At 71.3% G+C, this 57,234-nt stretch carries 48 protein-coding genes, 4 pseudogenes and 1 riboswitch (2 of these 53 only partly in view); of the genes and pseudogenes, 36 read left to right on the forward strand and 16 right to left on the reverse strand.

Annotated features, from left to right (window positions below; genetic code table 11):
• The 3 genes from EF387_RS22660 to EF387_RS22670 form a co-directional block, all read left to right on the forward strand.
• On the forward strand, positions 1–177 hold the 3' portion of the coding sequence (locus EF387_RS22660) for a GuaB1 family IMP dehydrogenase-related protein (RefSeq protein WP_162467194.1). Its footprint begins 1,266 nt before the window's first position; the window shows 177 of its 1,443 coding nt (coding positions 1,267–1,443); its start codon lies beyond the left edge, outside the window; the stop codon is at positions 175–177.
• 300 nt (positions 178–477) lie between these two features.
• Positions 478–1,944 carry an amino acid permease gene (locus EF387_RS22665; protein WP_128378423.1) on the forward strand — a complete coding sequence of 489 codons (1,467 nt, stop codon included), beginning with the start codon at positions 478–480 and terminating at the stop codon, positions 1,942–1,944.
• Between the two features lie 10 nt (positions 1,945–1,954).
• Positions 1,955–2,407, forward strand: coding sequence for an Lrp/AsnC family transcriptional regulator (locus EF387_RS22670; RefSeq protein WP_128378424.1), 453 nt, complete (start codon positions 1,955–1,957; stop codon positions 2,405–2,407).
• A 117-nt stretch (positions 2,408–2,524) separates the two neighbouring features.
• Here EF387_RS22670 and EF387_RS22675 read toward each other — a convergent pair whose 3' ends face one another.
• Entirely contained in the window at positions 2,525–3,262 is a 738-nt protein-coding gene (locus EF387_RS22675) for a GntR family transcriptional regulator (RefSeq protein WP_128378425.1), read from the reverse strand.
• 229 nt (positions 3,263–3,491) lie between these two features.
• Here EF387_RS22675 and EF387_RS22680 point away from each other — a divergent pair, with 229 nt between their 5' ends.
• The 7 genes from EF387_RS22680 to EF387_RS22710 all read left to right on the forward strand — a co-directional run bounded on the left by EF387_RS22680 (position 3,492) and on the right by EF387_RS22710 (position 11,955).
• On the forward strand, positions 3,492–4,649 hold the full coding sequence (locus EF387_RS22680; protein WP_128378426.1) for an ABC transporter substrate-binding protein: 1,158 nt from the start codon (positions 3,492–3,494) through the stop codon (positions 4,647–4,649).
• A gap of 26 nt (positions 4,650–4,675) precedes the next feature.
• Complete coding sequence (locus tag EF387_RS22685) at positions 4,676–5,587, forward strand: ABC transporter permease (RefSeq protein WP_128378584.1); 912 nt, start codon at positions 4,676–4,678, stop codon at positions 5,585–5,587.
• Positions 5,575–6,402: an ABC transporter permease gene (locus tag EF387_RS22690; protein ID WP_128378427.1), complete on the forward strand. Its 828-nt coding sequence runs from the start codon at positions 5,575–5,577 to the stop codon at positions 6,400–6,402. The genes EF387_RS22685 and EF387_RS22690 overlap by 13 nt, the downstream gene beginning before the upstream one ends.
• A gap of 2 nt (positions 6,403–6,404) precedes the next feature.
• Positions 6,405–7,490 (forward strand): ABC transporter ATP-binding protein, encoded by a 1,086-nt coding sequence (locus tag EF387_RS22695; RefSeq protein ID WP_128378428.1) that lies wholly within the window; start codon positions 6,405–6,407, stop codon positions 7,488–7,490.
• A gap of 68 nt (positions 7,491–7,558) precedes the next feature.
• A complete protein-coding gene (locus EF387_RS22700) occupies positions 7,559–9,070 on the forward strand; it encodes an HAD-IA family hydrolase (protein WP_202918346.1) in 1,512 nt (503 codons plus the stop codon).
• A gap of 176 nt (positions 9,071–9,246) precedes the next feature.
• A complete protein-coding gene (locus EF387_RS22705; protein WP_128378429.1) occupies positions 9,247–10,035 on the forward strand; it encodes a carbon-nitrogen hydrolase family protein in 789 nt (262 codons plus the stop codon).
• A 222-nt stretch (positions 10,036–10,257) separates the two neighbouring features.
• Complete coding sequence (locus EF387_RS22710; protein ID WP_128378430.1) at positions 10,258–11,955, forward strand: flavin monoamine oxidase family protein; 1,698 nt, start codon at positions 10,258–10,260, stop codon at positions 11,953–11,955.
• A gap of 325 nt (positions 11,956–12,280) precedes the next feature.
• Here EF387_RS22710 and EF387_RS22715 read toward each other — a convergent pair.
• Both EF387_RS22715 and EF387_RS22720 read right to left on the reverse strand, forming a co-directional pair.
• Positions 12,281–12,690: pseudogene (locus EF387_RS22715) on the reverse strand (hypothetical protein); the annotation flags it as partial.
• 115 nt (positions 12,691–12,805) lie between these two features.
• Positions 12,806–13,492, reverse strand: coding sequence for a DUF5995 family protein (locus EF387_RS22720; protein ID WP_128378431.1), 687 nt, complete (start codon positions 13,490–13,492; stop codon positions 12,806–12,808).
• Between the two features lie 171 nt (positions 13,493–13,663).
• Here EF387_RS22720 and EF387_RS22725 point away from each other — a divergent pair, with 171 nt between their 5' ends.
• Both EF387_RS22725 and EF387_RS22730 read left to right on the forward strand, forming a co-directional pair.
• On the forward strand, positions 13,664–14,785 hold the full coding sequence (locus EF387_RS22725; protein ID WP_128378586.1) for a glycoside hydrolase family 6 protein: 1,122 nt from the start codon (positions 13,664–13,666) through the stop codon (positions 14,783–14,785).
• 401 nt (positions 14,786–15,186) lie between these two features.
• On the forward strand, positions 15,187–16,452 hold the full coding sequence (locus EF387_RS22730) for an alginate lyase family protein (protein ID WP_128378432.1): 1,266 nt from the start codon (positions 15,187–15,189) through the stop codon (positions 16,450–16,452).
• Between the two features lie 274 nt (positions 16,453–16,726).
• Here EF387_RS22730 and EF387_RS22735 read toward each other — a convergent pair whose 3' ends face one another.
• Complete coding sequence (locus EF387_RS22735; protein ID WP_128378433.1) at positions 16,727–17,944, reverse strand: MFS transporter; 1,218 nt, start codon at positions 17,942–17,944, stop codon at positions 16,727–16,729.
• A 137-nt stretch (positions 17,945–18,081) separates the two neighbouring features.
• Between EF387_RS22735 and EF387_RS22740 the strand changes: the two genes are divergently transcribed.
• Positions 18,082–19,302, forward strand: a complete 1,221-nt coding sequence (locus tag EF387_RS22740; protein WP_128378434.1) for an ROK family transcriptional regulator — start codon at positions 18,082–18,084, stop codon at positions 19,300–19,302.
• Between the two features lie 203 nt (positions 19,303–19,505).
• On the opposite strand, the pseudogene EF387_RS22745 reads toward EF387_RS22740, so the two are convergent.
• Positions 19,506–19,976, reverse strand: a pseudogene (locus tag EF387_RS22745) (sigma-70 family RNA polymerase sigma factor); the annotation flags it as partial.
• 174 nt (positions 19,977–20,150) lie between these two features.
• Positions 20,151–20,281: riboswitch (FMN riboswitch) on the forward strand.
• A gap of 150 nt (positions 20,282–20,431) precedes the next feature.
• On the opposite strand from EF387_RS22745, the gene EF387_RS22750 reads away from it, so the two are divergent.
• From EF387_RS22750 to EF387_RS22790, 9 genes and pseudogenes are all read left to right on the forward strand, one after another.
• Positions 20,432–21,034 (forward strand): riboflavin synthase, encoded by a 603-nt coding sequence (locus tag EF387_RS22750; RefSeq protein ID WP_128378435.1) that lies wholly within the window; start codon positions 20,432–20,434, stop codon positions 21,032–21,034.
• On the forward strand, positions 21,031–21,672 hold the full coding sequence (pnuC, locus tag EF387_RS22755) for a nicotinamide riboside transporter PnuC (protein ID WP_128378436.1): 642 nt from the start codon (positions 21,031–21,033) through the stop codon (positions 21,670–21,672). Before EF387_RS22750 ends, pnuC begins: the two co-directional genes overlap by 4 nt.
• Entirely contained in the window at positions 21,669–22,997 is a 1,329-nt protein-coding gene (locus tag EF387_RS22760) for a bifunctional 3,4-dihydroxy-2-butanone-4-phosphate synthase/GTP cyclohydrolase II (RefSeq protein ID WP_128378437.1), read from the forward strand. Before pnuC ends, EF387_RS22760 begins: the two co-directional genes overlap by 4 nt.
• A 22-nt stretch (positions 22,998–23,019) precedes the next feature.
• Positions 23,020–23,505: a 6,7-dimethyl-8-ribityllumazine synthase gene (gene ribH, locus EF387_RS22765; RefSeq protein WP_128378438.1), complete on the forward strand. Its 486-nt coding sequence runs from the start codon at positions 23,020–23,022 to the stop codon at positions 23,503–23,505.
• 34 nt (positions 23,506–23,539) lie between these two features.
• A complete protein-coding gene (locus EF387_RS22770) occupies positions 23,540–23,812 on the forward strand; it encodes a phosphoribosyl-ATP diphosphatase (protein WP_128378439.1) in 273 nt (90 codons plus the stop codon).
• 143 nt (positions 23,813–23,955) lie between these two features.
• Entirely contained in the window at positions 23,956–24,813 is an 858-nt protein-coding gene (hisG, locus tag EF387_RS22775; RefSeq protein WP_128378440.1) for an ATP phosphoribosyltransferase, read from the forward strand.
• Positions 24,814–24,835: 22 nt separating this feature from the next.
• A complete protein-coding gene (locus EF387_RS22780) occupies positions 24,836–25,309 on the forward strand; it encodes a PH domain-containing protein (RefSeq protein ID WP_128378441.1) in 474 nt (157 codons plus the stop codon).
• A 257-nt stretch (positions 25,310–25,566) separates the two neighbouring features.
• A pseudogene (locus tag EF387_RS22785) lies at positions 25,567–26,868 on the forward strand (hemolysin family protein); the annotation flags it as partial.
• A gap of 410 nt (positions 26,869–27,278) precedes the next feature.
• Entirely contained in the window at positions 27,279–28,382 is a 1,104-nt protein-coding gene (locus tag EF387_RS22790; protein ID WP_128378442.1) for a hemolysin family protein, read from the forward strand.
• Between the two features lie 40 nt (positions 28,383–28,422).
• On the opposite strand, the gene EF387_RS22795 is transcribed toward EF387_RS22790, so the two are convergent.
• Together EF387_RS22795 and EF387_RS22800 are read right to left on the reverse strand one after the other, a co-directional pair.
• Positions 28,423–30,333, reverse strand: coding sequence for an AAA family ATPase (locus EF387_RS22795; RefSeq protein WP_128378443.1), 1,911 nt, complete (start codon positions 30,331–30,333; stop codon positions 28,423–28,425).
• A gap of 432 nt (positions 30,334–30,765) precedes the next feature.
• Entirely contained in the window at positions 30,766–31,413 is a 648-nt protein-coding gene (locus EF387_RS22800) for a uridine kinase family protein (RefSeq protein WP_238431648.1), read from the reverse strand.
• A 217-nt stretch (positions 31,414–31,630) separates the two neighbouring features.
• Here EF387_RS22800 and EF387_RS22805 point away from each other — a divergent pair, with 217 nt between their 5' ends.
• From EF387_RS22805 to EF387_RS22815, 3 genes and pseudogenes are all read left to right on the forward strand, one after another.
• On the forward strand, positions 31,631–33,061 hold the full coding sequence (locus EF387_RS22805; protein ID WP_128378445.1) for a peptidase C39 family protein: 1,431 nt from the start codon (positions 31,631–31,633) through the stop codon (positions 33,059–33,061).
• A 259-nt stretch (positions 33,062–33,320) separates the two neighbouring features.
• Positions 33,321–33,470 carry an SCO1431 family membrane protein gene (locus tag EF387_RS22810; RefSeq protein ID WP_128378446.1) on the forward strand — a complete coding sequence of 50 codons (150 nt, stop codon included), beginning with the start codon at positions 33,321–33,323 and terminating at the stop codon, positions 33,468–33,470.
• 100 nt (positions 33,471–33,570) lie between these two features.
• A pseudogene (locus EF387_RS22815) lies at positions 33,571–34,254 on the forward strand (TetR/AcrR family transcriptional regulator); the annotation flags it as partial.
• A gap of 255 nt (positions 34,255–34,509) precedes the next feature.
• On the opposite strand, the gene EF387_RS22820 reads toward EF387_RS22815, so the two are convergent.
• A complete protein-coding gene (locus EF387_RS22820; protein ID WP_128378448.1) occupies positions 34,510–35,763 on the reverse strand; it encodes a glycoside hydrolase family 18 protein in 1,254 nt (417 codons plus the stop codon).
• 274 nt (positions 35,764–36,037) lie between these two features.
• On the opposite strand from EF387_RS22820, the gene EF387_RS22825 reads away from it, so the two are divergent.
• On the forward strand, positions 36,038–37,207 hold the full coding sequence (locus tag EF387_RS22825) for an acyl-CoA dehydrogenase family protein (RefSeq protein ID WP_128378449.1): 1,170 nt from the start codon (positions 36,038–36,040) through the stop codon (positions 37,205–37,207).
• A 602-nt stretch (positions 37,208–37,809) separates the two neighbouring features.
• On the opposite strand, the gene EF387_RS22835 is transcribed toward EF387_RS22825, so the two are convergent.
• Positions 37,810–38,277 carry a hypothetical protein gene (locus EF387_RS22835; protein WP_128378451.1) on the reverse strand — a complete coding sequence of 156 codons (468 nt, stop codon included), beginning with the start codon at positions 38,275–38,277 and terminating at the stop codon, positions 37,810–37,812.
• A 269-nt stretch (positions 38,278–38,546) separates the two neighbouring features.
• On the opposite strand from EF387_RS22835, the gene EF387_RS22840 reads away from it, so the two are divergent.
• The 4 genes from EF387_RS22840 to fxsA all read left to right on the forward strand — a co-directional run bounded on the left by EF387_RS22840 (position 38,547) and on the right by fxsA (position 42,939).
• Entirely contained in the window at positions 38,547–38,987 is a 441-nt protein-coding gene (locus EF387_RS22840) for an Lrp/AsnC family transcriptional regulator (RefSeq protein ID WP_128378452.1), read from the forward strand.
• A 175-nt stretch (positions 38,988–39,162) separates the two neighbouring features.
• Positions 39,163–40,785 (forward strand): amidohydrolase, encoded by a 1,623-nt coding sequence (locus EF387_RS22845; RefSeq protein WP_128378453.1) that lies wholly within the window; start codon positions 39,163–39,165, stop codon positions 40,783–40,785.
• 699 nt (positions 40,786–41,484) lie between these two features.
• Positions 41,485–42,282 (forward strand): polyprenol monophosphomannose synthase, encoded by a 798-nt coding sequence (locus EF387_RS22850; RefSeq protein ID WP_128378454.1) that lies wholly within the window; start codon positions 41,485–41,487, stop codon positions 42,280–42,282.
• Positions 42,283–42,360: 78 nt separating this feature from the next.
• Positions 42,361–42,939, forward strand: a complete 579-nt coding sequence (fxsA, locus tag EF387_RS22855; RefSeq protein ID WP_128378455.1) for an FxsA family membrane protein — start codon at positions 42,361–42,363, stop codon at positions 42,937–42,939.
• Positions 42,940–43,165: 226 nt separating this feature from the next.
• Here the strand turns inward: fxsA and EF387_RS22860 are convergent, their stop codons facing one another.
• The 4 genes from EF387_RS22860 to yczE form a co-directional block, all read right to left on the reverse strand.
• Positions 43,166–43,540 carry an RNA polymerase-binding protein RbpA gene (locus tag EF387_RS22860; RefSeq protein WP_003977404.1) on the reverse strand — a complete coding sequence of 125 codons (375 nt, stop codon included), beginning with the start codon at positions 43,538–43,540 and terminating at the stop codon, positions 43,166–43,168.
• Between the two features lie 278 nt (positions 43,541–43,818).
• On the reverse strand, positions 43,819–45,174 hold the full coding sequence (locus EF387_RS22865) for an MFS transporter (RefSeq protein ID WP_128378456.1): 1,356 nt from the start codon (positions 45,172–45,174) through the stop codon (positions 43,819–43,821).
• A 63-nt stretch (positions 45,175–45,237) separates the two neighbouring features.
• The gene (locus EF387_RS22870) at positions 45,238–46,005 is read right to left on the reverse strand and encodes a glycerophosphodiester phosphodiesterase family protein (protein ID WP_128378457.1); all 768 of its coding nucleotides are present in this window, start codon (positions 46,003–46,005) and stop codon (positions 45,238–45,240) included.
• On the reverse strand, positions 46,002–46,658 hold the full coding sequence (gene yczE, locus EF387_RS22875) for a membrane protein YczE (RefSeq protein WP_476691249.1): 657 nt from the start codon (positions 46,656–46,658) through the stop codon (positions 46,002–46,004). The genes EF387_RS22870 and yczE overlap by 4 nt, the downstream gene beginning before the upstream one ends.
• Positions 46,659–46,772: 114 nt before the next feature.
• On the opposite strand from yczE, the gene EF387_RS22880 reads away from it, so the two are divergent.
• On the forward strand, positions 46,773–48,278 hold the full coding sequence (locus tag EF387_RS22880; protein WP_128378458.1) for an SCO1417 family PLP biosynthesis transcription factor: 1,506 nt from the start codon (positions 46,773–46,775) through the stop codon (positions 48,276–48,278).
• Between the two features lie 460 nt (positions 48,279–48,738).
• Here EF387_RS22880 and EF387_RS22885 read toward each other — a convergent pair whose 3' ends face one another.
• Positions 48,739–50,250 carry an ATP-binding protein gene (locus EF387_RS22885; RefSeq protein ID WP_128378459.1) on the reverse strand — a complete coding sequence of 504 codons (1,512 nt, stop codon included), beginning with the start codon at positions 50,248–50,250 and terminating at the stop codon, positions 48,739–48,741.
• Positions 50,251–50,278: 28 nt separating this feature from the next.
• Positions 50,279–50,473 (reverse strand): hypothetical protein, encoded by a 195-nt coding sequence (locus EF387_RS22890; RefSeq protein WP_128378460.1) that lies wholly within the window; start codon positions 50,471–50,473, stop codon positions 50,279–50,281.
• A 287-nt stretch (positions 50,474–50,760) separates the two neighbouring features.
• Here EF387_RS22890 and EF387_RS22895 point away from each other — a divergent pair, with 287 nt between their 5' ends.
• The 5 genes from EF387_RS22895 to EF387_RS22915 all read left to right on the forward strand — a co-directional run bounded on the left by EF387_RS22895 (position 50,761) and on the right by EF387_RS22915 (position 56,469).
• Positions 50,761–51,153, forward strand: a complete 393-nt coding sequence (locus EF387_RS22895; RefSeq protein WP_128378461.1) for an ankyrin repeat domain-containing protein — start codon at positions 50,761–50,763, stop codon at positions 51,151–51,153.
• Between the two features lie 297 nt (positions 51,154–51,450).
• Positions 51,451–52,860 (forward strand): HEAT repeat domain-containing protein, encoded by a 1,410-nt coding sequence (locus tag EF387_RS22900; RefSeq protein WP_128378462.1) that lies wholly within the window; start codon positions 51,451–51,453, stop codon positions 52,858–52,860.
• 269 nt (positions 52,861–53,129) lie between these two features.
• Positions 53,130–54,263, forward strand: a complete 1,134-nt coding sequence (locus EF387_RS22905; RefSeq protein WP_128378463.1) for a glycosyltransferase family 4 protein — start codon at positions 53,130–53,132, stop codon at positions 54,261–54,263.
• A complete protein-coding gene (locus tag EF387_RS22910) occupies positions 54,260–55,552 on the forward strand; it encodes a glycosyltransferase (protein WP_238431638.1) in 1,293 nt (430 codons plus the stop codon). The genes EF387_RS22905 and EF387_RS22910 overlap by 4 nt, the downstream gene beginning before the upstream one ends.
• Entirely contained in the window at positions 55,549–56,469 is a 921-nt protein-coding gene (locus tag EF387_RS22915) for an SGNH/GDSL hydrolase family protein (protein WP_128378464.1), read from the forward strand. Before EF387_RS22910 ends, EF387_RS22915 begins: the two co-directional genes overlap by 4 nt.
• Before the next feature lie 121 nt (positions 56,470–56,590).
• Here EF387_RS22915 and EF387_RS22920 read toward each other — a convergent pair whose 3' ends face one another.
• Positions 56,591–57,234: the 3' portion of a 5-oxoprolinase subunit C family protein gene (locus EF387_RS22920; protein WP_128378465.1), read on the reverse strand. It continues 226 nt past the right edge of the window; only the last 644 of its 870 coding nucleotides appear in the window; its start codon lies off the right edge, out of view; the stop codon is at positions 56,591–56,593.

The raw sequence follows: 57,234 nt of genomic DNA on the forward strand, positions 1-57,234 counted from the left end.
GACCCCGCCCGCCCGGGCGTCGAGGACCTGATCGACTCGATCATCGCGGGCGTCCGCTCCTCCTGCACCTATGCGGGCGCCGCCTCCCTGGAGGAGTTCGCGGAGAAGGCGATCGTGGGGATCCAGAGCGCGGCGGGTTACGCGGAGGGCAAGCCGCTGCACGCCAGCTGGAACTGACGGACTGTCCGCGAGTCCTGGTGGGGGACTGGTCCCGAAGCCCGGGGGCGTCCCGAAAGCGCCGTACGCCCGGTCTGTGCAACGCTCCACAGCGTCCGCGCAACGAACCCTCGCGAGTACCCGATCAACGCAATGATCTTGCGAGAGCGCGCAAGGTTGCTGCATTACGGTCGCCAACCCGGGCCCGTAGGGTTTTGCGCTGTACGTAGCGTGGCGGGGACCCCCTGCTCGGTGGTCCCCTGAGTCCGGGCTGCCGTCGGGCCCGCCGCACCGACCGGCAGTGAACAAGGAGCCACACGCGTGCTCGACCGCGGCGCACCAGGCGCATCCGCGCAGTACCACCCCGACCCACCCCCGTCCACCGGCACCGGCCTGATGCGCCGCAAGCCGGTGGAACGCCTGGTCGCGGAGGGTGGCCAGGGCGAGGGAGGGTCGCTGCGGCGCTCCCTCGGGCTCTGGCAGCTGACGATGATCAGCATCGGCGCCACCCTGGGCACGGGCATCTTCGTCGTCCTCGGTGAGGCCGTCCCCAAGGCCGGGCCCGCCGTCACCCTCTCCTTCGTGATCGCCGGCCTCACCGCCCTGTTCTCGGCCCTCTCCTACGCCGAACTCTCGGGCACCATCCCGGTATCCGGCTCCTCGTACTCGTATGCGTACGCAACGATGGGTGAGTTGGTCGCCTGGATCTGTGGCTGGTGCCTGGTCCTGGAGTACGGGGTCTCGGTGGCCGCCGTCGCGGTCGGCTGGGGCGAGTACCTCAACGAACTCCTCGACGGAACCGTCGGCGTCACCATTCCCGCCGCCCTGTCCGCGCCGCCCGGCGACGGCGGTGTCTTCAACCTGCCCGCGCTGATCGTCGTCCTGCTCGCGATGGTCTTCCTGCTGGGCGGCGCGAAGGAGTCAGCGCGCGCCAACACCGTGATGGTGATCGTGAAGATCGTCGCCCTTCTCCTGTTCTGCGCGATCGGCTTCCAGGGCTTCCGCTCCGGCAACTACGAGGAGTTCATGCCGCTCGGCATGGCGGGCGTCAGCGCGGCCGGCGCCACGCTCTTCTTCTCGTACATCGGTTTCGACGCGGCCTCCACCGCCGGCGAGGAGGCGAAGAACGCCCAGCGCGACCTGCCGCGCGCCATCATGCTGTCACTGGTCGTCGTGACCGTGCTGTACGTCCTCGTCGCGGCCGTCGCCGTCGGTGCCCGGCCCTGGCAGCGGTTCAGCGACTCCGAGGCCGCGCTCGCCGGGATCATGCGTGACGTGACCGGGCAGACCTTCTGGGGCACCCTGCTCGCCGCCTGCGCGGTCGTCGCCATCGCGAGCGTCGTCCTGACCGTCCTGTACGGACAGACCCGCATCCTCTTCGCCATGGCCCGCGACGGCCTCGTCCCGCAGGTCTTCGCCCGCGTCAACCCGAGGACCGGTACGCCGCGTGCCAACACGCTCATCGTGTCCGTCTTCTGCGCGGTGCTCGCCGCGGCGATCCCGCTCGGGCAGCTCGCCGACGCCACCAGCATCGGCACCCTCTTCGCCTTCGCGCTGGTCAACATCGCCGTGGTGGTACTGCGCCGGACCCGGCCCGAGATGCCGCGCACCTTCCGGGTGCCGCTGTCCCCGCTGCTGCCGGTGCTCGGATTCGGTTTCTGCGTCTGGATGATGGGCAGTCTGTCCGCCGTCACATGGGCCGTCTTCGGGGTCTGGATGGCCGCGGGGCTCGTGTTCTACTTCAGTTACGGCTACCGCCGGTCCCGACTCGCGACTCCAGAGAAGTGAACCACCCGCAGTGCTGAACGATCTCGACGAACGCATCGTGCACGCCCTCGCCGAGGACGCCCGCCGCTCCTACGCCGACATCGGCCAACTCGTCGGCCTGTCGGCGCCGGCAGTGAAACGCCGTGTGGACCGGCTGCGCGCCACCGGGGCCATCACCGGCTTCACGGTCCGCGTGGACCCGGCCGCGCTCGGCTGGGAGACCGAGGGGTTCGTCGAGATCTACTGCCGGCGCAACACCTCCCCGGAGACCATCCAGCGAGGCCTGGAGCGCTACCAGGAGATCGCGTCCGCCTCCACCGTCACCGGTGAGGCGGACGCGATGGTCCAGGTGTTCGCCTCCGACATGCGCCACTTCGAGCGGGTCCTGGAACGCATCGCCGGAGAGCCGTTCGTGGAACGGACCAAGTCGGTGCTGGTGCTGTCGCCGCTACTGCGGAGGTACTCGTCCGGGGCGCCTCGGTAGGGATCCCTACTGCCTCGGTAGGGATCCCTACTGGGGGCGCGGGGAACTGCGGCGCTGGGCCATGACGGCCGCGAGCCGTCCTCAGGTGCTCGACCACGCACTCACCCTCCCCTCGGTTCAGCGCAGCGCACGCGCCAACGCGTTGTTCCCCACCGAGTTGTGCACGCTGAAGCTCACCGCGTCGGACCGGTACCGGTCGTCCGACCACTCCACCGGACGCCCCTCCGGCGTCGTGGTGACCCGCCGCACCCGCAGCAGCGGGCTGGTGCGGCGTACGCCGAGCAGTTCGGCGTCCTGCGCGCCCGCAGCCACCGCGTCGATGACGTGCTCGCCGTAGGCGAAGACCAGCCCCGTGTCGTCGTAGAGCCGCTGGGTGACCGACGGGCAGTCGGGCTCGATCGCCTCGACCGCGGGGGAGATCCAGTCCGCGTACACCGTGCGCTCCAGCAGCACCGGCTCCCCGTCCAGCCCCCGCACCCGAAGCACGTGCAGCACCGGAGTGCCCACCTCCAGTTGGAGGCGCGCCTCGTCCTCGGAGGTCGCCGGCCGGTACCCCTGCGCCACCACGTGCCCCGTCGCCTCGCGCCCCATCGCGCCGGCCCACTGGGCGAAGCTGCGCAGTTCTGTGAAGCTCTGGCTGCGCCGGCTGGCCAGGACCACCCGGCGGGCGCCCTGCCGGGAGCCGATGAGCCCTTCGGCGGTGAGGCTCGCGAAGGCCTGGCGGACCGTGCCGCGCGACACGCCGTAGCGGGCCGCGAGTTCGGTCTCCGCGGGCAGCAAACCGCCCACCGCGTACTCCTCGCGGTCGATCGCGCGCCGCAGTTCGTCCGCGATCTCCTCGTGTCGCGCCGCCATGCTTCCCCTCTGAGTCGGCTGCTGTGCACAGCGCGATCAGCCTAATCGACGCTCGCCCGTGAGCGCATGACCCCGGATTGTCCGCCAAATCACGGCTCAAGGTTTCGCCAGTGTTTACCAGGGTGATATCGGCAGCGGGGTTGACTGGGCCAACTTGTTCAGACAACTTCTGCACAAGCTCTCTGCTCCCCAGCCTCAGCGAACCCTCGCGCGCACCCTTGGAGAGACCGTGACCGTTTCCCTGCCGAGAACGGCCGTCCTCACCGGCAGCCTCGCCCTCACCGCCGCACTCACCCTCAGCGCCTGCGGCGCCGCCCCCGACGACACGTCGACCACCGCCGGCGGAAAGAGCGCCGCCACCGCGACCTCCGCCGCGGACTTCGGCGGTATGGACGCCCTGGTGAAGGCGGCCAAGAAGGAGGGCACGCTGAACGCGATCGCCCTGCCCCGCGACTGGGCCAACTACGGGGCCCTGATCGACGGGTTCGAGAAGAAGTACGACATCAAGATCGACGTCGAGAACCCCGACGGCTCCAGCCAGGACGAGATCAACGCCGTCACCTCCCGCAAGGGCCAAGACCGGGCGCCCGACGTCCTCGACCTCGGCAGCTCCTTCGCGCTGACCGCCGCCCAGCAGGGCCTGCTCGCGCCGTACAAGGTGGCGGCGTTCGACGACATACCGAAGGGGCAGAAGGACGCGCAGGGCCGCTGGTTCAACGACTACGGCGGCTACATCTCCATCGGCTGCGACGCGAAGCGCGTGAAGACCTGTCCCAGCACCTTCGCGGATCTGCTGAAGCCGCAGTACAAGGGTCAGGTCGCCCTCAACGGCAACCCCACCAAGTCCGGTTCGGCCTTCGGCGGCGTGTGGGCCGCAGCACTCGCGAACGGCGGTTCCTTCGACGACATCCAGCCCGGCCTGGACTTCTTCGCCGAGCTCAAGAAGAACGGCAACTACACGCCCGTCGAATCGACCCCGGCCACCGTCGAGAAGGGCGAGACCCCCATCAGCATCGACTGGGATTACCTCAACGCCGGGTACGCCGACGAGTTCAAGTCCAAGGGCGTCGACTGGAAGGTCTCGGTCCCGTCGGACGGCAAGTTCTCGCAGTACTACTCCCAGGCCATCAACAAGGACGCCCCGCACCCGGCGGCGGCCCGGCTGTGGCAGGAGTACCTCTACAGCGCAGAGGGCCAGAACCTCTGGCTCAAGGGCTACGCCCGCCCGGCCCTGATGACCGCCATGGAGAAGGCCGGCAACCTCGACGAGACCGCCGCAGCCAAGCTCCCCGAGGTCTCCGGAACCCCCGAGTTCCCGAGCGAGGACCAGCAGGCCAAGGCCAAGGAAGTGCTCGCCCAGGGCTGGGGGAAGGCCGTCTCCGGATGACGTCCACCGAGATGACGCCCCCAGAGATGACGCCCCTCGAGACGAGCACCCCGCTCTCCCGGACCGACGAGGTGCCCGCCGCTTCCCCGAAGCGGCGGCGCCGCCCGACCGACTGGCTCGCCGTCGTCCCGCTGCTCGCCTTCGTGACGCTGGCCTTCGGGCTCCCCGCCCTCGCCATGCTGAACGGGGCCTTCACCGTCAAGGACCAGGCGACGGGCGCCACTTCCTACACGGCCGGGAACATGACCGCCTCCGTGCAGGGCGCCTACCTCACCGCCCTGCTCGGCAGCGTCAAACTGTCCGCCGTCTCCGCGGGCACCGCGGCCGTCCTCGGACTGCCCCTCGCCCAGGCCGTGGTGACCTCCCGGTTCCGCGCCCTGCGCGAGGCCGTGCTCACCGCCTCCGGAGTCCTCGCCAACTTCGGCGGCGTCCCGCTCGCCTTCGCCTTCGTCGCCACACTCGGCAACTCCGGAGTGTTGACGAGGCACTTGGGCCTGACCGACAAGGGCTGGGACCTCTACAGCTTCTGGGGACTGGTGATCGTCTACCTGTACTTCCTCATCCCGCTGATGGTCCTCACCATCACCCCCGCCCTGGACGGACTGCGCGCCCAGTGGCGCGAGGCGGCACAGAACAACGGCGCCACCACCTTCCGTTACTGGCTGCACGTCGCCCTGCCCGTGCTCGCGCCCTCGCTGCTCGGCGGGCTGGTACTGCTCTTCGGCAGCGCGTTCGCGGCGTACGCCACCGCCGCGGCCATGGTGGGCAGTTCGGTTCCGCTGGTCACCCTGCAGATCGCCGACGCCATCTCCGGCAACGTCCTGGTCGGCCAGGAGAACGTGGCGCTCGCGCTCAGCCTCGACATGGTCCTCGTGGCGGGCCTCGTCATGGCCGTGTACCTGCCCCTGCAACGACGGAGTGCGCGATGGCTCGCCTGACCCCGGCCCGCCCGGCCCCGTGGCGCTGGGCCGTCCTCACCGGCGCCGGACTGTACTTCCTGGTGCCGCTCGCCGCGTCGGTGGTCTTCACCGTCGACGTGCCCGGCCAGGGCGTCACCTTCGACGCCTACACCCGCATCCTCGGCACCGAGGGCTTCGTCTCCAGCCTGTTGCTGTCACTGGAGCTCGCCGCCGCGACCATCGCCGTGGTGCTGTTGCTGATGGTGCCCGCCACGGTCGCGCTGAGGCTCGGCGCGCCTCGGCTGCGGCCCGTCGTGGAGGTCGTCTGCTCACTGCCGCTCGTCGTGCCGCCGATCGCGTTCGTCGCCGGCATCGGCACGGTCCTGAAGTGGGGCCCCGAGCACCTGTCCCGGACGCCGCTGTTCCAGACCTTCGTGGCGATCCAGAACCCCGACTTCCCCGTGGTGCTCGTCCTCGCCTACGTGGTGATGGCGCTGCCATTCGTGTACCGCGCACTGGACGCGGGACTGCGCGCCATCGACGTACGCACCCTCGTCGAGGCCGCGCGCAGTTGCGGGGCGAGCCGGACGCAGGCGCTGGTCCAGGCGGTGCTGCCCAATCTGCGGGGCGCGCTGCTCAACGCCTCCTTCCTCACCCTGGCGCTGGTCCTCGGCGAGTTCACCGTGGCGCAGCTGCTGGGCTTCCAGCCGTTCGCCGTGTGGATCGTCAACGTCAGCGGTTCGCAGGCCCAGCTGTCCGTCGCCGTCTCCGTGCTCAGCCTGCTCGTCACCTGGGCACTCCTCCTCGCGCTCGCCGGTGTCGGCGGGCGCTCCCGTACCGCTTCCCGGGGATGAAGATGACCGTCACCACACTCGAAAAGGCCGTCTCCGAGAAGGCCGCCACCGTCGAATTCCGGGGCCTGCGACGGGAGTTCGGGCCGACCGTCGCCCTCGACGGACTCGATCTGACCGTACGGCCCGGGGAACTCCTGGCCCTGCTCGGGCCGTCCGGCTGCGGCAAGACCACCGCCCTCCGGGTGCTCGCAGGATTCGAGCACCCGGACTCCGGCGAGGTGCTGCTCGACGGCGAGGACGTCACCCGCGTCCCCGCGCACCGGCGCGACGCCGGGATGGTCTTCCAGTCGTACAGCCTCTTCCCGCACCTCAGCGCCGTGGACAACGTGGCCTTCGGGCTGCGCATGCGCAAGGTCCGCACCACCGAACGGCGGGCCCGCGCCGCCGAGTTGCTCGACCTCGTCGGTCTCGGCGACAAGGGCGGGAGTTTTCCGCACCAGCTCTCCGGAGGCCAGCAGCAGCGGGTCGCGCTCGCCCGCGCCCTCGCCCTGCGCCCGCGCGTGCTGCTGCTCGACGAACCGCTCTCCGCCCTCGACGCCAAGGTACGGCTGACCCTGCGCGAAGAGATCCGCCGCCTTCAGCAGGAACTGGGCATCACCACACTGTTCGTGACGCACGATCAGGAAGAGGCGCTGTCCATGGCGGACCGGGTCGCCGTCATGCACGCCGGGAAGCTCGAGCAGTGCGCCGCCCCCGCCGAGTTGTACGGCCGCCCCGCCACCGCCTTCGTCGCCGAGTTCGTCGGCACGATGAGCCGGGTGCGGGGCCAGCTCACCGCGGAAGGCGGGGACACGGTGGAGGTGCTCGGGCAGCGGCTGCCGGTCGACGGCGAGGCGCCCGCGGTCACGGAGGTCGACGTGCTGGTGCGGCCCGAGGCGGTCCGGGTCCGGGCCGACGAGGGCGGCGCGGGGCGGGTCGCGGCAACGGCCTTCCTCGGCGCGGCGACCCGCGTCACGGTACGGCTCGGCGACGGCACCGAGGTCAAGGCCGACCTGCCCACGCACGAGGCCGCCGCGCTCGGGCCGGGAGCCGCGGTGACGGTGAGCCTGCCGGAGCGGCCGGTACTGGTGGCCGAACGAAAGAACTGAAACCACCGAAGCCGCTGTCCGACACAAGCCCCTCCACGCCACGTCCCCCCAAGACGAAAGAGAGAACCGTGACTCACCAGTCGCTCCAGGCCGTCCTGTTCGACATGGACGGCACGCTCGTCGACACCGAGCGGCTCTGGTGGGAGACGGTGGAACAGGTGGCGTCCGCACTCGGCAGACCGCTGGCCCCGGCCGACCAGCCCGAAGTCCTCGGTCAGGCGGTCGAGCACACGGCACGGTGGCTGGCCGGTGTCACCGGACGCCCCGACGCGCCGATCGCCGGCGCACTGCACCGGGAGTTCGCCGAACGCGTCCGCACCGGCATCGTCCCCCGCCCCGGCGCCCTGGAACTCCTCGACGCCCTCGCCCACGACGGTGTGCCGACGGCCCTGGTCACCGCCTCGCCGCGCACGGTCGCCGACACCGTGCTGGACGCCCTCGGCGCCGGGCGCTTCGCGGTCTCCGTCACCGCCGACGACACCGAGCGCACCAAGCCCGCGCCCGACCCGTATCTCGCCGCCTGCCGGGCCCTCGGCGTGGATCCCGCCCGCTGTGTCGCCGTCGAGGACACCGGCACGGGAGTCTCCTCGGCCGAGGCGGCGGGCTGCACGGTGCTCGCGGTGCCCTCGCTCGCGCCGATCGAGGCGGCACCCGGACGGACTGTGCTCGCCAGCCTGGAGGGCGTCACGCCGGAAGGACTGCGCGGTCTGGTCGGACACACGGCCCCGCGGTACGAACTACGCGTCATGACCTGGAACCTGTGGCTCGGCGGCGCCCGGGTCGACGACCACCGGGCCAAGCAGGTCAAGGTCGTCCTGGAGGCCGAAGCGGACGTCGTCGGCCTCCAGGAGACCGGCGGCACCGCGGCCCGGGAACTCGCCGAGGCCCTCGGCTGGCACCACCACCGGGCCGGGGAGAACCTCGGCATCATCAGCCGCCATCCGATCACCGCGGGCCTCGGCGATCCCGACGTCGGTTTCTACGGTGCGGCGGGCGCCCGCATCCGGCTCGAGCAGGAGCCCGGCGGGGCGGTGGAGGTCGACGTCTGGACGGCCCACCTCGACTACACGCCCTACGGGCCCTACGAAGCCGCCTTCGACGGACTCCCTGCCGCCGAGCTGATCGCCCACGAGGCGGCACGGCTCGGGCAGATGAGGGAAGCCCTGCGGAGCATCGCCGAGGCGGCCGGCGCCGACCGGCCCGTCGTACTCGTCGGCGACTTCAACACCCCTTCGCATCTGGACTGGCCGGACGTCGCCTGGCCGGTGACGAAGGCGGCCGAGGAGGCGGGGCTGCGCGACTCCTACCGGGAGGCCCACCCCGACCGGACACGGGAGCCGGGCCACACCTGGTCACCGGTGCACACCGAGCACGAGGACGGCAGCGGACGCCCCGAACCCCAGGACCGCATCGACTACGTCCTTCACAACGGCCGGGGCCTGACGGTGCTCGGCTCCCGCACCCTCGTCAGCGGCTCCCCGCAGGCCTGGCCGGACGTGGCGGGCAACGCCTGGCCCTCGGACCACGCGGCGGTGATCACCACCTTCGCCGTGCGGGGCCCCGCGCGGCGCCCCATCTGACGACGGCGACGGGTACGGAGTTCCGTCCGCAGGGGCGCGTAACGAATCGCCGCCGGAGGCACCGTGCACGCAACGTTTCGTTCGGCGGTGCGCAACGGGTGCTTCTTGTCGCCTTGAGCCCGCCGACCTTACCGTCTAGTTGGCCCCAACCCCTTCCGCCCCGGTGAGGAACACGCATGCGCACCGCCCTGCTCCAGAGCTCCGGCCGCCCCGGCTCGGTCGCCGAGAACCTCAAGGTCCTCGACGAGGCCGCGGGGCGTGCCGCGGCCGCCGGCGCCGGGCTGCTGGTGGCGCCGGAGATGTTCCTGACCGGGTACGCGATCGGCTCGGACGTGCCGTTGCTCGCCGAGCCCGCCGACGGGGACTCGGCCGACGCCATCGCCGACATCGCGGGACGTCAGGGCATCGCACTGGCCTACGGCTATCCCGAGCGCGAGGCGGAGCGTGTCTTCAACTCCGCCCAGCTGATCGCCGCGGACGGCACCCGCCTCGCCAACTACCGCAAGACACACCTCTACGGCTGCTTCGAGCGCGATCACTTCACCCCCGGCGAGCAACCCGTCGTCCAGGCGGAACTGGGCGGCCTGTGCGTGGGCCTGATGATCTGTTACGACGTGGAGTTCCCGGAGAACGTCCGCGCGCACGCCCTCGCCGGCACCGATCTCCTCCTCGTTCCCACCGCGCAGATGCACCCGTTCCAGTTCGTCGCCGAGTCCGTCGTGCCGGTGCGCGCCTTCGAGAACCAGATGTACGTCGCGTACGTCAACCGCGTCGGCCCGGAAGGGGAGTTCGACTTCGTGGGCCTCTCCACGCTGGCAGGTCCCGACGGCATCGCCCGGGCCCGCGCGGGGCGCGCCGAGGAGCTGCTGTTCGCCGACGCGGACCCGGCCTTCCTCGCGGCCTCGCGCGAGTCGAACCCGTATCTGCGGGACCGCCGTCCGGGCCTGTACGGCTCGCTGATCTGACCAACGCGCATCGAACGTCCCGGCGTTCGCTCGACAACAGCGTCCTGCCGTCGCTCAAACAACAACCTTCTGACAGTCGCTCGACAATGTTCTGACGGTGATCGCTCGACAACGCCCTGACGGCCGCTCGACAACGCCCTGACGGCCGCTCGGCATTGTCCTGACGGCCGCCGACAAGCCTCTGCCTCCCTCAAAGAGTTTCTCGCAAGGAGCCCCTGCCCCATGACGTCCACGGTGCCCAACGCCGTCCAGCACACCGATGCGCACCTGCCGCCGATCACCATGTTCGGGCCGGACTTCCCGTACGCGTACGACGACTTCCTCGCCCACCCCGCGGGCCTCGGTCAGGTTCCGGCGACCGAGCACGGCACCGAGATCGCCGTGATCGGTGGCGGTCTGTCCGGGATCGTGGCTGCGTACGAGCTGATGAAGATGGGCCTCAAGCCGGTCGTCTACGAGGCCGACCGGATCGGCGGCCGGCTGCGCACGGTCGGCTTCGACGGCTGCGACCCCTCGCTCACCGCCGAGATGGGCGCCATGCGCTTCCCGCCGTCCTCCACGGCGCTGCAGCACTACATCGACCTGGTGGGGCTGGAGACCAGGCCGTTCCCCAACCCGCTCGCGGAGGCGACGCCGTCGACCGTGGTCGACCTCAAGGGCGAGTCGCACTACGCCGAGACGATCGACGACCTGCCGCAGGTCTACCGTGACGTGGCGGTCGCCTGGAACGCCTGCCTGGAGGAGGGCGCCGACTTCTCCGACATGAACCGGGCCCTGCGCGAGCGCGACGTGCCGCGCATCCGGGAGATCTGGTCCCGGCTGGTGGAGAAGCTCGACAACCAGACCTTCTACGGCTTCCTCTGCGCCTCCGAGGCCTTCAGGTCCTTCCGCCACCGGGAGATCTTCGGCCAGGTCGGCTTCGGCACCGGCGGCTGGGACACCGACTTCCCCAACTCGATCCTGGAAATCCTGCGCGTCGTCTACACCGAGGCCGACGACCACCACCGCGGCATCGTCGGCGGCAGCCAGCAGCTCCCCCTCAGACTGTGGGAGCGCGAGCCGGAGAAGATCGTGCACTGGCCGTACGGCACCTCGCTGAAGGCCCTGCACCCGGGCGGCGAACCGCGCCCGGCGGTGACCCGGCTGCACCGCACCGCGGGCAACCGCATCACGGTGACGGACGCGAACGGCGACATCCGCACCTACCGGGCGGCCATCTTCACGGCCCAGTCCTGGATGCTGCTGTCGAAGATCGATTGTGACGACTCGCTCTTCCCGATCGACCACTGGACCGCGATCGAGCGCACCCACTACATGGAGTCGAGCAAGCTCTTCGTGCCCGTGGACCGGCCCTTCTGGCTGGACAAGGACGAGCACACCGGCCGCGACGTGATGTCGATGACGCTCACCGACCGTATGACGCGCGGAACCTACCTCCTCGACGACGGCCCGGACAGGCCCGCCGTCATCTGCCTGTCGTACACGTGGTGCGACGACAGTCTGAAGTGGCTGCCGCTGTCCGCGAACGAGCGGATGGAGGTCATGCTGAAGTCGCTGTCGGAGATCTATCCGAACGTCGACATCAGGAAGCACATCATCGGCAACCCGGTGACCGTGTCCTGGGAGAACGAGCCCTACTTCATGGGCGCGTTCAAGGCCAACCTGCCCGGCCACTACCGTTACCAGCGGCGGCTGTTCACGCACTTCATGCAGGACCGGCTGCCCGAGGACAAGCGGGGCATCTTCCTCGCGGGCGACGACATCTCCTGGACGGCCGGCTGGGCCGAGGGCGCCGTTCAGACCGCGCTGAACGCGGTCTGGGGCGTCATGCACCAACTGGGCGGGAGCACCGACCCCGGCAACCCCGGTCCCGGCGACGTCTACGACGAGATCGCGCCGGTGGAACTGCCGGAGGACTGAGCGGGCCGGCCCGTGCCGGTCCGGTTCGGCCTGGCCCGTACTGGCCAGTATTGGCGCCGGTCCGTACTGGCCCGTGCCGGTCCGTACTGGCCCGTTTTCGCCCGGACGGCCCTCGGGGAGAATCCGAACGGACATTAGCGGTAGCTGTCCGGAATACCCGGCTTCAGTAACCCGCGCGGGTACAACACTCCGTTGGCCCGCAGGTCGCGGCGGCGGTAGACCGGGGCGAGGTCAGCGGCGGGTAGAGCGAATACCGCTTCCATCTGCTCGGGATCACGCGCCGCGGTGCAGATCCCGAGCCATTGGTCACCGTGCGCGGGGCCTGTCATCTCCGATACCGCTGCGCCACTGCCGTGAGGCGGCCTTGGGTTCCCATTCCATGTCGGGGTAGGTCTGCCCCCGGCGCCCTTCGAGGAGCTTGACGATGCCCAGGCCGGCCCGGTCCAAGTCGCCCTGGGGTCGCCGTCCGGGCGGTGCGGATAGCCGGGCAAGGCGAACAGGAAACACGAATGCGCTGTCCACGCCCTCGGTCTCGAAGATCTCCAGCAGTTCGCTCAGATATGCGGCCTGGCCGGCCTCGTCGCGCTCGTATATGCCGTTGAGCCGTACGGGGGTCTTGGTCTCTGGGTCGTGCTCGACCACTTCCAGCACTCGCCCACCGCGGTCTCCCGCGCCGCGGTAGGCCGCGGTGCCGAACCCGGTGATGGCGAGCGGCTTCGGGCCTTGGGCCAGGGTGAGCCGGGGTGTGGTGGTCCGAGCCCGGCCGTCCGGGCCCGTGTGGACCCCGCGGCCCGCGCCCAGCCTGGCGGGATCAGGTCATCGGCGACGAAACATCCGGAGTCGCTCCGAGTCAGTCGGGCAGAGGGGTGAGCAGTATCCGGCTCGCCAGTCCCGTCGCCGCGTCGAGGCGCTCGGTGAAATCCTCGGCCAGCTCGGGAAGCCGGCGCAGTGCCCACAGCGCACGTGCCGCCGCCCATGCGCCGTCGCGCGCCCGCTCCAGGCTCCAGGCGCCCAGCAGATGCGTGAGCGGATCGGCGATCTGGAGCAGGTCGGGGCCCGGCATCAGATCTTCGCGGATGCGTTCCTCCAGAGTGATGAGGAGCTCGCCCACGCGATCGAACTCATCTTCCAGTTCGACCGGGTCGTAGTTCAAGCTACGACAAGTGTCTACGACGGCCAGCGCCAGGTCGTGCCCGATGTGCGCATTGATGCCCGCCAGCGCGAACTGCATGGGCCGTACTCCTGGATGGCGGCGAAACTGGAAGAGCGGCCGCCAGCAGGCCGGTGGACGGCGCCCTTCCGCTACCGCGTCGACGGCCTCGAGATAGCGCTCCGCGAACCGTACGTCCAGCGTCATCGCGGCTCGTACGTCCCGGAAGTACCCTGCGTCCAGGCGATGTCGGACCTCTTCGGTGACGGTGAGGTAGACGCGGTTGAAGACCGCGAGCCCATCCCTTTCCGGCCATTCCTCGGCGAAACTGCGCATCCGGGAGACCACGGTGTCCACATGAGTCGTGGACTGTTCCAACAGCACCATGGGGGCAGGGTCCCAGGCCTAAGGTGGCCCGAGTGACAGCGGGCCGGGCCCTTCCCCGAAACGGGGGACACGTCCGGTGGACAGGAGGGGGGACTTCAGGTGTCAGGCCAACGTGCCCAGCGCCTGGCCAAACGCCGGGCCGCGCACCGACGCGCCAATCAGCGGGGTGCCATGGTCGCCGCCGCTTCCGTGGTGGTCGCCGTCGGCACCGCCATGGGGCTGGTGTCCGCACTCGACGACAACGACGGCGCGGACGAGGCCCGTCCGCTGCTGACCCGGTCGCCGAGCCTGGAGCCGCTGCCCGCGGTGCCGACCCCGTCGCCGTCGAAGACCTCCGCCTCGCCCTCCCCTTCGAAGTCCTCGGCCAAACCGAGCCCCACGCCCTCGAAGACGAAGAAGAAAAGGACCACGACGACCCGGACCGTGTACGCCGGGCTCTACCGGTACCCCGAGTCCCGGGTCGTCGACTGGGTCGAGTCCAATCCGAACGACCCGCGGACGGCCGTCATCAGGTCGCGGATAGCGGACCAGCCGGCCGCCGTCTGGTTCGCCGACTACACCCCGGACAACATCACCTCCAGGGTCCGCGCCGTGACCTCGGCCGCGGCCAACCAGGGCCGGGTTCCGGTCGTGGTCCCGTACACGATCCCGGGGCGCGACTGCGGCGGGGCTTCTCAAGGCGGGGCGCCGGACCTGGGGGCGTACGACGCCTGGATCGACAAGTTCGCCGCAGGCCTGGGCACGCGCGAGGTGATCGTGATACTCGAGCCGGACTCGATCGCCCAGGCCGACGACTGTCTCTCGGACGGTGACCGGGCGAACCGCTTCGCCTCGTTGGCGCGCGCGGGCCGGGTCATGAAGGCGGCCAACCCCAACGCCCGGGTCTACTACGACGCCGGGCACTCCGAGTGGAACTCGGCCGGCGCCATCGCGGCGCTCCTGAAGCAGGCGGGCGCCGCGTCCGCCGAGTCGTCGGACGGAATCTTCAGCAACGTCTCCAACTTCAACGCCACCGGTGCGGAGGTCGCCTACACCCGGCAGGTGCTGTCCGCGATGGGCGGGCCCGCGAGCCTCGGCGCCGTCATTGACACCAGCCGCAACGGGAACGGCGCACCGCCCAACGGCGAATGGTGCGACCCCGCCGGCCGCGCGCTCGGCAAGGCGCCGACCCTGGCCACCGGAGAGGCCCGGATCGACGGCTATCTGTGGGTGAAACTGCCGGGCGAGTCCGACGGCTGCAAGGGTGCACCGGGGACCTTCTCACCGGACTACGCCTACGATTTGGCGCAATAGCCGCGATCGCACCGCACTGAAACCGTGGTCCCCCCGCCCGAGGCGGGGGGACCACGGCTTTCCGCGCACCGACTTCGCAGTCGGGCCCTGTGAAGCCCTGTCGAGCCCTTCGCGAGCGCGGCGGGTGGTCGTGCGCTCCCCGTCCGATCCCCGTGTGCGCGCCGTCCCCTGCGGGCCTAGCCCTGCCTAGCCCTGTGGGCCTACCCCTTTCCGCCTCCGTGTGCGCCCTTCGTGTGCGCCGGCGGTCGACGGAGCGGAAGGCGCGCGCCTTTCGGTCACCCTTCTGATCAATCAACGCATTCATGAATCTTTGCCGGAAGGATTGTCACGTGTAACGGTGGGCTCTACTCTCACACGGTCTTACTCATGAACTCCGTTCACATACATGATTGGAGCGCTCGATGAGTGCAAGACCCCGCCTCGCCGCTCTCCTCGCGGCAGTGACGGCGCTCGTGGCCGTCGTCGTCCCCACCGCCTCGGCCCACCCGGAGCCCGAGGTCCCGAAGACCGCCGTCCTCGACGGCGAACGGCTCAAGCGGACCAAATTACGGCTCGACCGCGGTGATCCCCTCCTGCGGCGGGCGCTCCGGCAGCTCACCACACGCGCCGACACCTGGCTCGACAAGGGACCCTGGACCGTCGTCGACAAACCGCGGCCCGCGCCGGGCGGCGACGTCCACGACTACCTCAGCCAGGCGCCCTACTGGTGGCCCTCGCAGCCCAGGACCACCGACAACCCGTGGGGCTGCCCCTACGTCCAGCGCGACGGCGAGCGCAACCCGGAGGTCGACACCGGCACCGACCGCCAGGACGTCGAGAAGGTCTTCGACTCCACCTACGACCTCTCCCTCGCCTGGTACTACACCGGCAAGCGGAAGTACGCCGAGAAGGCCGCGTCCGTGCTGCGCACCTGGTTCCTCGACCGCGCCACTCGGATGAACCCCAACCTGGACCACGCCCAGTTCATCCCCTGCAAGTACGACGGCCGGGCCATCGGCATCATCGACTTCTCGCAGTCGTACACGAGCATCCTGGACGCGATCGCCATCCTGGACACGGGCGCCCCCGGCTGGTCCCGCAAGGACCGCTCGGCCATGCGGGCCTGGAACGACGACTTCCTCGACTGGCTGGTCACCAGCGACTTCGGCAAACAGGAGGCCGCCGCGACCAACAACCACGGCACCTTCTACGACATGCAGGTCGCCGCCCTCGCGTATGTGACCGGGGACAGGGCGCTGGCCCGCCGTACCGTCCTGGACGCCCGCACCAGGCGCATCGACCCGCAGATCGCCGCGGACGGCAGCCAGCCGCAGGAGCTCACCCGGACGCGCAGCTGGCACTACTCGACCTTCGACCTCGTCGCGTACACACGGCTGGCCGCGATCGGAAAGCACGTGGGCGCGGACCTGTGGTCGTATGAGGGGCCTGCCGGGCAGAGCGTGTTCAAGGCCGTCGACTACCTGCTGCCCTACGCCTCGGGAGCCGCCCGATGGCCCCACCCCGAACTCGACTTCCGTCGCTACGCGGCCACCGACGTGGTGCACGCGGCGGCCGACGCCGGGGATGCCAGGGCGCGGGCCGTGGTCCCACGGCTGGAACCGCCGCCCGGTGGTGACCTGTGGCTCCTGAGGCCGGCGGCCGAGCAGCTGGACTCGCTCGCCGGGTGAGAGCCGGCACGGCCTGAGGGTTGGGAGCCGGTTCCGCCTGGGGGCTGAGCGCAGGCACGGCCTGGGGGCTGAGCGCAGGCACGGCCTGAAGAGGCCGCGGGCGGAGCGACTGGTGCGGACGGAGTGACGGTCCGGGCGGAGGGATGGGGCCGGGCGGAGGGACGGGTCGGGGCGGGGGACGCGTGCGGGTCGAGCGGCCGCTGGGGCTGAGGGGAGCGAGCGACTCCTCGGAGTGCCGGCCCTCACCCAAGGCCGCCCGCTGCACGGCGAAGGCTCAGCCCTGCGGCCCCGGCACCGAGGGCTCGGTCGCCTTCGGCTGCCGGGTCGTGCCCGGCCGTTCCCCCGTCCGCAGGACGCCCGCCCCGACCGTCAGCCCCGCCGCCAGCACCGTCACCAGCCCGAACGACACCACCAGGCTGGTCGCCTGGGCCAGGGCGCCGATCGCGGACGGGGCGATCAGCCCCGAGGTGTAGGTGATGGTGGCGACACCCGCGATCGCCAGGCTCGGATTGGGCCCGCTGCGTCCGGCCGCCGCGAACGCGAGCGGTACCACCACGGCGATGCCCAGGCCCAGCAGCGCGAAGCCGGTCAGCGCCGCCACCGGGTTGCCGGCGAGGACCACCAGCAGCCCGCCCAGCGTGGCCAGGAACCCGCCCACGCGAACCGTGCGCACGGCGCCGTACCGGTCCACCACCGCGTCACCCGCGAACCGGGCCAGCGCCATGGTGAGGGTGAAACCGGTGGTGGAGGCGGCCGCGAGTCCTGCCGAGGTGCCGAGCTGGTCGCGCAGGTACACCGCCGACCAGTCCAGGCTGGCGCCCTCCGCGAACACCGCGCAGAAGCCGACGGCGCCGATCAGCAGCGCGGACCGGGGCGGCAACGCGAACCGTGGCGGTGGCTCCTCCTCCTGCGCGGGCCGCAGGTCGAGCACCCACCGGCAAGCCGTCATACCCAGCACCGTCAGCGTCGCGGCCGCCAGCGCGTGGTGCAGGCGGGCGTCGGAACCGAGGTGCGCGGCGAGGGTGCCGGCCGCCGAGCCGACCAGGGCGCCCGCGCTCCACATACCGTGCAGCCCGGACATGATCGACTTGCCGAGCCGGTTCTCGACCTCGACACCGAGCGCGTTCATCGCCACGTCCGCCATGCCGGCCGTGGCGCCGTACACGAACAGCGCCAGGCAGAGAGTGAGCAGGTTCGGGGCGAGGGACGGCAGGACCAGCGCGAGGGTCCACAGGGAGATCAGTCCCCGCAGGGCGGAACGGGCCCCGAAGTGGTGGCTGACCCATCCCGCCAGCGGCATCGCCACGGACGCGCCGATCGCGGGGAAGGCCAGCGCCAGGCCCAGCTGGCCGGGCCCCACAGAGGCGTGGTCCGCGATCCACGGGACCCGGGTCGCGAACGAGCCGGTCACCGCGCCGTGCACCGCGAACACGGCGGCCACGGCGTACCGTGCCCGCTTCAGCTCGCGTTCGTCGTCGACCACTTCGCTCACTTCGTCGCTCCTCCCCAGCGTTACCGGCCGGCCTGCCGCCGTAAACTAGCAGGGACCCTGCCTGATAGATACTTGGTTATCGGCCACGGCCGACAGCCGCCCCGGCTGAGTGCCCACCGATCTGGGAGGATCCCGGCATGCCCGCATCCCCGAGCACCGCCCGGGCCATCAACGACCGGCTCGCCCTGCGCCTGCTGCAGCAGGAAGGCCCCTTGACGGCCGGACAACTGAAACAGCTCACCGGCCTTTCCCGGCCGACCGTCGCCGACCTGGTCGACCGTCTCTCGGCCGCCGGACTGATCACCGTGGTGGGGGAGTCGGGGGAACAACGACGCGGCCCGAACGCCCGGCTCTACGGGATCGTCGCCCGCCTCGCACACCTGGCCGCGCTGGACGTGCGCACCGAGGGCGTCTCCGTCGTCGTCTCCGACCTGGTGGGCGAGGTTCTGGTCCGGGCCTCGGTGCCGATCGGCGACGACGCGGGGACCGGGGCCGCCGTCGAGCAGGCGGTGACGCTGGTGGAACGCGCCGCGAAGGAGGCCGACGCGGACCGGCTGCACACCATCGGGATCGGTGCGCCGGGACTGATCGACCCCGTGACCGGGGATCTCCGCGATTCCACCGGCCTGCCCGCCTGGCACCGGCGCCTCGTGGCGGCCCTCCAGGAACGGCTCCCCGCGCGCGTCCTCGTCGAGAACGAGACCAATCTGGCGGCACTCGCGGAACAGCGCGACGGCGCCGCGCGCGACCGGGACACCTTCGTCCTGCTGTGGCTGGGCCAGGGGATCGGCGCGGCCGTGATGCTGGACGGGGTACTGAGGCGGGGTGCTTCCGGGGGTGCGGGAGAGATCGGCTTCCTGCCGGTACCGGGGACAGCGGGCCTTCCGTCGGCGACGGGCTGCGACGGCGGCTACCACTCGCTGGCCGGGGCCGCGGCGGTATGCGCGCTGGCGGGGGAGTACGGGCTCGCGGCAGGGGCGGGGGCGGGGACTGGGGCCGGCACCGCGGCTGCCGCAGACGATGCCGCGGCCGTGGTCCGGGAGGCGGTGGCGGCACACGGGGACCCAGCGGCCGGCCGCTTCCTCGACGCCCTCGCCGACCGGGTAGCCCTCGGCGCCGCGTCCGTGGTCGCCGTGCTCGACCCCGGATGCGTGGTGCTGGCCGGAGATGTGGGCCGGGCGGGCGGTGAGGTACTGGCCACCCGCGTCGAGGAGCGGTTGGCCGCGATGTCGCCGCTGCGCACGGAGGTCCGGGCAAGCACCCTGGGCGGCGGCGCGGTCCTGCTCGGGGCGCTGCTCACGGCACGGGAGGGGGCGCAGGACGAGTTGTTCGGAGTCGGTGAGGGCGGCAGACCGTAGCAGGGTGGAGCCCCCGGGGCCGGGGCCGAGCCATCCGGGTATGGGGCGAGCTCCCGTGTATGGGGCGGGCAGAGCGAGCCATCCGGGTGGTGCGGGGCGGGCCACTCGGGTGCGGGGTGAGCCATCCGGGTACAGGGCGGGCCACTCGCGTACGGGGCGAGCTGCTCGCCCAGGGGGGCGGACTTGCGTACGGGGTGAGCCACCACGGCCCGCCGGTAGATCTGACGGCAGTTGGCCTCGCCGATGTCCAGGACGCCGGCGATCTCCCGGTGGCCGTAGGCGAAGGCCTCCCGCAGCACGTACACCGCCCGTTCGGTCGGGGTGAGCCGCTCCAGCAGGGTCAGCAGTGCCAGGGAGACGGCGTCACGCTGCTCGGCGGATTCCAGAGGGCCGAGTGTTCCGTCCGAGGTCAGCACCGGCTCCGGCAGCCAGGGCCCGACGTACTCCTCCCGCCGGGCGCGGGCCGAGGTGAGCCTGGTCAGACAGAGATTGGTGACGACCTTGGCGAGCCAGGCGCCCGGCTGCTCGATGTCCGTGCGATCGGCGGCGCTCCAGCGCAGATACGCGTCCTGCACGGCGTCCTCGGCCTCCCAGGCCGAGCCCAGCAGACGGTAGGCAAGACCGAACAGCCGGGGGCGGTGGCTTTCGGAGACCTCGACATCCGTCACGTTCACACAGACTGCCAGAAGCCGCGCCGACGTCCGAGCCGCCCTCCGCCGTTGTCCGGCTGCTCTCCGGCGGCGTCCGCGGGGCCCTGTAAACGCGTGGCGACTCCCTGTGAGCCAGCCCACAGTCGTTCACCCGCATGGCCGCCGATCAGACGTGGCACACTGTGTTCGTATCACAAGCAGCGCACTCCGGGGTCGGTGAAAGTCCGAACCGGCGGTTACAGTCCGCGACCCGGTCGCTTCCAGCGGCCGGTTGACCAGGTGAAATTCCTGGACCGACGGTTAAAGTCCGGATGGGAGGCAGTGCGCGGCGGACGGGTATGTGTGCGCGTCGCCGTAACGGGTCGTCGTCCAGCGAGGACGGAAACCGGCCGGGGCGATGCTCCGATTGCCGGTCCGCGAAGTCTGTCGACATCGACAGCCCCGGAGTCCGTGCCCGAAGAGGCAGGAGGACCCGGGAAGTGTTCACCGGAATCGTCGAAGAACTGGGCGAGATCACGGCCGTCGAGGTCCTCGACGACGCCTCCCGTTTCCGGCTCCGCGGCCCCGTGGTCACCGAAGGCGCCCACCACGGCGACTCCATCGCGGTCAACGGCGTCTGCCTGACGGTGGTGGACCACGAGGGCGACGAGTTCACCGCCGACGTCATGGCGGAGACCCTCAACCGCTCCAGCCTCGGAGCCCTCGGCGTCGGCTCCCGCGTCAACCTGGAGCGGCCCATGGCCGTCGGCGCCCGCCTCGGCGGTCACATCGTCCAGGGCCATGTGGACGGCACCGGCACGGTCCTCGAACGCAAGCCGTCCGAGAACTGGGAGATCGTGAAGATCTCGCTCCCCGCCGACCTGACCCGCTACGTGGTCGAGAAGGGGTCCATCACGGTCGACGGCATCAGCCTCACCGTCGTCGACGCCGGCCCCGACTACTTCACCGTCAGCCTCATCCCGACGACCCTCGACCTGACCACGCTGGGCCTGAAGCAGCCCGGCGACCCGGTCAACCTGGAGGTCGACGTGATCGCCAAGTACGTCGAGCGACTGCTGGGCAGTCAGGGGGCGGCCAAGTGAACTGGCTGAACTCCGAGGCGTTCACTCTCTTCGGCCAGCACATCATCTGGACCGACATGGTCGGCAACATCTTCGGGCTTGCCGCCCTCGCCCTAGGCTGGCGGCGCTCCATATGGAGCTGGCCCGTGCAGTTCCTCTCGGGCCTCGTCCTCTTCGCCGCCTTCGCGGGCCATCTGACCGGCAGCGCAGGCAAGCAGGCGGTCGTCATGGCCGTCGCCGGCTACGGCTGGTGGCAGTGGAACCGCGGCAAGGAACAGGGCGAAAACGGCCACATCTCCGTTCGGTTCGCCACCTGGCGCGAGCGGGCGGCACTGGCCGTCGCCGCCGCCGTCGGCACGGTCGCCGTGGCCCTGCTGTTCCAGGCGTACCCGGCCCTGTCCTGGGACCCCTGGCCGGACGCGTACATCTTCGTCGGCACGATCGTCGCCATGTACGCCCAGGCGCGCGGAATGGTCGAGTTCTGGTTCGCCTGGCTGCTGGTCGACCTCGTGGGCGTCCCGCTCAACTTCGCCAACGGCTACGCCTTCTCCGGTTTCGTCTACGTCATCTACGGCGCGCTCGTCCTGTGGGGCATGCGCGACTGGTGGCTGCGCTCCCGCCGGAGCGGTCAGCCCGCCCTGGAAGGAGCCCCCGCATGACCGCGGCCCCGATCCTCTACAGCACCGATTACGCCACCGAGAACGCCGAGGACTTCGCGGACTTCGCGCTCGACCCCATCGAGCAGGCCATCGCCGACATCGCGGCCGGCCGCCCGGTCGTGGTCGTCGACGACGAGGACCGGGAGAACGAGGGCGACCTCGTCATCGCCGCCGAGAAGGTCACCCCCGAGATCGTCGCCTTCATGATGAGCGAGTGCCGAGGGCTGATCTGCGCCCCCATGGAGGGCGACGAACTGGACCGGCTCAGGCTCCCCCAGATGGTCGACGACAACACCGAGTCGATGAAGACCGCGTTCACGGTGTCCGTCGACGCGTCCGGCTCCCACGGTGTGACCACCGGCATCTCCGCCTCCGACCGCGCCACCACGCTCCAGCTCCTGGCGGGCGGCACCGCCCACGCCGACGACTTCGTGCGCCCCGGCCACATCTTCCCGCTGCGCGCCAAGCCCGGCGGGGTCCTCGCCCGCAACGGCCACACCGAGGCCGCCGTCGACCTGGCCCGGCTCGCCGGGCTGCGTCCGGCCGGCGCGATCGTCGAGATCGCCGGCGAGGACGGCAGCATGCTGCGGCTGCCCGAGCTGATCCCGTTCGCCCGCAAGCACGGCCTGACGATCGTCTCCATCGAGGACCTGATCGCCTACCGCCGTAGCCTCGAACCGGCCGAACCCGCCGAGCCCACCGTCCGCCGCGAGGCCGAGGTCCGGCTCCCGACCGCCTTTGGCCACTTCACCGCGTACGGCTACCGCTCCACCGCCGACGGCGTCGAGCACGTCGCGCTCGTCCACGGCGACATCGGTGACGGCGAGGACGTCCTGGTCCGCGTCCACTCCGAATGCCTCACCGGCGACGTCTTCCACTCCCTGCGCTGCGACTGCGGCCCCCAGCTGGAGACGGCCCTGGAGCGCATCCACACCGAGGGCCGCGGCATCGTGGTCTACCTCCGCGGACACGAAGGCCGCGGCATCGGCCTGCTGTCCAAGCTGCGGGCGTACGAACTCCAGGAACGCGGCCGGGACACCCTCGACGCCAACCTCGAACTCGGGCTGCCCGCCGACGCCCGGGACTACGGCGCGAGCGCGCAGATCCTCCAGGACCTGGGCGTGACCAGCGTCCGCGTGATGACCAACAACCCCGACAAGACCGACGCGCTCACCCGGCACGGACTCAAGGTCGTCACCCGTGAGCCGATGCCCGTGCTGGCGGGCGAGCACAACCTGCGCTACCTGCGCACCAAGCGGGACCGAATGGGGCACGACCTGCCCTGGCTGGACACGACCACCGTGTCCCCATGCGGCAACCAGTAAGAGCAAGTGACTTAGGAGAGACGTGAGCGGCAAGGGCGCACCCGAACTGTCCGTACGCAACTGCAGCGACCTCAGGGTCGCCGTCGTCGCGGCGCAGTGGCACGAGAAGGTGATGGACGGTCTGGTGGACGGCGCACTGCGCGCCCTGAGGGAACTGGGGATCGAGGAGCCCACCCTGCTGCGGGTCCCCGGCAGTTTCGAGCTCCCGGTCGTCGCCAAGGTCCTCGCCGGCCGCGGCTACGACGCTATCGTCGCGCTCGGCGTCGTCATCCGTGGCGGCACCCCCCACTTCGACTACGTGTGCCAGGGAGTCACCCAGGGCCTCACCCAGGTCTCCGTGGACACCGGTGTCCCCGTCGGCTTCGGAGTGCTCACCTGCGACACCGAGGAGCAGGCCCTGGACCGGGCCGGCCTCGCGGGCTCCAACGAGGACAAGGGGCACGAGGCCGTGACCGCCGCTGTGGCGACCGCGACCACACTCCGCTCAGTATCCGAACCCTGGCGCTGAGGAAACGCCAGGTGCGCGTAGGGTAGGCCCCACCATGTCCAAGAAGACGTTCGAGGAGCTCTTCACCGAGCTCCAGCACAAGGCCGCAAACGGCGACCCCGCCACCTCGCGCACCGCCGAACTGGTCGGCAAGGGTGTCCACGCCATCGGCAAGAAGGTCGTCGAGGAAGCCGCGGAGGTGTGGATGGCCGCCGAGTACGAGGGCAAGGAAGCCGCCGCCGAGGAGATCTCGCAGCTCCTCTACCACGTCCAGGTGATGATGGTGGCGCGCGGCATCACCCTGGACGACGTGTACGCGCATCTCTAGAGCGGCCGCTGCAGAAGCGGCCGCTCCGGTCAGCGCGTTCAGATCTCGGATCCACTCGTCCTTCGCCCCGCACGCCTTCACCCCTTCGTTCGCTCGTTCGCCCGTTCACTCCAGAAGAACCTCACGCAAAGGAAGCCGACCTCATGCTGCGCATCGCCGTCCCCAACAAGGGTTCACTGTCCGGCCCTGCGGCGGAGATGCTGCATGAGGCCGGCTATCAGCAGCGCCGGGAGTCCAAGGAGCTGCGGATCGTCGACCCGGAGAACGAGGTGGAGTTCTTCTACCTCCGCCCCCGCGACATCGCGATCTACGTCTCCTCCGGCCGCCTCGACATCGGCATCACCGGCCGTGACCTGCTCATCGACTCCGGCGCCAACGCCGAGGAGATCCTGCCGCTCGGCTTCGCCCGCTCCACCTTCCGCTTCGCCACGAAGCCGGGCACGGCGGGCGGCGTGGAGGACCTCGCGGGCATGACCGTCGCCACCTCCTACGAGGGCATCGTCGCCAAGCACCTCACCGACCACGGCATCGACGCCTCCGTCGTCCACCTCGACGGCGCCGTCGAGACCGCCATCGAACTGGGCGTCGCCGAGGTCATCGCGGACGTGGTGGAGACCGGCACCTCACTGCGCAACGCCGGCCTCGAAGTCATCGGCGAGCCCATCATGAAGTCCGAGGCCGTCGTGGTCCGCCGGGTCGGGGCCGAGACCGACGACGCCACCGAGTCGAAGGTCCAGCAGTTCCTGCGCCGCCTCCAGGGTGTCCTGGTGGCGCGGACGTACGTGATGATGGACTACGACTGCCGTGTCGAGCAGTTGGAGAAGGCCGTGGCGCTCACCCCGGGGCTGGAGTCCCCCACGGTCTCGCCGCTGCACAACGAGGGCTGGGTGGCCGTCCGGGCGATGGTCCCCGCCAAGGAGGCCCAGCGGATCATGGACGACCTCTACGAACTGGGTGCCCGGGCCATCCTGACCACGGCGATCCACGCCTGCCGTCTCTGACCCCACCGAGGAGACGTCCACCATGCCCGACTCGCCCGAACCGCCCGTTCTCCCCGCCCTCCCGGTCACCTTCCGGCCCGGCCGTACCCGGGCCGTCCTGCTGACCGCCTCGGTCGCGATCTTCGCTGTGATAACGACCATCGCGCTGCTGCTCGAAAGGCTCAACCCGGGGGAGCGCATCAGCTTCGTCTTCATCGGCGCCCTGCTGTCCGGGGTGCTGGTGCTGCTCTCCCGGCCCAAGGTCGTCGCCGACGAGTCCGGCGTCACCGTGGTGAACATCGTCAGCAGGCGCCGGCTGGACTGGGCGGAGATCCTCCGGGTGAACCTGCGTCCCGGCGACCCGTGGGTCTTCCTCGACCTCAGCGACGGCACCAGCCTGCCCGCGCTCGGCATCCAGCCCGGCATCGCCAAACAGCGTGCCATCAGCGACGCACGCACCCTGCGCGCGCTCACCGAGGCCCGCTCCGTCCGTGATCCGGAACACCGGCAGGGATGAAATCGGAATATTCGTGGTCGGCGCACAGGTTTTCACCCTGACGACATGACCCATGTCTTGATTAATCTGTTGGCGGAGGCGTGCACATCGCGCCTCCGCCCCTGTGCGCGCCCCGGCGCGCCGGGGCCCCACCTGCTATCCGAGGAGTGACTCCCTCCGGCGATGGACGGATCGTCCTGTAGTACCTGCGCCGCCCCCTCCCGACATACCGCGGACCGCGTCCTCGCAGTCCGCGGCCACGCGGAGGCGGCGGCATCATGACCATCCCCCTGCTGCTCCTTGGGGCGGCGTTCCTGCTGATCCTCGCGAACGGTTTCTTCGTGGCGGCCGAGTTCGGCCTGGTGACGGTCGAACGGCCGGACGCCGAGAAGGCCGCGGCCGAGGGCGACCGTCGTGCCCGTACGGTCGTGAACTCCCTGCGGGAGCTGTCCTTCCAGCTCTCCGGCACCCAGCTCGGCATCACCATCACCTCGCTCGTCGTCGGCATGCTCGCCGAACCGGCGCTCGCGGAGCTGCTGCACGGCCCGGTCACCGCGATCGGCGTCCCCGACGGCGCCGTCTCCGGTGTCGCCGTGGTCATCGGCATGCTGCTGGCCTCGGCCGTACAGATGGTGATCGGCGAGCTCGTGCCCAAGAACTGGGCGGTGTCCCGGCCGATGCAGGTCGCGCGTTTCGTCGCGGGACCCCAGCACGTCTTCTCCCGGCTGTTCCGCCCGGTGATCGCCGGCCTGAACGCGGTCGCCAACCGTCTCGTCCGCACGTTCGGCGTCGAGCCCGCCGAAGAGCTGGCCTCGGCCCGCACCCCCGGGGAACTGGTCTCCCTCGCCCGCCACTCGGCCCGGGCCGGAGCCCTGGAACAGGACACCGCGGATCTGTTCGTCCGCACGCTGTCCCTGGGCGACCTGACCGCGCAGCACGTCATGACACCACGCGTGAAGGTCAGCGCGCTGCAGTCCTCGGCCACCGCCGAGGACGTCGTCAACCTGACCCGGGCCACCGGCCTGTCCCGTTTCCCGGTCTACCACGAGCGGATCGACGAGATCGTCGGGATGGTCCACCTCAAGGACGCGCTCGCGGTGCCCGCACAGGACCGGCTGCGCACCCCCGTGGAGCGGATCGCGCAGGCCCCCCTCCTCATCCCCGAGACCCTTCCCGTGCAGCCCCTGCTGGAACGGCTGCGCAGTGAGCAGCCGATCGCCGTGGTCATCGACGAGTACGGCGGCACGGCGGGCGTGGTGACGCTGGAGGACATCGTCGAGGAGATCGTCGGCGAGGTCCGCGACGAACACGACGGCCACGAACGCCCCGAAGTGTGCCCCGCCCCGCCCGAGGACGGGCGGCCCGCCTGGGACGTCGACGGCAGCTGCCGCGTCGACGCCCTCCGGCGCATCGGGCTCGAGACACCCGAGGGCCCCTACGAGACCGTCGCCGGCCTGGTGGCCGATCTGCTCGGCCGTATCCCCGCCCCCGGCGACAAGGCGGAGCTTCCCGGCTGGCGGCTCGCGGTGCGCCAGGTGGGGCACTACCGCGCCGAACGAGTGCGGATCGTCCGCACCGCGGAGACCGGTGACGCGGCGGTCACGGCCGGCCCCGCCGACTGCGCGGACGCCGCGGACGTCGCGGGCAGGGCGCTCACCGCAAGCACCCGAAGCACAGGAAACCTCCGGAACGCCGTAAAGGGTGTGAACGCCGCGAGCGGGGCGAACGCCGTGAACTCCGCGAGCGCTGTGAACACTGTGAACGCGGTAGAGGCCGTGAACGCGGTCGATGCCGCGAGCGCCGTGAAGGCGGTGGACGCCGTGAACGCCTCGAACGTGGTAACCGCAGTGAACGCGGTGAAGGCGGTGGATGCCGTGAACGCGGTCGACGCCGTGAGCACCGTTAACGATGTAGAGGCCATGACCGCCGCAGAAAGCACCGTGAGCAGCGCAGACACCGAGGAGACCGCGCGGGAACCGGAGGCCGCACGATGAGCCTGCTCCAACTCCTCTTCGCGGGGCTGCTCGTCCTCGCCAACGGATTCTTCGTCGGCGCCGAGTTCGCGCTGGTCTCCGTCCGCCGCAGCCAGATCGAACCGCTCGGCACCGCCCGGGCCCGCCAGGTCCTCTACGGTCTGGAGCGCCTGCCGCAGATGATGGCGGCGGCGCAGTTCGGCATCACGGTCTGCTCACTGACACTGGGCGCGGTGGCGGAGCCCACGGTGGCGCGGCTGCTGGAACCGGTCTTCGAGGCGATACACCTCCCACGTGGCATGATCCACCCCCTGGGGTACGTGATCGCGCTGGCCGTGGTGGTCTTCCTCCACCTCGTCATCGGTGAGATGCTCCCGAAGAACCTGGCGATGGCGGCACCCGAGAAGACGGCGCTGTGGCTGAGCCCCGGTCTGGTCGCCTTCGCCCGCCTGTGCAAGCCGGTCACCGTGGGCCTCGGGGCCTGCGCCCGCGTCATCCTGAGGCTGTTCCGTGTCGAGCCCAAGGACGAGGTCGAGGCGGTCTTCACCAGCGAACAGCTCAACCGTCTGGTGGAGGACTCAGGGCAGGCGGGCCTGCTGGAACCCGAGGAGCAGGAACGCCTGGAGGACGCCCTGGAGCTCGGCTCCCGCCCGGTCACCGATGTCCTGCTCTCCCGGGACTCCCTCGTCACCGTGGGACCGTCGGTCACCCCCGGCCAGGTGGTGGCCCTCACCGCGCGGACGGGCTACTCCCGCTTCCCGGTGGCGGCGGACAACGGCGCCTTCATGGGCTACCTCCACGTCAAGGACGTCCTGGAACTCGAGGACTCCGACCGGGCGATCCCACAGCACGTCTGGCGCCCCATGACGACGCTGCGCGCGGAGCTCCCCCTGGACGACGCCCTCACCGTGATGCGCCGGGCCGCCACCCATCTGGCTCAGGTGGCCGACGCCTCCGGCAAGGTCCTCGGCCTGGTGGCCCTGGAAGACGTCCTGGAACTCCTGGTCGGCGAAGTCCGCGACCCGGCCCACCGCAACCCGGCACACCGCGATGCGGCCCCGCCGCTGCGGGTGACCGACCCCCGCCCGAGTCCGGCGCCGGAGAGCGCACTGGCGAGCTGATCGCGTCGCGGCGGGGGTTCTCCGCCCCCGCCGCCTCCGCTCACATCCCGGAGGGATCCTGCGGGCCCCGCCCCGACAGAACCTCCCCGTAGGCCTGCATCAGGTCCGCAAGTCGAAGTGTCGACAAGTCGTCACGGGAAGGCGTGCCGGGGTACCCCATGAGCCGCAGGTCCCGGTACGCGCAGCTCTTCTCGTACAGCGTGCGCAGGAAGCGGCCGTTGCCGAGTTCGTCGATCCAGCCCTGGTCGACGACGTGGCCGCTGATCGAGCGGAGCTCGTCGAGCGCCTCCTCGTCCCAGACGTCACCGTTCTCCGCCGCCAGCACCTCGCCGATCGCCGTCAGTTCGAGAGGACGGTACGAAGGGAAGTCGACCCGCGTCGTGAAGCGGGACGAGAGCCCGGGGTTGGCCGCCAGCAGGCGGTCCATGCCCTCCGGGTAACCCGCGAGGATGACCACGAGGTGGTCCCGGTTGTCCTCCGCCCGCTTCAGCAGCACCTGCAGCGCCTCATCGCCGTAGGCGTCGCCCTTGCCGTAGCCGGAGTTCGACAACGAGTACGCCTCGTCGACGAAGAGGACGCCCCCGATCGCCGAGTCGATCAGCTCGTTCGCCTTGACCGCCGTCTGCCCGAGGTATTCACCCACGAGATCGGACCGCTGCGCCTCGACCAGGTGGTCGCCGCCGAGCAGCCCGAGGGCGTAGAACACCCGGCCGAGGATGCGGGCGACCGTGGTCTTGCCCGTGCCGGACGGGCCCGAGAAGACGAAATGGCGCTTGGGGGGCTGCACCGGTAAGCCCTGGCCGGCCCGCAGCCGTGCCATGTTCAGTTGCGCGGAGAGCGCCTTCACCTGCCGCTTCACCGGTTCCAGGCCTACCATCCGCTCCAGCTCGGCCAGCGCCTGCTCCAGCAGGGCGGGGTCGGTCGGCCCGGTCGGCAGCGACTGCGTCGGCAGTACGTCCTTCGCCCGCACCGGGTCCCGCACCGGGTCGGCCTGAGCGGACTGTCCCCCCTGCGCGGCCTGCGACGACAGCGGCCCGGGCGGCGGCAGATCCGGCTCGGACAGCCTGAGGTCACGTCCCTCGCCGCCACCCGCGACGAACAGGGTGTCGATCCCGTCGGGGCCCTCCAGCACGTCCTGCCCGAGCCCGCTGAGCGAGATCGGCGCCAGATCGGTGCCGTCGTCGAATCCGTCGCCCTCGGCTATCGCCGCGAGTCGCGCCGAAGTGTCCATGAACGCGGGGTCGACCCGGTGGACCGCCCGGTACAGCGGGAGGGCGGCGGCGGAGCGCCCCGTGCCCTCGTGCGCTCGCGCCAGCCAGTACCGCAGCTCCTTGCGCTGCGGCTGCTCACTGCGACAGCGCATCAGCGCGGCCGACAGCAGCGGTTCCGCCTGGCCGTACATCTCCAGGCGCACCCGGGCCATCCCACCGAAGAGTCCCGCCTCGATGCCCAGCATGGGGTCGTCGATCAGTGGATCGGTGTGCCGGACCAGCTGCTCCCAGTCCTTGACGAGGTAGGCACGGCACGCGTGCAGAAAGCGGACCTGGGGATCGGTGTCCACGGGCGGCAGCCCCGCGAGCGCCCGGTCCAGCTCCGGCACATGGCGGCCGTCGAGCCAGTGCGAGGCGTGCGCGAGCAGCAGGTCGCGCGGGCTCTCCAGCACCGGCTGCACCCACCAGCCGAGCCAGTACCAGGAGTTGAGGGTCCGCCGGTGCCGGGCGCGCTGCTCGCCGAACCGTTCCCGGTGCCGGAACATCCTGAGCAGGGCGGTCGTCGTGTCGACGCGCAGCGCGTGCAGCCCGAGCCAGCCGTCGGCCATGCCCGGATCCATCCGGACCGCCGCGCGGAACTCCTCCTCCGCCTGCGGATAGGCGCCCATGGTGTAGGCGTCGACCCCTCGCAGCCAGGCGAGGTCGGCCGGGGCGTCGGAGCCCTGCGTGCCGAAGTCCATCACGTCCCCCACAAACCGTGCCCCCGTTGAATGCCGGGCGGGCCGGTGCCCGTCGGCAGCCTTCGTCGAACCGCTGTGCCGCGGACGGGAGTTGCTTCGGTGCGGTGAGCAGCCGTCCGAAGGTCGCACCGAGAGGCATCGTACCTGCGCGGCAGGCGTGGGCCGAAGGGTGCCGCAGGCCGGGTTCTCCGAGGTGGGCGCGGCCGGGACACGCTCGGCGCGGTGACCGAGGGTGAATAAACCGGGGCAGACGGCTTCCGGATAACACCCTGGAGGCAGAACGAAGCCCCCGATCACGGGGGAACAACCGGGGGCTTCGCGTATGCGGGCGGCTTCGAAGGCCGCACATTGAGAACGTAAGACCTGTAAGGCTTCCGGGTCAAGCCGAGTTGAAGGTATGGGGGAACTTCGTCCGCGAGGGTCTTCACGCGTTCAGCACACCGGCGACGGTCCGTCACGGTGTGTGACGGGATGGTCCGGTCCTGATGTACCAACAGGCCCCGGCAGCACCACATAACCTTCTGGTCCCTGCAGCACCAGATGGTCGGCGAAGGGGCGCGAGGGGTCCTCGGTGAAATGCCGACGCTCCTCGGCCACCCAGCCCCGCCAGAAGTCATCCAGCTGAGGGCCGTCCCGCCGGCGCCCCCGCGCCCAGGCCTCCTGGTCGGGCAGCTCCATCCACAGCAACCGGGCGAGATGGGGCCGCAGCGCCGCGCGGCCCGCGCCGACGCCCTCCACCACCACGACGGGCGCGGCCGGGAGCGCGCGGGCCGTACCGAAGTCACGGGCGTTCCAGTCGTACGGCCGGTACCACGCGGTCTCGCCACGGTGCAGCGGCTCGATCACCTCGGTCAGCAGCCGCTCGGTCCAGGCGAAGAACTCCTCGTGCGTGGCGATGTCGTCGAGATGCAGCACGGGCGCACCGCCGAGGGCCGCGGCCAACTGCCCGGCGAACGTGGTCTTCCCCGATCCGGCGTGGCCGTCGACGCCGACGAGGCGGACGGGGCCGCAGGACGGCGGCAGCAGGCGCAGGTGGCGGGCCAGTTCGCGAATGGTGGTTCCCGGGGGTGCGGTCCGGATCGGCCTAGGTGACGGCCCTGTTCCGGTCTCTCATTCTACGGGGGCGGTGCGCGGCTCCCGGTCGGCCGTACCAGGTCAGGTTCACATCAATGGTCCCAACCAATATCGGTGGGCGTGTGCGGGCCCGGGGTGCTGGCAGAAGTCCCGCTCCGGCGTCCATAGTTGCCCCACAACGCGCGCCTGAAGATCCTTCCGGACTAATGGGGGTCACCCGCTCATGACCAGAGCACAACCGCCGTCCCGCAGAACCGTGCTGGCCGCCGCGATCACCGTCGCGGCGGCCGGCACCACCGGGACCGCCGCCGCGAGCACGGGCACAGCCGCCGCCGGCGGCACCGGTACCGTCGTCGGCCCGACCGGAACGGCCGCCGCGAGCGCCGCGGGGCGAGCCACCGGTCCCTCGCGGAAAGCCGTTCCCCACCCCGTGGACAACCGTGCATGGACCTCGTACGCCGACTGGCGTTCCGGCAGCGCCGAGGGCACCCGTGCGGTGGCGGCGCTCCGCCCCGGCCTGGTGATCGGCAGACCGGCCGGCACCACCGAATACTCCGATCCGCACACCGGAACCACCGCCACCTGGGAGTACGCCCGCTGGACCTCCCCGGTGCACCGGCTCAGGGTCCCCGCGGCCGAGGTCATCGCCTCCTGGAACGCGCACACCCCGCCCGGCACCTGGCTGCAGGTCGATCTGCGCGGCACCTACTCCGACGGCACGGAAACCCCGTGGTACGTGATGGGCCGCTGGGCCTCCGGCGACGAGGACATCAAGCGGACCTCGGTCGACGACCAGTCGGACGGCAAGAGCGACATCTGGACCGACACCTTCGCCATCAGTGATCCGGCCTCGGGGCTGCGCCTCGTCTCGTACCGGCTGCGGCTGACGCTCCACCGCCGGCCCGGCAGTGCGGCCACGCCCAGGGTCTGGCGGCTCGGTGCGATGGGCTCCGACATCCCGGACCGCTTCACCGTTCCGGCCTCCACGCCACGACTGGCCCGGGAACTCGTCGTCCCGCGCTACTCGCAGGAGATCCACATCGGCCAGTACCCGGAGTACGACAACGGCGGAGAGGCCTGGTGCAGCCCCACCTCCTCGCAGATGATCATCGAGTACTGGGGCCGGCGGCCCACCGCCGCGGACCTGTCCTGGGTGAACCCCGCCTACGCCGACCCGCAGGTGTGCCACGCGGCCCGCTTCACCTACGACTACCAGTACGGCGGCTGTGGCAACTGGCCGTTCAACTCCGCCTACGCGGCCACGTACCGGGACCTCCAGGGTGTGGTCACCCGGCTCGGCTCGCTCGCCGACCTGGAGACGCTGATCGCCGCCGGGATCCCCGCCATAACGTCCCAGTCGTTCCTCAAGACCGAACTGACCGGGGCCGGTTACGGCACTTCCGGCCATCTCATGACCGTCATCGGCTTCACCGCCGAGGGTGACGTAATCGCCAACGATCCCGCTTCACCCAATAACGATGCGGTCCGCCGCGTTTACAACCGTCGCGAATGGGAGACCATCTGGCTCCGGACCAAGAGGTACAACGCGAGCGGCAAGATCGTCTCCGGCACCGGAGGCGTCTGCTACCTGTACTTCCCGGCTCAGCCCTCCGCGCGTCAGCGCGCTGCGCTGGCGGCGGTGGGCATCCGCTGAGCCCGGGAAAAGGACGGCCCCTCTCCTCCGAGGGGGGCCGTCCTTCGCTCTCCTCCGAGGGGGCCGTCCTTCGCTGCGATCCCTCCGCCTTGACCCCTGTTCATCCGGATTGATGCAAATTCGTTCACCTTGACCAAGTACGTCCGGGATTGGCGCGGGTTTGTCCGGCGTGACCAAGCTCTCGTCCACGTCCGAGCATGTCGTGGCAAAGTGGTCGAAGCGGCGGGGGAGTCCACTGCGAGACGACTGTGAGCGAGGCATGACCACGATCTCCGCCATCGGCGCCCGTGTCCGAGCACGTACCGGCGGCCCCGACGACGACCGCGGCCACCGGATCCTGGAGCATCTCCTGGGCTGGACCCTCGTCGTCGTCCTCGCGATGTTCGTCACCCGGGCCGGATGGCTGTGATCCTTCTGCGCCGCTGGGGCCGTGGCTTGTTCTGACCCTCCCTCAGTTGCGGCTGACATACTACCGGTGTCCCCCACACGGCAGCAGAGTTGGTCCGGAATTGAGCAGTGGTCAACAGCGTGGGGTCGGCCGCCCGCAGTCGCGCGGCACCGACCGATCCCTGGCGCGCCGCGCCGAACTCATCGCCATCGGACGGAAGTTGTTCACGGACACCTCCTACGACGCGCTCTCGATGGACGACATCGCCAAGCAAGCGCGGGTCGCCAAGGGGCTGATCTACTACTACTTCAAGTCCAAGCGCGGCTACTACCTGGCGATCATCGAGGACTCCGTCGACGAGTTGGTCTCCCGTGCCGCCGGCAGCACCGAACTCCCGCCCCACGAACGGGTGCACCGCACCATCGACGGCTATCTGCGGTATGCCGAGCACCACCAGGCCGCCTACCGCACGATCATCACCGGCGGCGTCGGCTTCGACGCCGAGGTGCACGCCATCCGGGAAGGAGTGCGCGAGGCGATCATCGGGGCGATCGCGGAGGGAGCCTGGGGTTCCCCGGTCTTCGGGCCGGGCGGCCCGGACCGCGGGGGAGAGAACCCGAACGGGATACCCGCGGTGGCGCGGCTGGCACTGCTCGGCTGGCTGTGCAGTGTCGAGGGGATCACGCTGGACTGGATCGGCCACCAGGACCCGCCCCGTGACACCGTCCGGAGGCTGCTGGCGCGCACGCTGCGGATGACGCTGCGGACCATCGAGGAGTTCGAGCCGGACTTCCCGGTACCGCCGCGCGGGGAGCCGGGGCCGGTCGGCACCCGGCGTCTGGAATCGGAGCGGACGGGTCTGGAGCGGACAGGCCCGGAGCGGACAGGCCCGCAACGCACGCGCCACCCGGGGCCCGCGGGTCCCGCGCGGCGCGTCGGTGCGACCGGTTCCGAGCTTGGGGTGGGGGTCCGGCGTCCCCCACCCCAAGGTCCTGGGGAACGGCGCTAGTGCTCCGGCAGGCAACGTTTGCGCGACGGGCGAACGGTGCCTGCCGGGGCGCTAGTTGATCGCCCGGATCAGCTCGCCGTTCGTGGTGTCGCCGCTCAGTTCCCAGAAGAAGGTGCCGCCCAGCCCCTGCTGGTTCTTGTAGGTCATCTTCCCGGCGATGGTCGACGGGGTGTCGTAACTCCACCAGTTGGAGCCGCACTTGGCGTACGCCGTCCCGCCGACGGTGCCGGTGGCCGGGCACTTCGTCTTCAGTACCTTGTAGTCCTCGATGCCCTGTTCGTACGTCCCGGCGGCCGGGCCGGTCGCGGTGCCGCCGGGTGCTGTCTGGGTGACACCGGTCCAGCCGCGCCCGTAGAAGCCGATCCCGAGCAGCAGCTTGGACGCCGGGATGCCCAGGCCCTTGAGCTTGGCGATGGTGGCCGAGCTGTTCCACTCCGCCTTGGGGATTCCGGAGTACGAGGTCAGGGGCGAGTGCGGGGCCGTCGGGCCGGCCGCGTCCCAGGCGCCGAAGAAGTCGTACGTCATCGGGTTGTACCAGTCGACGTACCGGGCGGCGCCCGCGTAGTCCGCCGCGTCGATCTTTCCGCCGCTCGTCGCGTCGGCCGGGATCGCCGCGGTGACCAGGGCGGACGAGCCGAACTTGGCGCGCACGGCGGCCATCAGGTTCCGGTACGCCGCCCGCCCGCTGGTGTCACAGGTGGCACCGCAGGCGTTGGGGTACTCCCAGTCGATGTCGATGCCGTCGAAGACGTCCGCCCACTTGGAGTTCTCCACCAGGTCGTAGCAGGACTGGGCGAACGCGGCGGGGTTCCGTGCCGCCTCACCGAAACCGGCCGACCAGCTCCAGCCGCCGAAGGACCACAGCACCTTGAGGTTCGGGTACAGCTTCTTCAGCTTGCGCAACTGGTTGAAGTTGCCGCGCAGTGGCTGGTCCCAGGTGTCCGCGACGCCGTCGACCGACTGGTCCGCGGTGTACGCCTTGTCGGTGGCCGCGTAGGCGTCGCCCATCGCGCACTTGCCTCCGGTGACGTTGCCGAAGGCGTAGTTGATGTGGGTCAGCTTGGCTGCGGAACCCGACGTCCGGATGTTGTTGACGTGGTAATTGCGCTGGTAGACGCCCCATTCGGTGAAGTAGCCGACGACCTTGGAGGCGGCGGCCGCCTCGCGCGGTGCGGGTGCCGCCGCGGTCGCCTCGCGCGGTGTGGGTGCCGCCGCGGCAGTGCCGGCGCCGGCGAGGAGTCCGGCGCCGAGGACGGCGCAACAGACGGCGGCGACGAGACCTCGGAGGCGGTGCGGTCTGAGCATCGTGTCTCCTCGTGGGGGAGGGAGAGTGGGGGAGTGGTGCCGTCGACCTGCTGCGCCCCTCCGTGTCCGCTCCTGGCAGGGCTGCGCTTGCGACAAGGCTGTGCACTTGGCATGAACACGGAGGGGTGCCTGCCGGAACTGTAGGAGGACTAGACCACAGCGGTCAATGGTTCGTACCAATCCGGCGCGCGCTCCGCCCGCCGAGCGGGCATACTCACAGCGCCACCCTCGGAAGGGAGCTTTTCGCGCGAGAGGCTTCCGGAAGGGAGCCGTCATGCACCGCGCCCCACGGCCGGTGGACCGTGAGCCGCTCACGCCCGAGACCCGGGACCTGTTCTCACTCGTCCGTGAACTCGCGCGGCGGGAGATCGCCCCGCGGGCCGCCGAGGAGGAGGACGCCGGCCGCTTCCCCCGGGAACTGTTCCGTCTGCTCTCCGAGGCGGGACTGCTCGGCCTCCCGTACGGCTCCGCCCTCGGTGGCGGCGACCAGCCGTACGAGATCTACCTCCAGGTCCTCGAAGAGCTGGCCGCGGCCCGGCTGACCGTCGGCCTGGGTGTCAGCGTGCACACGCTCTCCTGCCATGCGCTCGCCCACTACGGCACCGAGGAGCAGCGGGCGCTACGGCTGCCGGGCATGCTCGGCGGCGGACTGCTCGGCGCCTACTGCCTGTCCGAACCCGCCTCGGGATCGGATGCCGCATCCCTGCGCACGAGAGCGGTACGGGACGGCGACCACTGGATGATCACCGGTACCAAGGCCTGGACCACACACGGCGGGATCGCCGACTTCTACACCGTCTTCGCCCGCACCGGCGACGAGGGGCCCCGCGGCATCACCGCGTTCCTGGTGCCCGGGGACGCGGAGGGGCTGAACGCCGCACCACCCGAGAGGAAGATGGGACTGAAGGGCTCGCCCACGGCGCAAGTCACCTTTGACGGTGTGCGGGTCGCCGACGACCGGCGCATCGGCGAGGAGGGGCAGGGCTTCGCGATCGCGCTCTCGGCGCTGGACTCCGGGCGGCTCGGCATCGCGGCGTGCGCGATCGGGGTCGCCCAGGCGGCACTGGAAGAGGCGGTCGGCTACGCCACCGGACGCGAGCAGTTCGGGCGGCCCATCGCCCACTTCCAGGGACTGCGGTTCATGCTCGCCGACATGGCCACACAGATCGCGGCGGGCCGCGCGCTGTATCTCGCCGCGGCCCGGTCGCGCGACGCGCGCCGACCGTTCGTCGAACAGGCGGCCATGGCCAAGGTGCTGTGCACCGACACCGCCATGAGGGTCACCACCGACGCCGTGCAGATGCTCGGCGGCTACGGCTACACGGCGGACTTCCCCGTCGAGCGCTATATGCGCGAGGCCAAGGCGCTGCAGATCGTCGAGGGCACCAATCAGATCCAGCGGATGGTCATCGCCCGTCACCTCGTGGGTCCCGACTCGCGCTGATCGTGCCGACCCCGACCGGCGGCGCCGTCAGCCGGGCCCATTCCGGGTCGTGACGGCCCGGCAGGGTCCTGCCGCGTTCGGCCCAGACGCGCATGAGGGCCCGGTAGATCGGAGGGTCCAGATACGGACGGGCCAACTGCTGGCGGGGTGGCGGAACCGATTCTGCGAAGGGCCGGAACAACTGCCCGGTGGTCGCGTACGTAAGGGTCATACCGGGGCAACGCGCTGATGCGGCGACAGGTCACCCCGGTTGTGAATCGACCGTCAGTTCGTGGTCTGCTCCGGGCGGTGGCCCGGTCACACCGGACCCGCACCACGACGGCGTACGGGCCGTGGTGCAGGGCGGTTGCCAGGATCGACCCGGATCTCACCCCGGTCTTCGGGGCGGACGGTCTTCGCAGACCGGCAGTCTCCGGAGTCTCTGGAGGTCCACGGTCTCCGCGGATCCACAGACTTCGGGGCCCGGAGGCCGTCCGGAGACTCAACGGGCGTCCAGAAGTTCAGGGGGCTGAACCGCTCGGCGGTCAGCCGGCCTGACGGCGGTATCGGGTCACGCGGCCGGACAACGGTATCGGTTCACGCTGCCTGGCGGCGGAGTCGGTTCACGCGGCCTGGCGGCTGGGGCGGCTCGCGCGGACGGCCTGGCGACGGATCGCGGGGATCCGCAGGGGGCGCGAACCCGGGCCGCCGACGTGGGAGAAGGGCTGCATCCGCCAGTCGAGCCCCTGAGGCAGCGTCAGCACGACGGCGTTGTCCTGCTCCTGGAGCTGAAGAGCCTCGTCGGCAGGGCGGGCGTCGGTCGCCGCGCGGCCCGTGCCCGGGCAGACCGTGAGCCCGAACGGGTTCCACGGCGAGGCGCACAGCGCGTGCTCGGGCAGGAACGCCTCGTCCGCCAGGAGCGCGATCGACTGCGCGCAGTCCGGGCAGATCACCCGGTACATCTCGAACGTGTCGTACGCGTCGTGCTCCTCGTCGTCAAGGGCGTCCGGTTCGACGCCCTCCGGAGCGAGCTCGACGACGGGCTGCCGTCGCTTGGACGTGACGCGACCAGGGCGCTTGAGACTCTGCATTGGGTTCTCCCCCTCGGGCTGGGCCGGCCAGGCACCGTGGCCTCGGCCACAGCAAGCACTTCCCGCGTCGTCGCGGCGGTAATCACGACGACATCACGAACCCTGTTCGAGCACTGTGGCGTTCGTCACATGCCGCATGCAGGTGTCCGGGCGCCCGACACGCCACGACAAAGGCCCCCGCGAAAACCCGGCAGCCACATCACAAACAGGGTATGACCAGCGCCGCTGAGCTATCCGGAGGGATCAAGGGCACTGTAGGTTCTTGCGTCATGGAGGAGCTGGACCGACAAATCGTGCAGCTGCTCGTCGCGGACGGGCGGATGAGCTACACCGACCTGGGCAAGGCCACGGGCCTGTCCACGTCGGCCGTGCACCAGCGGGTGCGCCGGCTGGAGCAGCGGGGCGTCATCCGCGGCTATGCCGCCGTCGTCGACCCCGAGGCCGTGGGGCTGCCCCTGACCGCGTTCATCTCGGTCAAACCGTTCGACCCCAGCGCCCCGGACGACATCGCCGAACGCCTGGCCGGCGTCCCCGAGATCGAGGCCTGCCACAGCGTGGCGGGCGACGAGAACTACATCCTCAAGGTCCGCGTGTCGACACCGCACGAACTCGAGGAGCTCCTGGCCCGGCTGCGCACTCTGGCCGGGGTCTCGACGCGGACGACGGTGGTTCTGTCGACGCCGTACGAGGCGCGGCCGCCGCGGATCTGACACGGGTGACCGTCCCGCGCCTCTGAGGACGGGCGCGGCTGTCCCGCGCCGGGCGGCACCGTCCCGCGCCGGTGGTACCGACCCGCGCGAGCGTGGGTTCCGGGCTCGCGCGCCCGAGCCCGGGCCGTGCGGACCCAGGTGAGGAGCCCCCGGTCCCGCACGGGAAACTGTGCACATGAGTGAGAGCCCCGAGACCCCAGGCACCGTGCTGCTGCGCCGAGGGGAGGTCCACAGTCCCGCCGATCCCTTCGCCACCGCGATGATCGTGGAAAGAGGACGCATCGCGTGGGTCGGTTCGGAGGGGGCGGCCGACTCCTTCGCGGACGGCGTCGAGGAGATCGTGGACCTGGACGGTGCCCTCGTCACCCCCGCCTTCACCGACGCCCATGTGCACACCACGGCCACCGGCCTCGCCCTGACCGGCCTCGACCTGTCGGCCGCCCGCTCCCTGGCGGAGGCCCTCACCCTGGTACGGGAACACGCCGGCTCCCACCCGGCCGACCGCGTCCTGCTCGGTCACGGCTGGGACGCCGCCCGCTGGCCCGACGGGCGCCCGCCCACCCGCGCCGAACTCGACGAGGCCACCGGCGGCCGCCCGCTCTACCTCACCCGTATCGACGTCCACTCGGCGGTCGTCACCACCGCCTTGCTCGATCTGGTCCCCGGCGTCACCGATCTCCCCGGCTACACCGACGGCCCGCTCACCCGCGATGCCCACCACGCCGTACGCGCCGCCGCGCACGCCGCCGTCACCCCCGGACAGCGCACGACCGCGCAGCGCGCCGCGCTCGCGCACGCGGCCTCCCTCGGCATCGGCTCCGTGCACGAGTGCGCGGGACCCGACATCTCCTCCGAGGGCGACTTCACGGGACTGCTGCGGCTCGCCGCATCCGAACCCGGTCCACGGGTCGTCGGCTACTGGGCCGAACAGGCCGAGGACGGCGTGGCGAGGGCGCGGGCGCTGGGCGCGTCCGGCGCCGCGGGCGACCTCTTCGTCGACGGCGCCCTCGGCTCGCACACCGCCTGCCTGCACCGGCCGTACGCCGACGCCTCTCACACCGGCACGGCCTACCTGGACACCGCGGCCGTGGCCGCCCATGTCGTCGCCTGCACGGAGGCGGGTCTGCAGGCCGGCTTCCACGCCATCGGCGACGCCGCCGTGACCACCGTCGTCGAGGGTGTCCGCGCCGCCGCGGAGAAGGTCGGCCTGCCGCGGATCCGCGCCGCCCGGCACCGCGTAGAACACGCCGAGATGCTCACCCCCGAGACGATCGCCGGCTTCGCCGAACTGGGCCTCACCGCCTCCGTCCAGCCCGCCTTCGACGCGCTGTGGGGAGGGGAGGACGGCATGTACGCGCGGCGGCTGGGCGCCGAACGGGCCCGTACGCTCAACCCGTTCGCGGGCCTGCTGCGCGCCGGTGTCCCTCTCGCCTTCGGCTCCGACAGCCCGGTCACCCCGCTCGACCCGTGGGGCACCGTGCGCGCCGCGGCCTTCCACCGCACGCCGGAGCACCGGGTGTCCGTGCGCGCCGCGTTCACGGCGCATACGCGGGGCGGCTGGCGGGCGATCGGCCGGGACGACGCGGGCGTACTGGTCCCCGGGACACCCGCCGACTACGCCGTGTGGCGCACCGAGGCGCTGGTCGTCCAGGCCCCCGACGACCGGGTCGCCCGCTGGTCCACCGACCCGCGCTCCGGCACCCCCGGGCTGCCCGACCTGACCCCCGGCGCACCGCTCCCGCTCTGCCTGCGCACGGTCGTCGACGGGCACACCGTGTTCGTACGGCCGGGCGAGTGATGTCCGGGGGTGGCGCGGCCCGGGCCGGGGCCCACCACGGCCCGGTGCGACCTGCGCATCCTCCCCGCTGACCAGGCATTGCTGAGAAAACCCGCAGGTCAAACGGGTGTTGACAGTGAGCGGCGGGGGGCCGGTAGGTTCGGCCGGGTCCACCACCGGACGGCCGACCGGAGAACGCCCGCGCTGTCGCCGATCGCCGCTGGGTCAGGGGCGGTGTGCCGCACACCGGTGCACCACCGCTGGGAGCCAGGCCCAGCTCCCGCGCCACGGGGGCGAGGGAACGTTCCGGCCGGATGGGGGTACCTCCCTGCTCAAGGAGGATCCCTCTGCTCCGGGAGTCCCTCCCGCTCGAGCCTTGTCGAGAGTGGGGGAGAACTGAGCGGGGGAGAAGCCACGAGCCGGGGGAAGGTGTGACCGGGTGGGGCCCAGGCGTTCAGTAGACAACGGCTTTCGGTCGATCCGCAGCCAGCGGGTCCCAGGTCGGCCCGAAGGGCGCCGGGCCCCGATCCGTGATCGGCCGGGACCGTTCGGTGGCGCATTCGCCGAGACTTCCTTCCGCGTACCGACGGCTCTCACCGGGTTCTTGCCCGCTTGGCCGACTCTTGCGGAATCGGCATGCTCAACTGGCACGCGCCGCAACAATGGCGCAGGCAGCGGCCACTAAGGTGGACCCCTGCGTACGGACGTGAAGGGGCAGCAGTGAACGACGGCGACGGAACCCTCGAGGCGAAGGCCCAGGGGAGGCAGTTCGGTCCGCTCGGCACGGCCTTGGTGATCATCCCGACCTACAACGAGGCGGAGAACATCAAGTCCATCGTCGGCCGGGTGCGGACCGCCGTGCCCGAGGCGCACGTGCTGATCGCCGACGACAACAGCCCCGACGGCACCGGCAAGCTGGCCGACGAACTCGCGGCCGATGACGAGCACGTCCAGGTGTTGCACCGCAAGGGCAAGGAAGGACTCGGCGCCGCGTATCTCGCCGGGTTCGCCTGGGGGCTCGAACAGGGCTACGGCGTGCTGATCGAGATGGACGCGGACGGTTCCCACCAGCCGGAGGAACTGCCCCGGCTGCTGACCGCGCTCAGGGGCGCCGACCTCGTGCTGGGCTCCCGCTGGGTGCCCGGCGGCCGGGTCGTGAACTGGCCCAGGTCCCGCGAGTTCATCTCCCGCGGCGGCAGCCTCTACTCGCGCGTGCTCCTCGATGTGCCGATCCGTGACGTGACCGGCGGCTACCGTGCCTTCCGCCGCGAGACCCTCGAGGGCCTCGGACTCGCGGAGGTCGCCTCGCAGGGCTACTGCTTCCAGGTCGACCTGGCCCGTCGTGCCATCAGGGCCGGATACCACGTGGTCGAGGTCCCGATCACCTTCGTCGAGCGGGAACTGGGCGACTCCAAGATGAGTCGCGACATCCTCGTCGAGGCGCTGTGGCGGGTGACCACATGGGGGGTCGGGGAGCGGGTCGGCAAGGTGCTGGGACGACGGGGCCCGTTGTCCTGACCCGCCCACCGGTAGTGCACGGTCCGCGCTGATCAGGGGCTTATCCCGCACTGAGCCCGGTGCGGGCACACTGGGGGCATGACGACTGGCGCCACACCCGGCTACCCCGCCCGGAAACCGAGACGCTCCCGCCTGGGCACGTTCCTGCCGTTGGGCATCGCCGCCTGGCTGGTCCTGGAGATCTGGCTGCTCACCGTGGTCGCGGGCGCCGCGGGCGGCGGCACCGTCCTCCTGCTGATCCTCGCCGGGATCGTGCTCGGCGGCGTGGTCATCAAGCGCGCCGGCCGCCGGGCCTTCCGCAATCTCACCGAGGCACTGCAACAGCAACAGAGCGGCACCGCGCCGACGGGCGGCGGCACCGAGGGCAACGGCCTGATGATGCTCGGCGGTCTGCTGCTGATGCTGCCGGGCCTGGTCTCGGACGCCCTCGGGCTGCTGCTGCTGGTTCCGCCGCTGCAGCGCGTGCTGAGCCGTTCCGCGGAGCGGGCCTTCGAGCGCAGGATCCGGGCGGCCACCCCCGGCGGCTTCGGGGACGCCTTCCAACAGGCCCGTATCCACCGCCCGGACGGCAAGGTCGTCCAGGGCGAGGTCATCCGGGACGACGACCCGGCGTCCGACGGACCGGACCCGGGCCCGCGTCGGCCCCTGACACCGTGACGGAGGTCACCTGGAACCGTGACCGAGGCAACCTGCCAGGTGACCGAGGTCACCTGGCACCGTGACAGAGGTCACGTGGTCGCGTAACTGATGTGAAGCGCAGCCGTCCACATATCGCACACCGCGGGGCGGGACACCGTGCATACGGTGTGCCGCCCCGCGGTCTTGTGCTTGCTGTGCGCCCTGGTGCTGTGGTGCTCTGTCTGCCGCCCAGCCCCCGGAGGAACTACGCGGACTTCCGGCTGTCCCTCGGATGAACAGCGATGTTCATGGCGCCGGAACGGAGAACGGCCAGGCGCTCCTCGAGGACCTCTTCGAGTTCCTCACGGGTGCGCCGCTCCATGAGCATGTCCCAGTGCGTACGCGCCGGCTTGGCCTTCTTCTCCTCGGGGCCGTCGCCATCCACCAGGAGTGCCTGGGCCCCGCAGACCTTGCACTCCCACTCCGGCGGAATCTCCGCCTCGACCGAGAAGGGCATCTCGAATCGGTGGCCCTTCTCGCATGCGTACTCCACGGCCTGGCGCGGGGCCAGGTCGATGCCGCGGTCCGTCTCGTAGCTGGTCACCACGAGGCGCGTGCCGCGAAGAGCTCGCTCACTCATGAATCGTGCCTCCCGGGCTTGTCGCCCACAGGACAGGTGTCGCTGTCGTCGTCATCCGGTCAACGTCCGGTCGGCGGTAAAGATTCCCGTTCCGAGTCCCGTTCCGGGTCATGCGTCGCCGTCGTAGCCGCAGCCTTGTCGACCAATGTCGTACCCACCGGCGCCCGGTTTGTCACATCTGACAGCAGATGTCACCCAGCGTTTCGGCTTCTTTGACGCGCAGTAACGGTACGCCTGGCAGGCCAAAGGCGTACACTACCCCCCTTTGCCGCTCGGTGCTAAATCCGGTCCGGTACCGGGTTGCCCGCCTCCTCGACGGCCCGCCGTACCGGAACCCTCGCCAGCAGCGCGAAACCGATCACGAAGAACACCACCAGCGAGATGATCGCGTCCCGATAACTGCCGGTCAGCTGGTACGTGAGCCCGAAGAGGAGGGGGCCGAGCCAGCTCATTCCCCGGTCGCTCGTCTCGTAGGCGGAGAAGTACTCGGCCTCCTTGCCGCGTGGGACGAGATGCGAGAAGAGGGAGCGGGAGAGCGCCTGGCTGCCGCCGAGCACCAGCCCGATCCCCGCCGCCAGCACGAAGAACCCCGCGGAAGACCCGGCCGGCAGGAAGAACCCGGCCCCGATGGTCACGGTCCAGGCGACCAGCGAGCCGAGAATGGTGCGTTTCGCGCCGTACACCGCCGCGAGCCGCCCCATGCCGAGCGCCCCGACCACGGCGAGCACCTGGACCAGCAGCACCGCCACGATCAGCGTCGACTGGCTGAGCTCCAGCTCCTCGGAGCCGTAGACCGAGGCCTGGGAGATCACCGTCTGGATGCCGTCGTTGTAGACGAGGTACGCCAGCAGGAAAGCGAGCGTCAGCGGATGCCGCCGCATGTCCTTGAACGTGGCCGCGAGTTGCCGCCACCCGTGCCCCGCCGCATCCGCCGGCGCCGCGGCCCGGTCCCTGAGCCGCTTGAGGGGGACGAGGGTGAAGGCGCCCCACCACAGACCCGCCGACGCCAGGCAGATGCGGACCGCTGTGGATTCGGACACACCGAAGGAGTCGTGGGCCGTGAACAGCACCAAGTTCAGCAGCAGGACGAGGCCGCCCGAGGCGTAGCCGAACGCCCAGCCCCGGGACGAGACGGCGTCCCGCTCCTCGGGGGCGGCGATCTGCGGCAGGTACGCGTTGTACAGCACCATCGACACGGCCACCGAGGCGTTGGCGACGATCAGCAGGAGGCCCCCGAGGAGATAGCGGTCGCCGTCCAGGAAGAACATGCCCGTGGTGGCCGCGGCCCCCAGATAGGCGGAGGCGGCCAGCAACGGCTTCTTGCGGCCCGTCCGGTCGGCCGCCGCCCCCGCGAGCGGCATCACGAGGACCGCCAGGATCACGGACGCGGACACGGAGTACGCGAAGAACGACCCCGCGCGCACCGGGATCCCGAGCGGGTGCACGAAACCGTCCGCATCCGCCGCCGACTCGGCGACCGACGTCAGATACGGGCCCATGAACACGGTCAGCACGCTCGTCGAGTAGACCGAGCACGCCCAGTCGTAGAAGTACCAGCCGTGCTGCTCGCGCCGCCGCTCGGCGGCGGCATCGTGGTCGTCCTGCCCCTGCGCCCGCACGGTGTCGGTGCCCACCCGTGCCCCCTCGCTGTTCGTGACCTGTCGGCCGTGTCGGCTCTGGCGCCGCCCTTCAGGTGGTCAGGTCCAGGTCCCCCGGTCCTTGAGCACGTCGCGCAGCGTTCCGATGTGATCGGTCATGATGCCATCGACTCCCAGGTCCAGGAGCCGGTGCATCGCCACCGCGTCGTTGACCGTCCACACATGGACCTGGAGCCCGCGCGCGTGGGCCTCCTGTATGAAGCGGTGATCGACCACCGGGATGCCGGACTGGGCCTGCGGGACCTGCGCGCACACCGCCGACCGGCGCAGGGCCGCCGGGAAGCCCCAGGAGCGCAGCCGCAGGCCGAGGACTCCCTTGGTGCCGTACGACGTGGCCAGACGCGGGCCGGCCAGTCGCTGGGCACGGGCCACCCGGGCCTCGTTGAACGAGCCGACGCAGATCCGGTCCCAGCAGTCGGTGCGCCGGATCAGGTCGAGCAGCGGCAGCAGCGAGGACTCCGCCTTCATGTCGACGTTCCAGCGCACGTCGGGGAACGTCTCCAGCAGCTCCTCGAAGAGGGGCACGGGTTCGCGGCCCGCCACGCGCGCCTGCCGTACGTCGGCCCAGGGCAGGTCGGCGATCCGGCCCGCTCCGTCCGTCACCCGGTCCAGGGTCGCGTCGTGGAACGCGACGAGCCTTCCGTCGGCGGTGGTGTGCACATCGGTCTCGATGTACCGGTAGCCGGCCTCCACCGCGCGGCGGAAAGCGGCCTCGGTGTTCTCCAGGCCGTCTGCCGCGCCGCCGCGGTGGGCGAAGGGGATGGGGCCCGGATGATCCAGGTACGGGTGGCGTATGCGCGTGCTCACTGCCGCAGTATGTCCCTCTTCGGTTGACCTGTGGCAACGACCGTGCTGCCGCCGGATGCCCGCTCGACGGCGAACACGCGCAGGAAGACCTGGGCGAGCGGTCCGATCGCCAGCGCGTACAGCAGCGTGCCGACGCCCACGGTGCCGCCCAGGAGGAAGCCCGTGGTCACCACCGCCAGTTCGAGGGCCGTGCGGATCAACCGGATGGAGCGGCCCGTGCGCCGGTGCAGACCCGTCATCAGGCCGTCGCGCGGGCCCGGGCCGAAAGCGGCCGCTATGTAGAGCCCGGTCGCCAATCCGTTGAGGACGATGGCCGCCACCATCAGCGGCACGCGGACGGCCGTGGCGTGCACCTCGGGGAGGACGGCGAGGGTGCCGTCCATCGCGACACCGATCACCAGCACGTTGGAGACCGTGCCGAGGCCCGGGCGCTGGCGCAGGGGGATCCACAGCAGCAGGACGACTGCACCGATGACGGTGGTCACCACGCCGATCGTCAGACCTGTCAGCTCCGACAGGCCCTGGTGGAACACGCCCCAGGGCTCCAAACCGAGGTCCACCGAGAGGAGGAGGGCCGAACTGGCGCCGTACAGGGTGAGACCCATGTACAGCTGGATCAGCCGACGGGGCAGTCGGCGGTGTGGTGTCGGCAACGTGATTCCCCCCTGAGGTGGCACCCGGTGGTGACGGTGGACTGATCCATGTCACTCTGTGGCTTGAGGAGAAATGTCATCCATGGCCAATTCGGGGAAGGTGGACTGGGAATCATGGCGCAGTGGACTTCGGCCGTGGGTGCGGCACAGCTGGCCCGGCTGCTCAACTCCCAGCAGGAGCGGCCCGCCGGGCCCGGTAACCGGCGCCCGCCCGCGTATCGCGCGCTCGCCGACGGCATCCGGCTGCTCGTGCTCGAAGGGCGCGTTCCGGTGGCGGCGCGCCTGCCCGCCGAGCGGGAGCTGGCGCTCTCCCTGTCGGTGAGCCGCACCACCGTGGCCGCCGCGTACGAGGCGCTGCGGACCGAGGGCTTTCTGGAGTCGCGCCGAGGAGCGGGCAGTTGGACCGCCGTGCCGGCCGGCAACCCGCTGCCCGCGCGCGGGCTCGAACCGCTGCCGCCCGAGGCGCTCGGCTCCATGATCGACCTCGGCTGCGCGGCGCTCCCGGCTCCCGAGCCGTGGCTGACCCGGGCCGTGCAAGGGGCCCTGGAGGAACTGCCGCCGTACGCCCACACGCATGGGGACTACCCGGCCGGGCTGCCCGCTCTGCGGTCGATGCTGGCGGATCGGTACACCGCGCGCGGGATCCCCACCATGCCGGAGCAGATCATGGTCACCACGGGGGCGATGGGGGCGATGGACGCGATCTGTCACCTCTTCGCGGGGAGGGGCGAGCGGATCGCGGTGGAGTCGCCTTCTTACGCCAACATCCTCCAGCTGATGCGGGAGGCCGGGGCGCGGCTGGTGCCGGTGGCCATGGCCGAGGGCCTCAGGGGGTGGGACCTGGACCGGTGGCGGCAGGTGCTGCGGGAGGCGGCGCCGCGGCTCGCGTACGTCGTAGCGGACTTCCACAACCCGACCGGTGCGCTGGCCGACGAGGGGCAGCGGCGGGGGATGGTGGAGGCTGCGCGGTCTGCCGGAACCGTGCTTGTTGTCGACGAGACGATGAGCGAACTCCACCTCGACGCCGATGTGGACATGCCGCGGCCCGTGTGTGGGTTCGACCCGGCCGGGTCGACGGTGATCACGGTCGGGTCGGCTAGCAAGGCGTTCTGGGCGGGGTTGCGGATCGGGTGGGTGCGGGCCGCGCCCGATGTGATCCGGAGCCTCGTGGCTGCGCGGGCGTATGCCGACCTGGGGACGCCGGTGGTGGAGCAGTTGGCGGTCAACTGGCTGCTGAGCACCGGGGGTTGGGAGCGGGCCGTGGAGCTGCGGCGGGCCCAGGCCAGGGAGAACCGGGACGCGCTGGTGGCCGCGGTGCGGCGGGAGTTGCCCGGCTGGGAGTTCGAAGTGCCGCGCGGCGGGCTCACGTTGTGGGTGCGCAGCGGAGGGCTGTCCGGGTCGCGGTTGGCCGAGGCGGGGGAGCAGGTGGGTGTGCGGGTGCCGTCCGGGCCGCGGTTCGGGGTGGACGGGGCCTTCGAAGGGTATGTGCGGCTGCCGTTCACCGTGGGGGGTGCGGTGGCCGAGGAGGCTGCGGTTCGGTTGGCTGCGGCGGCGCGGTTGGTGGAGAGCGGGCGGGGTGGGGTTGGGGTGGGGGAGACGCCTCGGTCGTTTGTGGCGTGAGGTCTGTGGCAGCCGGTCGCCTTGGGCTGGTGGTCTGACTGTGGGTGGGTGGTCTGCCTGTGGGTGGGTGGTCTGCCTGTGGGTGGGTGATCTGACTGTGGGTTGGTGGTCTGAGTTGGTGGTCGCCTGCCCCCTTTTGGCGGCTCCGCGCCGTTGCGCCTGCTGGTGGTTCTTGGGTCGGGGCCGCGCCGGGTTCTCCGTCCTCGGTCTGGCGGGTGGCGTGTTTTACGGAGAGGTCTAAGTAAGCCGACCGCCAGCCGCTGCGGGCGGAGAACCCGGCACGTCCCCTTCCGGCTGTTTGCGGGTGTGGGTGGAGGTCCCGGCTGGCGCGTTCCCTTCCGGCTGTTTGCGGGTGTGGGTGGAGGTCCCGGCTGGCACGTCCCCTTCCGGTCGTTTGCGGGTGCGGGCGGGGGATCCGGCGCGTTTCCGTGCGGTCGTGGGTGATGGTCGGTGGTGGGTGTCACGCTTCGGTCGGGGTGACTTCCAGGGGGACTGCGGTGTGGGGTGGGAGGAGGGAGAGGACCGCTTCTCGGTGGGGTGTGGGGGCTGTTTCGTCCTGGGGGTCCGGGGTGGCGGGGACCTGGAGGCGGTGGAGTTGGGGGCCGAGGCGGGCGTAGCCGCGGCCCGGGGGGACCTGGGCGAGGGGAGTGGTGGGCGGGGGTGTGCCCAGGGCCGCTTGGAGTTGGGCGGGGGTGGCGGCACCCAGGGCTACGCGGGCGCGGGTGTGGGTGAGGACGGCGCCGGTCAGGGCGGGCAGGGCGTCGAAGTGGTCCGCCACCACGACGGTGACACCCGCCGCGCGGCCGTGTCGTAGGGGGGCATCGAGCAGTGACTGGGCGTCCGCCAGCGCGGTGGGGCGGTCCAGGAGGAGCCAGAGGGGGCGGCGGATGTCGTCCGGTGGCGTCTGGCCGAACTGGCGGGCGTGCTGGGCGGTGACGATGCGGCGTTCAGTTTCGTGGACGGCCCATTCGAGGCTCGCCAGCGCCCCCGCCGTCTCAGACTCGACCGCGAGCACCCCGGCCCGTCCGGTGAGGCACGCGTACTCGCCGGTGCCGGTGCCCTCGACGATCAGTACGTCGCCGTGCCGGAGCGCCTGCAGGGCAATGGAGCGCAGGAGCGTGGTGGTGCCACTGCCCGGTTCGCCGACGACCAGCAGATGCGGCTCGGTGGAGCGGGGGCCGGTGCGCCAGATGACCGGGGGCACGTCACGCCGGCCGGTGTCGTCCGTCAGGGGGAGTGTGCGCTGGACCGAGGCCGGGTCGGTGAAGCCGAGGACGGTTTCGCCGGGTGCGGTCACGAAGTGCTGGGCGGCGATGTCGGTGGGGAGGGGCGCGAGGACGGTGAGGGTGAGGTCGTTGGCCTCCTCGTTCCAGTCGAAACGGTATTCGCGGCCCCGGCCCGACTTGGTGTGCAGGAGGTGCTCGACGCGGGCCCTGGATTCCGGTTCACCGTCCGCGAAGTACGCCGGGTAGCGCACCACCAGATGTCGGATGCGGCCGGTGTCGTCGAAGTCGTGGGCCGTGAACGCCTTCGTCCAGTCGCCGCCGTGCGCGTAGAGGGGCTGGGGGTCCTCGGGGAGCGAGAAGTAGGGGACGAGCGCCTCGTAGAGCGAGGCGAGGCGCTGCACCTGGGCTTCGGTGGGGCCCGCGGGCCGTGCCGTGGCGCCGTCCCTGCCCTGCCGGGCCGCCGCCGCCATCAACGCGATGACGGCGAGCGCCGGACCGTACGGGACGAGAGTCACGACCAGGACCGCCGAGCCCACCAGGAACAGCAGCGGTCCGCGCCGGTCCTTGGGCGTGCCGGCCCACCTCCGCCGCCCGGCCGCCGCCAGCCGGCGCAGTCCGCGCGAGACCGTGATCAGCGGGTGAAGGATGTCCGTGGCGCTTGCTGCGGTCGTCCGGGCCAGCTCCCGGCCGCGTGCGATCTGTGCGGTTCCGGTGCTCAGCATGCGGGGGAGGGGGCGCCGGGCCACTGCTGTCTCCTGTGGGTACGAAGGGGCGTCAGAACTTGATCCCGCCGAGCAGGCTGGCCAGGCTCGCCCCGCCCGCGGTGATGCTGGGCGCGATGGCGGTGCCCGCGAGGTAGAAGCCGAACAGCGAGCAGACGAGGGCATGTGAGGCCTTGAGGCCGTCCTTGCGGAAGAAGAGGAAGACGATGATGCCGAGCAGAACGACGCCGGAGATGGAGAGGATCATGTGCGTTCTCCTGGTTGGTGGGGACGGTCACCATGAGTACTTCCAGGATCACAGCATGTATCCATATGATTAAAGGGGCAAACGGGTGGATTAAGGGATTTAGTCCCTGTTTGGGGTAGTGGAGTCGGCGTGTTCGGGCGGCGAAGCCGCTTTTCTGCGGGTTCCCGATGATCTCTGCATCGAGTGGCGCCCGCCATGTGCCGGTCCGGGCAGTACCCTGACGATTCACTCGTACGGCGGAGCACCGCTCGTGACCGTGCCCCCCACAGTGAAAGGCGGCTCACTCGATGAGCGAAGCACCCGACCCCGAGGTCGTGGAGCTGGCGACCAAGATCTTCGACCTGGCGCGCCGGGGGGAGACGGAGGCGCTCATGGCGTACGTGGACGCCGGCGTTCCGGCCGACCTCACCAATGACCGGGGCGACACGCTCGTGATGCTCGCCGCGTACCACGGGCAGGCCGACGCGGTGCGGGCGCTCTTGGAACGCGGTGCCGCCGCGGACCGCGCCAACGACCGGGGTCAGACCCCGATCGCCGGGGCCGTCTTCAAGGGTGAGGAAGCCGTGATCCGAGTACTCCTCGACGGCGGCGCCGACCCGGCGGCCGGTACTCCGTCGGCCGTCGACACGGCGCGCATGTTCGGCAAGACCGAGCTCCTGAAACTCTTCGGGGCCGGTTGACCGCCGCCCCGAGCAGGCGGAACAAGGGATTTGGGGGAGGCGGTACGGAGCCGCCGGAAATGCGGTCGCGGCAGGTAGAACCGCTGGGTCATCATGACGTCGTGATTCACGGACGCGATGGCTGGGCAGGTGTTGCCGCACCGCGCGGACCGTGATCGGCCCGCACGGGTCACCGACGAGAGGCAGAGGAAGATGGTCTACAGCAAGCTGAAGACGGCGGGCGCTCCGACGTGTTGTCGCGCGGCCAGGTAATGCAAGATCCCGGTTGCGTCGACGCTTGATGTGAGGCTGTTTCCCATGTTCGAACCGGTCATAGCGCCCAGCGGTACGCTGCTCGGCCTGCTGCAGCGGGGCCGCGGCGACGGCACGCTGCACGCGCTCACCGCACCGCGCGCCGAAGCGCTCGCGGCACTGAACCACTGTGTGCTGAGCGACCCCCGCAACGACTGGCAGGTGGAGAACCGCTCCCTGTACTACGCCCGGCTCTTCCTGGAGCTGAACGGCGACCTCGGCGACATCGAGGCCCATCTCTTCGATGCCGAGGACGTCCTCGACACCGACGAGTCACGCACAGGGCTCGCCCTGGCGGTGCTCGGGCACCTGGCCTCGTACGGCAGGCGGGACGCACTGGAGCTGCTGCGCCGGTACGCCGCAAACGGGACCAACTGGGCCTGGGCCCTCGACGAACTGGCACTCAGGGACGACGACGCGGGCCTGCGCGCCCTCGCCGCCCCCGTCCTCGCCAGGTTCCCCGACGACGATGACGGCCGGGCCGAACTCGCCGCCGCCGTCCGCGATTCCTTCGAGCCCAGGCCCTGGCGGCTGTGGGCCGACGATCCCCGTGAATCCGTCGGCGCCCGGGTGCGCGCGGCCACCGAGCGCGGCTCCTTCGACCGATGGCAACGGCAATTGCGATCCACCGGGCCACGCCCGGGATGGAGCGTCCGGGCCGTCTTCGAATGGGCCCAGCAGGGCGTCGAACGCGGAGCCGCGCTCCATGTGCCCGCCGCACGATGTCTCTCCGCCGTGGCCGGACCCGACGACCGACCCGAGATCATCGAGGCCGCGAAGAACGGCACGGACGGAGCCCGCTCTACCGCACTGCGCTATCTCGCCGACAGTCAGGATCCGGACGTTCTGGATCTCGTCGAAGCCGCGGTGAGCACCGGCTCGCCGATCGTCGTGGACGCCGCCGTGGACGCCTTCGAGCGCATGCGCAGCATCGCCGCCGTGGACCGGGCGCGCGGCTGGGTCCACCGCCCAGACCCACTGGGCGCCGCCGCGGGCCGGATGCTCGCCTGCCACGGCGGGACCAAGGACAGCGACCTGGTGCTGGGCGCGTTGCGCGAGGCCGTACGGGGCGAGGGACCCGACGCGCCGACCCTGTGGACCCTCGTCGACGGCGCCGGACGGCTCGGCATCGTCTGCGCCGCCCCCGTGCTGCGTCACGTCTACCGCGAAACCGCCTCCTCCCATCTGCGCGGCCGGGCCGCCCGCGCCCTCGCCGCCACCGACCCCTCCTTCCCCACCGGATTCGCCGTCGAGTGCCTCTGGGACTGCGAGGAGTCCACCCGCGAACTCGCCGCCCGGCACGCCGAGACCGGCGACGCCCGTGTCGTCGAACAACTGCGCAGACTCGCCGCCGACCCGGCCGAGGAGGCCGAGGTACAGACGGCGGTACGCAGCAGGATCGGCCCCGAGGTGTGAGCGGAACCCGAAGGAGACCGCGCCCCCGGTGAGGGGCGCCGGGCAGTGACTCCATGCGGCTCCGCCGTGTGGGCGCGACCAGCCGCGAACAACCCGCGGACACGAGACGGACCACGCGCCCGTGGCGCTGCGATGGGCGGGAAAAGCGCGGGAAAAGAGGGCCGTGCGCCCGGAGGAGCGCACGCCCGGCGCACAACGCTCATGGGACGTTCTCTGGCCGGAAAGATCCTCGTTGACGCGGCCACGTCCGCTACCGGGACAACACGGGTATGCGTGTCGTCATCGTGACCGAGTCCTTTCCCCCCGATGTGAACGGCGTGGCCCACTGCGCCCTGCAGACCGCGCGGCATCTCGCCGAGCGCGGTCACGCCCCCCTCGTCGTGGCCCCGGCCACCACAGTCGGATCCGCCGTCGAGGTGGCAGACGCCTCGGCGCCCTGCCCCGTCGTCCGGATCCCCTCCCTTCCGCTCCCCGGCTATCCGCAGGTCCGCGTCGCCCTCCCCAGCAGGCGCGTCGCCGCGGCCATCGTCGACCACCGGGCCCAGATCGTGCACCTCGCCAGCCCCTTCGTACTGGGTGTCCGCGGGATGGCCGCCGCCGCCCGGCTCGGCATCCCCGCCGTGGCCATCTACCAGACCGACCTCGCCGGCTACGCCCGCACCTACATCAGCGCGGGCGAGGCCGCGGCCTGGCGGCGGATCCGTTCCGTGCACGCCGCCGCAGACCGGACCCTCGCGCCCTCCAGCGCCGCGCTGAAGGACCTCGAGGAGCACGGGGTGCCCCGGGTGCGGCTGTGGGCGCGCGGCGTGGACACGGACCGCTTCCGCCCCGACCGCCGCGACGAGGCCCTGCGCCGGGAACTCGCCCCGAACGGCGAGCTGATCGTCGGCTACGTCGGCCGGCTCGCTCCGGAGAAGCAGGTCGAGCTGCTCGCCGGGGTCTGCGGTCTGGACGGTGTCAAGGTCGTCGTCGTGGGCGACGGACCGAGCCGTCCGGGACTGGAGGACGCGCTGCCCGGCGCGGTCTTCCTCGGCCGCCGCACCGGTGACGACCTCGCCCGGGTCTTCGCCTCGCTGGACGCCTTCGCCCACACCGGGCCCTTCGAGACCTTCTGCCAGACCGTCCAGGAGGCGATGGCCAGTGGTGTCCCCGTGGTCGCGCCCGCGGTCGGCGGTCCCGTCGACCTGGTCGCGCACGGGCGCACCGGCTTCCTCGTACCGCCGCGCGACCAGGATGCCGTAAGGGACGCCGTACGGACGCTGGCCGGGGACTCCGCCCTGCGGGCCGCCTTCGGGGCCGCGGGGCGCACCATGGTCGAGGGACGGACCTGGGCGTCCATCGGCGACCAGCTCATCGGGCACTACCACGAGGTGCTCGCCGAGCGGACGGCGGTGGCGGCGTGAGCACCTCGGTGCGGAGGATCGTGCGCAACCAGGGTCCGCTGACGATCGTCCGGCTGGCGAACTTCGTCGCGCCCGCCTCGGGCGGGCTGCGGACCGCGCTGCGCGAGCTGGGGAAGGGTTATCAGGAGGCCGGTCACCGGCCCGTACTCGTCATGCCCGGCGGACGCGCAGATGACCGCGAGACCCAACAGGGCCGGGTCATCACCCTGCCCGGGCCGCTGCTGCCCGGTACGGGCGGCTACCGCGTGCTGACCGACAGGCGGCGCGTCGCCGCGCTCCTGGAGGAGCTGGCCCCGGACCGCCTGGAGGTCTCCGACCGCACGACGCTGCGCTGGACCGGCACCTGGGCGCGGCGAAACCGGGTGCCGGCCGTGATGGTCTCCCACGAGACCGCCGACGGGGTGCTGCGCGCCTGGGGCCTGTCCGAGAACCTGGCGAGGCGTGCGTCGGACGCCCTCAACATCCGTACGGCGCACTCCTACGCGCGCGTGGTGTGCACCACGGAGTTCGCCGAGCGCGAGTTCATCCGTATCGGAGCGCGCAACGTCGTACGCGCTCCTCTCGGCGTCGACCTGGAGCACCGCCACCCCGGGCTGCGGGACCCGGCGGTGCGCGACCGGTACGCGCGCGTGGACGAGACGCTGCTCGTCATGTGCTCACGGCTGTCCGTAGAGAAGCGGCCGGGCACGGCGCTGGACGCCCTGGAGGCGCTGCTGCGCCGGGGGCGTCGGGCGCGGCTCGTCGTCGCGGGGGAGGGGCCGCTGCGGGCCCGTCTGGAACAGCGGGCGGGCGAGCGGCGGCTCCCGGTGACCTTCCTGGGGCACGTCCGGGAGCGCCGCTTGCTCGGGGCGCTCCAGGCCGGCGCCGACGTGGCGCTGGCACCGGGGCCCGCCGAGACGTTCGGGCTCGCCGCCCTCGAGGCGATGGGCTGCGGCACGCCCGTGGCCGTCAGCGCCTCCTCCGCCCTCCCTGAGGTCATCGGCTCCGCCGGGATCGCCGCCGCCGACGACGGGGAAGCCTTCGCGGACGCCGTGGACGCGCTTCTGGCCCGCCCCGAATCCGAGCGCCGTCACGCCGCACGCGCGCGTGCCGAGTGTTTCGGCTGGAAGCGGGCGGTCGACGCGTTCCTCGCGGCGCACGACGTGGGGCCGGCGCGTTCGGCGCGGGAGGCGGCGGCCGGGCTGACCGTGCCCGGCCACTGGGGCGCGCAGGTACCCGGCGCCCTGGGCGACGCGCCCGGCCGCCTGGGCGCGGTGCCGGGCGGGGCCGCACCGGAGGGCTCGCGATGAGAACGGTGCGGACGGCCGGGACGGCGGGGACGCCGGGGTCGGCCGGGACGGTGGGGTCCGCCGGGACGGTGCGGTTCCTAGCGCTCGGCGACTCGCTGACCGAAGGGGTGGGCGACCCCGTCGGAGACGGGTGGCGCGGCTGGGCCGCGCTGCTCGCCGACGGACTCGGCCGCGACGTGGAGTTCACCAACCTGGCCGTCAGCGGCTCCCAGACGCGGGACGTCCTGGAGCGGCAGACCCCCGCCGCGCTCGCCCACGGGCCCGATGTCGCCTCGGTCGTCATCGGCGTCAACGACACCCTGCGCTGCACCTTCGACATCCACGCGGTGGCCACCCGCCTCGACCGGGTCTACGCGGCCTTCCGGGACCGGGGCGTGGTCCTGCTCACCGCCTGTCTGCCCGACCCGGGCGCGATGCTGGGACTGCCCGGGGCGCTCGCGAAACCGCTCGCCCGGCGTCAGCGGGCCGTCAACACCGTCGTGCACGCCCTGTCCGAGCGGCACGGAGCGATCCACCTCCACGCCGCCGAGGGCGACTGGATCACCGACCGCGCCATGTGGAGCGCCGACCGGCTGCACCCCGGCGAGCGCGGTCACCGGCAGCTCGCGCTCCGCTTCCACGCACTGCTCGCCGAACGGGGTATCGCGACGGGCCCGGCGCCCTCGCCCGAGCCGGAGTTCGCGGCGCCCACCAAGTCGGCGAGCCTGTGGTGGCTGGCCACCCAGGGCACCGGCTGGGTGGCCCGCCGCTGCACCGACCTGCTGCCCCAGCTGCTGCGGCTCGCCGCCTCCGAGGTACGGCACCGGGCCCGCGGCACCAGCGCCCGCCTGGACCTCAGCGCCTCCCACGCGGTGGCGTCGGCACTGGCGGCCCTGACGGTCGCGGAGCGGCCCGACGGGTACGAGCCGGCGGTGTGAGCCGACGGTCGTGTGTGTGCCGGCGGTCGGGTCCCGAGCCGTCGGACGGGTACGAGCCGTCGGACGGGTACGAGAAGCGGTGGAGGGTGAGTCGGCGCGGAGGGCCTGCGGGCCGTGCGGCTCAGCGGCCGCGCACGGCCACGAACCGTACGGGGGTCCCCGGCACGGCCTGCGCGGCGGCCGGGAGGTCGGCGGCCCGGACGACCGCGATCACCGGGTAGCCCCCGGTCGTCGGGTGGTCGGCGAGGAAGACCACCGGTCTGCCGTCCGGGGGCACCTGGACCGCGCCCAGCACCATGCCCTCGCTGGGGAGCTCGCCGGACAGCGCCCGGTCCAGGGCGGGGCCCTCCGTGCGCAGGCCGATGCGGTTGCTCGCCGAGGACACCCGGAACGTGCGCGAAGCGAAGGCGGCGACGGCCTCGGGGGTGAACCAGTCCGCGCGCGGGCCCAGTGTCACCCGGAGGACCAGTTCGACCGGGGGCCGCGGCTGCGGGACGACGTCTACGCGCGCGTGGGGGCGGGCCGGTCGTCCCAGCGGGAGCACCGTGCCGTCCGTGAGGGGCGGCGGGCCGAGGCCGGACAGCAGGTCCGTGGAGCGGCTGCCCAGGACCGGTTCGACGGTGACGCCGCCGGAGACGGCCACATAACTGCGTACTCCGGAGACGGCCGCTCCGACCTCCAGCAGCGCGTCCGCCGGGATGCGCACCGGAACTCCCCAGGGCGCGGGGCGGCCGTCCACCGCGACCGGACAGGGGGCGCCGCCGA

The organism is Streptomyces cavernae (assembly GCF_004023625.1).
Lineage (GTDB): Bacteria > Actinomycetota > Actinomycetes > Streptomycetales > Streptomycetaceae > Streptomyces > Streptomyces cavernae.

What these genes read in the sequence shown, in the direction of transcription:
- EF387_RS22840 (WP_128378452.1), top strand. Translation starts at nt 38,547, where the DNA reads ATGGAGGAGCTGGACCGACAAATCGTGCAGCTGCTCGTCGCGGACGGG.
- fxsA (WP_128378455.1), top strand. Translation starts at nt 42,361, where the DNA reads ATGACGACTGGCGCCACACCCGGCTACCCCGCCCGGAAACCGAGACGC.
- EF387_RS22690 (WP_128378427.1), top strand. Translation starts at nt 5,575, where the DNA reads ATGGCTCGCCTGACCCCGGCCCGCCCGGCCCCGTGGCGCTGGGCCGTC.
- EF387_RS22895 (WP_128378461.1), top strand. Translation starts at nt 50,761, where the DNA reads ATGAGCGAAGCACCCGACCCCGAGGTCGTGGAGCTGGCGACCAAGATC.
- EF387_RS22810 (WP_128378446.1), top strand. Translation starts at nt 33,321, where the DNA reads ATGACCACGATCTCCGCCATCGGCGCCCGTGTCCGAGCACGTACCGGC.
- EF387_RS22835 (WP_128378451.1), bottom strand. Translation starts at nt 38,277, where the DNA reads ATGCAGAGTCTCAAGCGCCCTGGTCGCGTCACGTCCAAGCGACGGCAG.
- EF387_RS22860 (WP_003977404.1), bottom strand. Translation starts at nt 43,540, where the DNA reads ATGAGTGAGCGAGCTCTTCGCGGCACGCGCCTCGTGGTGACCAGCTAC.
- EF387_RS22675 (WP_128378425.1), bottom strand. Translation starts at nt 3,262, where the DNA reads ATGGCGGCGCGACACGAGGAGATCGCGGACGAACTGCGGCGCGCGATC.
- EF387_RS22845 (WP_128378453.1), top strand. Translation starts at nt 39,163, where the DNA reads ATGAGTGAGAGCCCCGAGACCCCAGGCACCGTGCTGCTGCGCCGAGGG.
- EF387_RS22710 (WP_128378430.1), top strand. Translation starts at nt 10,258, where the DNA reads ATGACGTCCACGGTGCCCAACGCCGTCCAGCACACCGATGCGCACCTG.
- EF387_RS22825 (WP_128378449.1), top strand. Translation starts at nt 36,038, where the DNA reads ATGCACCGCGCCCCACGGCCGGTGGACCGTGAGCCGCTCACGCCCGAG.
- EF387_RS22705 (WP_128378429.1), top strand. Translation starts at nt 9,247, where the DNA reads ATGCGCACCGCCCTGCTCCAGAGCTCCGGCCGCCCCGGCTCGGTCGCC.
- EF387_RS22760 (WP_128378437.1), top strand. Translation starts at nt 21,669, where the DNA reads ATGACCGCGGCCCCGATCCTCTACAGCACCGATTACGCCACCGAGAAC.
- EF387_RS22770 (WP_128378439.1), top strand. Translation starts at nt 23,540, where the DNA reads ATGTCCAAGAAGACGTTCGAGGAGCTCTTCACCGAGCTCCAGCACAAG.
- EF387_RS22780 (WP_128378441.1), top strand. Translation starts at nt 24,836, where the DNA reads ATGCCCGACTCGCCCGAACCGCCCGTTCTCCCCGCCCTCCCGGTCACC.
- hisG (WP_128378440.1), top strand. Translation starts at nt 23,956, where the DNA reads ATGCTGCGCATCGCCGTCCCCAACAAGGGTTCACTGTCCGGCCCTGCG.
- EF387_RS22685 (WP_128378584.1), top strand. Translation starts at nt 4,676, where the DNA reads ATGACGCCCCTCGAGACGAGCACCCCGCTCTCCCGGACCGACGAGGTG.
- EF387_RS22915 (WP_128378464.1), top strand. Translation starts at nt 55,549, where the DNA reads ATGAGAACGGTGCGGACGGCCGGGACGGCGGGGACGCCGGGGTCGGCC.
- EF387_RS22890 (WP_128378460.1), bottom strand. Translation starts at nt 50,473, where the DNA reads ATGATCCTCTCCATCTCCGGCGTCGTTCTGCTCGGCATCATCGTCTTC.
- EF387_RS22695 (WP_128378428.1), top strand. Translation starts at nt 6,405, where the DNA reads ATGACCGTCACCACACTCGAAAAGGCCGTCTCCGAGAAGGCCGCCACC.
- EF387_RS22720 (WP_128378431.1), bottom strand. Translation starts at nt 13,492, where the DNA reads ATGGTGCTGTTGGAACAGTCCACGACTCATGTGGACACCGTGGTCTCC.
- EF387_RS22795 (WP_128378443.1), bottom strand. Translation starts at nt 30,333, where the DNA reads ATGGACTTCGGCACGCAGGGCTCCGACGCCCCGGCCGACCTCGCCTGG.
- EF387_RS22880 (WP_128378458.1), top strand. Translation starts at nt 46,773, where the DNA reads ATGGCGCAGTGGACTTCGGCCGTGGGTGCGGCACAGCTGGCCCGGCTG.
- EF387_RS22805 (WP_128378445.1), top strand. Translation starts at nt 31,631, where the DNA reads ATGACCAGAGCACAACCGCCGTCCCGCAGAACCGTGCTGGCCGCCGCG.
- EF387_RS22900 (WP_128378462.1), top strand. Translation starts at nt 51,451, where the DNA reads ATGTTCGAACCGGTCATAGCGCCCAGCGGTACGCTGCTCGGCCTGCTG.
- EF387_RS22790 (WP_128378442.1), top strand. Translation starts at nt 27,279, where the DNA reads ATGAGCCTGCTCCAACTCCTCTTCGCGGGGCTGCTCGTCCTCGCCAAC.
- EF387_RS22725 (WP_128378586.1), top strand. Translation starts at nt 13,664, where the DNA reads ATGGTCGCCGCCGCTTCCGTGGTGGTCGCCGTCGGCACCGCCATGGGG.
- EF387_RS22730 (WP_128378432.1), top strand. Translation starts at nt 15,187, where the DNA reads ATGAGTGCAAGACCCCGCCTCGCCGCTCTCCTCGCGGCAGTGACGGCG.
- EF387_RS22740 (WP_128378434.1), top strand. Translation starts at nt 18,082, where the DNA reads ATGCCCGCATCCCCGAGCACCGCCCGGGCCATCAACGACCGGCTCGCC.
- EF387_RS22905 (WP_128378463.1), top strand. Translation starts at nt 53,130, where the DNA reads ATGCGTGTCGTCATCGTGACCGAGTCCTTTCCCCCCGATGTGAACGGC.
- EF387_RS22820 (WP_128378448.1), bottom strand. Translation starts at nt 35,763, where the DNA reads ATGCTCAGACCGCACCGCCTCCGAGGTCTCGTCGCCGCCGTCTGTTGC.